57 protein-coding genes and 1 pseudogene are annotated in these 57,671 nt (G+C 39.1%); 9 read left to right on the top strand and 49 right to left on the bottom strand.

All coding sequences use genetic code 11. The features are described from left to right. Positions 1–206: 206 nt before the first annotated feature. From CN378_RS06135 to CN378_RS22540, 15 genes are all read right to left on the bottom strand, one after another. Positions 207–620 (bottom strand): hypothetical protein, encoded by a 414-nt coding sequence (locus CN378_RS06135; RefSeq protein ID WP_098351042.1) that lies wholly within the window; start codon positions 618–620, stop codon positions 207–209. Between the two features lie 100 nt (positions 621–720). After that, positions 721–999 carry a hypothetical protein gene (locus CN378_RS06130; protein ID WP_098351041.1) on the bottom strand — a complete coding sequence of 93 codons (279 nt, stop codon included), beginning with the start codon at positions 997–999 and terminating at the stop codon, positions 721–723. A 12-nt stretch (positions 1,000–1,011) separates the two neighbouring features. Next, a complete protein-coding gene (locus CN378_RS06125; RefSeq protein WP_098351040.1) occupies positions 1,012–2,295 on the bottom strand; it encodes a hypothetical protein in 1,284 nt (427 codons plus the stop codon). A 477-nt stretch (positions 2,296–2,772) separates the two neighbouring features. Continuing rightward, positions 2,773–3,453 carry a pilus assembly protein TadG-related protein gene (locus CN378_RS06115; RefSeq protein WP_179884825.1) on the bottom strand — a complete coding sequence of 227 codons (681 nt, stop codon included), beginning with the start codon at positions 3,451–3,453 and terminating at the stop codon, positions 2,773–2,775. A gap of 37 nt (positions 3,454–3,490) precedes the next feature. Further along, entirely contained in the window at positions 3,491–3,880 is a 390-nt protein-coding gene (locus CN378_RS06110) for a TadE/TadG family type IV pilus assembly protein (protein WP_098351037.1), read from the bottom strand. 21 nt (positions 3,881–3,901) lie between these two features. Beyond that, positions 3,902–4,120 (bottom strand): hypothetical protein, encoded by a 219-nt coding sequence (locus tag CN378_RS06105; RefSeq protein ID WP_098351036.1) that lies wholly within the window; start codon positions 4,118–4,120, stop codon positions 3,902–3,904. 39 nt (positions 4,121–4,159) lie between these two features. After that, a complete protein-coding gene (locus CN378_RS06100) occupies positions 4,160–5,098 on the bottom strand; it encodes a type II secretion system F family protein (protein WP_098351035.1) in 939 nt (312 codons plus the stop codon). A gap of 3 nt (positions 5,099–5,101) precedes the next feature. Further along, entirely contained in the window at positions 5,102–6,034 is a 933-nt protein-coding gene (locus CN378_RS06095) for a type II secretion system F family protein (protein ID WP_098351034.1), read from the bottom strand. Next, the gene (locus CN378_RS06090; RefSeq protein WP_098351033.1) at positions 6,031–7,359 is read right to left on the bottom strand and encodes a TadA family conjugal transfer-associated ATPase; all 1,329 of its coding nucleotides are present in this window, start codon (positions 7,357–7,359) and stop codon (positions 6,031–6,033) included. Before CN378_RS06090 ends, CN378_RS06095 begins: the two co-directional genes overlap by 4 nt. A 4-nt stretch (positions 7,360–7,363) precedes the next feature. After that, entirely contained in the window at positions 7,364–8,491 is a 1,128-nt protein-coding gene (locus CN378_RS06085) for a CpaE/TadZ family protein (protein WP_179884824.1), read from the bottom strand. 77 nt (positions 8,492–8,568) lie between these two features. After that, complete coding sequence (cpaB, locus tag CN378_RS06080; protein WP_098351031.1) at positions 8,569–9,366, bottom strand: Flp pilus assembly protein CpaB; 798 nt, start codon at positions 9,364–9,366, stop codon at positions 8,569–8,571. A gap of 15 nt (positions 9,367–9,381) precedes the next feature. After that, entirely contained in the window at positions 9,382–10,077 is a 696-nt protein-coding gene (locus CN378_RS06075; protein ID WP_098351030.1) for a hypothetical protein, read from the bottom strand. A 21-nt stretch (positions 10,078–10,098) separates the two neighbouring features. Then, positions 10,099–11,418, bottom strand: coding sequence for a vWA domain-containing protein (locus CN378_RS06070; RefSeq protein WP_179884823.1), 1,320 nt, complete (start codon positions 11,416–11,418; stop codon positions 10,099–10,101). Between the two features lie 585 nt (positions 11,419–12,003). Then, positions 12,004–13,194 (bottom strand): alanyl-tRNA editing protein, encoded by a 1,191-nt coding sequence (locus CN378_RS06065; protein ID WP_098351028.1) that lies wholly within the window; start codon positions 13,192–13,194, stop codon positions 12,004–12,006. 69 nt (positions 13,195–13,263) lie between these two features. After that, positions 13,264–13,413: a hypothetical protein gene (locus tag CN378_RS22540; RefSeq protein ID WP_179884822.1), complete on the bottom strand. Its 150-nt coding sequence runs from the start codon at positions 13,411–13,413 to the stop codon at positions 13,264–13,266. A 197-nt stretch (positions 13,414–13,610) separates the two neighbouring features. On the opposite strand from CN378_RS22540, the gene CN378_RS06060 reads away from it, so the two are divergent. After that, positions 13,611–14,729, top strand: a complete 1,119-nt coding sequence (locus tag CN378_RS06060; protein WP_179884821.1) for a glycoside hydrolase domain-containing protein — start codon at positions 13,611–13,613, stop codon at positions 14,727–14,729. A gap of 363 nt (positions 14,730–15,092) precedes the next feature. Here the strand turns inward: CN378_RS06060 and CN378_RS22860 are convergent, their stop codons facing one another. From CN378_RS22860 to CN378_RS06045, 4 genes are read right to left on the bottom strand one after another with little or no spacing between them, the layout of a single operon-like run. Beyond that, a complete protein-coding gene (locus CN378_RS22860; RefSeq protein WP_257141029.1) occupies positions 15,093–15,218 on the bottom strand; it encodes a hypothetical protein in 126 nt (41 codons plus the stop codon). Continuing rightward, a complete protein-coding gene (locus CN378_RS06055) occupies positions 15,211–15,975 on the bottom strand; it encodes a hypothetical protein (protein ID WP_098351026.1) in 765 nt (254 codons plus the stop codon). The genes CN378_RS22860 and CN378_RS06055 overlap by 8 nt, the downstream gene beginning before the upstream one ends. Before the next feature lie 17 nt (positions 15,976–15,992). Further along, positions 15,993–16,940: a caspase family protein gene (locus tag CN378_RS06050; RefSeq protein WP_098351025.1), complete on the bottom strand. Its 948-nt coding sequence runs from the start codon at positions 16,938–16,940 to the stop codon at positions 15,993–15,995. Between the two features lie 5 nt (positions 16,941–16,945). Beyond that, entirely contained in the window at positions 16,946–17,359 is a 414-nt protein-coding gene (locus tag CN378_RS06045) for a TIR domain-containing protein (protein WP_098351024.1), read from the bottom strand. A 224-nt stretch (positions 17,360–17,583) separates the two neighbouring features. Here CN378_RS06045 and CN378_RS06040 point away from each other — a divergent pair, with 224 nt between their 5' ends. Beyond that, positions 17,584–17,862, top strand: coding sequence for a hypothetical protein (locus CN378_RS06040; protein WP_098351023.1), 279 nt, complete (start codon positions 17,584–17,586; stop codon positions 17,860–17,862). A gap of 85 nt (positions 17,863–17,947) precedes the next feature. Here CN378_RS06040 and CN378_RS06035 read toward each other — a convergent pair whose 3' ends face one another. The 6 genes from CN378_RS06035 to CN378_RS06010 form a co-directional block, all read right to left on the bottom strand. Next, on the bottom strand, positions 17,948–19,450 hold the full coding sequence (locus CN378_RS06035) for a protein kinase domain-containing protein (protein ID WP_098351022.1): 1,503 nt from the start codon (positions 19,448–19,450) through the stop codon (positions 17,948–17,950). Between the two features lie 138 nt (positions 19,451–19,588). After that, entirely contained in the window at positions 19,589–22,651 is a 3,063-nt protein-coding gene (locus tag CN378_RS06030; RefSeq protein ID WP_098351021.1) for a type I restriction endonuclease subunit R, read from the bottom strand. Positions 22,652–22,672: 21 nt separating this feature from the next. Beyond that, positions 22,673–23,923 (bottom strand): restriction endonuclease subunit S, encoded by a 1,251-nt coding sequence (locus tag CN378_RS06025; RefSeq protein ID WP_098351020.1) that lies wholly within the window; start codon positions 23,921–23,923, stop codon positions 22,673–22,675. Further along, positions 23,920–25,464 carry a type I restriction-modification system subunit M gene (locus CN378_RS06020; protein WP_098351019.1) on the bottom strand — a complete coding sequence of 515 codons (1,545 nt, stop codon included), beginning with the start codon at positions 25,462–25,464 and terminating at the stop codon, positions 23,920–23,922. The genes CN378_RS06025 and CN378_RS06020 overlap by 4 nt, the downstream gene beginning before the upstream one ends. 433 nt (positions 25,465–25,897) lie before the next feature. Then, on the bottom strand, positions 25,898–26,395 hold the full coding sequence (locus tag CN378_RS06015; RefSeq protein ID WP_098351018.1) for a hypothetical protein: 498 nt from the start codon (positions 26,393–26,395) through the stop codon (positions 25,898–25,900). An 8-nt stretch (positions 26,396–26,403) separates the two neighbouring features. Continuing rightward, complete coding sequence (locus CN378_RS06010) at positions 26,404–26,661, bottom strand: ECs_2282 family putative zinc-binding protein (protein WP_218924813.1); 258 nt, start codon at positions 26,659–26,661, stop codon at positions 26,404–26,406. Positions 26,662–27,605: 944 nt separating this feature from the next. Between CN378_RS06010 and CN378_RS22855 the strand changes: the two genes are divergently transcribed. Then, positions 27,606–28,292 carry an SEC-C metal-binding domain-containing protein gene (locus CN378_RS22855; RefSeq protein WP_098351017.1) on the top strand — a complete coding sequence of 229 codons (687 nt, stop codon included), beginning with the start codon at positions 27,606–27,608 and terminating at the stop codon, positions 28,290–28,292. Between the two features lie 1,857 nt (positions 28,293–30,149). On the opposite strand, the gene CN378_RS05995 is transcribed toward CN378_RS22855, so the two are convergent. The 10 genes and pseudogenes from CN378_RS05995 to CN378_RS05950 form a co-directional block, all read right to left on the bottom strand. Beyond that, entirely contained in the window at positions 30,150–30,485 is a 336-nt protein-coding gene (locus CN378_RS05995; RefSeq protein WP_098351015.1) for a hypothetical protein, read from the bottom strand. A gap of 153 nt (positions 30,486–30,638) precedes the next feature. Continuing rightward, positions 30,639–30,908 carry a hypothetical protein gene (locus tag CN378_RS05990; protein WP_098351014.1) on the bottom strand — a complete coding sequence of 90 codons (270 nt, stop codon included), beginning with the start codon at positions 30,906–30,908 and terminating at the stop codon, positions 30,639–30,641. Positions 30,909–31,038: 130 nt separating this feature from the next. Continuing rightward, positions 31,039–31,389: a transposase gene (locus tag CN378_RS05985; RefSeq protein ID WP_098351013.1), complete on the bottom strand. Its 351-nt coding sequence runs from the start codon at positions 31,387–31,389 to the stop codon at positions 31,039–31,041. 163 nt (positions 31,390–31,552) lie between these two features. Continuing rightward, on the bottom strand, positions 31,553–32,059 hold the full coding sequence (locus tag CN378_RS05980; RefSeq protein WP_098351012.1) for a hypothetical protein: 507 nt from the start codon (positions 32,057–32,059) through the stop codon (positions 31,553–31,555). A gap of 128 nt (positions 32,060–32,187) precedes the next feature. After that, a complete protein-coding gene (locus tag CN378_RS05975) occupies positions 32,188–32,613 on the bottom strand; it encodes a YhfM domain-containing protein (RefSeq protein WP_098351011.1) in 426 nt (141 codons plus the stop codon). A gap of 481 nt (positions 32,614–33,094) precedes the next feature. Next, the gene (locus CN378_RS05970; RefSeq protein ID WP_142323580.1) at positions 33,095–33,562 is read right to left on the bottom strand and encodes a GNAT family N-acetyltransferase; all 468 of its coding nucleotides are present in this window, start codon (positions 33,560–33,562) and stop codon (positions 33,095–33,097) included. A gap of 318 nt (positions 33,563–33,880) precedes the next feature. Beyond that, positions 33,881–35,140 carry a hypothetical protein gene (locus CN378_RS05965; RefSeq protein WP_098351009.1) on the bottom strand — a complete coding sequence of 420 codons (1,260 nt, stop codon included), beginning with the start codon at positions 35,138–35,140 and terminating at the stop codon, positions 33,881–33,883. Between the two features lie 445 nt (positions 35,141–35,585). Continuing rightward, positions 35,586–36,260, bottom strand: a pseudogene (locus tag CN378_RS05960) (HAD hydrolase-like protein); the annotation flags it as partial. Positions 36,261–36,414: 154 nt separating this feature from the next. Then, on the bottom strand, positions 36,415–37,320 hold the full coding sequence (locus tag CN378_RS05955) for a zf-HC2 domain-containing protein (RefSeq protein WP_098351007.1): 906 nt from the start codon (positions 37,318–37,320) through the stop codon (positions 36,415–36,417). Continuing rightward, on the bottom strand, positions 37,317–37,805 hold the full coding sequence (locus CN378_RS05950; RefSeq protein ID WP_218924812.1) for an RNA polymerase sigma factor: 489 nt from the start codon (positions 37,803–37,805) through the stop codon (positions 37,317–37,319). Before CN378_RS05950 ends, CN378_RS05955 begins: the two co-directional genes overlap by 4 nt. A 577-nt stretch (positions 37,806–38,382) precedes the next feature. Here CN378_RS05950 and CN378_RS05945 point away from each other — a divergent pair. Further along, positions 38,383–39,612: an MFS transporter gene (locus CN378_RS05945; protein WP_098351005.1), complete on the top strand. Its 1,230-nt coding sequence runs from the start codon at positions 38,383–38,385 to the stop codon at positions 39,610–39,612. A gap of 477 nt (positions 39,613–40,089) precedes the next feature. Here the strand turns inward: CN378_RS05945 and CN378_RS05940 are convergent, their stop codons facing one another. From CN378_RS05940 to CN378_RS05920, 5 genes are all read right to left on the bottom strand, one after another. Beyond that, the gene (locus CN378_RS05940) at positions 40,090–40,341 is read right to left on the bottom strand and encodes a hypothetical protein (RefSeq protein ID WP_098351004.1); all 252 of its coding nucleotides are present in this window, start codon (positions 40,339–40,341) and stop codon (positions 40,090–40,092) included. A 492-nt stretch (positions 40,342–40,833) separates the two neighbouring features. Further along, complete coding sequence (locus CN378_RS05935; protein ID WP_257141033.1) at positions 40,834–41,073, bottom strand: HNH endonuclease; 240 nt, start codon at positions 41,071–41,073, stop codon at positions 40,834–40,836. Positions 41,074–41,101: 28 nt separating this feature from the next. After that, on the bottom strand, positions 41,102–41,665 hold the full coding sequence (locus CN378_RS05930) for a hypothetical protein (RefSeq protein ID WP_257141032.1): 564 nt from the start codon (positions 41,663–41,665) through the stop codon (positions 41,102–41,104). 741 nt (positions 41,666–42,406) lie between these two features. Next, entirely contained in the window at positions 42,407–44,254 is a 1,848-nt protein-coding gene (locus CN378_RS05925; RefSeq protein WP_179884820.1) for a DNA primase family protein, read from the bottom strand. Positions 44,255–44,984: 730 nt separating this feature from the next. Next, a complete protein-coding gene (locus CN378_RS05920; protein ID WP_098351000.1) occupies positions 44,985–45,293 on the bottom strand; it encodes a helix-turn-helix domain-containing protein in 309 nt (102 codons plus the stop codon). Between the two features lie 158 nt (positions 45,294–45,451). Between CN378_RS05920 and CN378_RS05915 the strand changes: the two genes are divergently transcribed. Together CN378_RS05915 and CN378_RS05910 are read left to right on the top strand one after the other, a co-directional pair. Continuing rightward, positions 45,452–46,042 carry a helix-turn-helix domain-containing protein gene (locus CN378_RS05915; protein WP_098350999.1) on the top strand — a complete coding sequence of 197 codons (591 nt, stop codon included), beginning with the start codon at positions 45,452–45,454 and terminating at the stop codon, positions 46,040–46,042. Positions 46,043–46,058: 16 nt separating this feature from the next. Next, entirely contained in the window at positions 46,059–47,279 is a 1,221-nt protein-coding gene (locus CN378_RS05910; protein WP_098350998.1) for a site-specific integrase, read from the top strand. A gap of 41 nt (positions 47,280–47,320) precedes the next feature. Here CN378_RS05910 and groL read toward each other — a convergent pair whose 3' ends face one another. Continuing rightward, positions 47,321–48,955 carry a chaperonin GroEL gene (gene groL / locus CN378_RS05905; protein WP_034766062.1) on the bottom strand — a complete coding sequence of 545 codons (1,635 nt, stop codon included), beginning with the start codon at positions 48,953–48,955 and terminating at the stop codon, positions 47,321–47,323. Between the two features lie 55 nt (positions 48,956–49,010). Beyond that, the gene (gene groES / locus CN378_RS05900) at positions 49,011–49,298 is read right to left on the bottom strand and encodes a co-chaperone GroES (protein ID WP_034766060.1); all 288 of its coding nucleotides are present in this window, start codon (positions 49,296–49,298) and stop codon (positions 49,011–49,013) included. Between the two features lie 290 nt (positions 49,299–49,588). Between groES and CN378_RS05895 the strand changes: the two genes are divergently transcribed. Both CN378_RS05895 and CN378_RS05890 read left to right on the top strand, forming a co-directional pair. Next, entirely contained in the window at positions 49,589–50,332 is a 744-nt protein-coding gene (locus tag CN378_RS05895) for a CPBP family intramembrane glutamic endopeptidase (protein WP_098350997.1), read from the top strand. Next, positions 50,329–50,538, top strand: a complete 210-nt coding sequence (locus CN378_RS05890; RefSeq protein WP_098350996.1) for a YdiK family protein — start codon at positions 50,329–50,331, stop codon at positions 50,536–50,538. Before CN378_RS05895 ends, CN378_RS05890 begins: the two co-directional genes overlap by 4 nt. A 16-nt stretch (positions 50,539–50,554) precedes the next feature. Here the strand turns inward: CN378_RS05890 and tatC are convergent, their stop codons facing one another. The 3 genes from tatC to CN378_RS05875 are packed head-to-tail and all read right to left on the bottom strand — an operon-like array spanning position 50,555 to position 52,246. Beyond that, positions 50,555–51,328, bottom strand: a complete 774-nt coding sequence (tatC, locus tag CN378_RS05885) for a twin-arginine translocase subunit TatC (protein WP_098350995.1) — start codon at positions 51,326–51,328, stop codon at positions 50,555–50,557. A gap of 15 nt (positions 51,329–51,343) precedes the next feature. After that, positions 51,344–51,514, bottom strand: coding sequence for a twin-arginine translocase TatA/TatE family subunit (locus CN378_RS05880; protein WP_044340658.1), 171 nt, complete (start codon positions 51,512–51,514; stop codon positions 51,344–51,346). 54 nt (positions 51,515–51,568) lie between these two features. Next, complete coding sequence (locus tag CN378_RS05875) at positions 51,569–52,246, bottom strand: redox-sensing transcriptional repressor Rex (RefSeq protein WP_098350994.1); 678 nt, start codon at positions 52,244–52,246, stop codon at positions 51,569–51,571. 191 nt (positions 52,247–52,437) lie between these two features. Here CN378_RS05875 and CN378_RS05870 point away from each other — a divergent pair, with 191 nt between their 5' ends. After that, entirely contained in the window at positions 52,438–54,384 is a 1,947-nt protein-coding gene (locus CN378_RS05870) for an ABC-F family ATP-binding cassette domain-containing protein (RefSeq protein ID WP_098350993.1), read from the top strand. 357 nt (positions 54,385–54,741) lie between these two features. On the opposite strand, the gene tsaD is transcribed toward CN378_RS05870, so the two are convergent. The 4 genes from tsaD to tsaE are packed head-to-tail and all read right to left on the bottom strand — an operon-like array spanning position 54,742 to position 57,364. Further along, positions 54,742–55,758, bottom strand: a complete 1,017-nt coding sequence (gene tsaD / locus CN378_RS05865; protein WP_098351059.1) for a tRNA (adenosine(37)-N6)-threonylcarbamoyltransferase complex transferase subunit TsaD — start codon at positions 55,756–55,758, stop codon at positions 54,742–54,744. Further along, entirely contained in the window at positions 55,755–56,192 is a 438-nt protein-coding gene (gene rimI / locus CN378_RS05860; RefSeq protein WP_257141027.1) for a ribosomal protein S18-alanine N-acetyltransferase, read from the bottom strand. The genes tsaD and rimI overlap by 4 nt, the downstream gene beginning before the upstream one ends. A gap of 21 nt (positions 56,193–56,213) precedes the next feature. After that, on the bottom strand, positions 56,214–56,912 hold the full coding sequence (gene tsaB / locus CN378_RS05855; protein ID WP_098350991.1) for a tRNA (adenosine(37)-N6)-threonylcarbamoyltransferase complex dimerization subunit type 1 TsaB: 699 nt from the start codon (positions 56,910–56,912) through the stop codon (positions 56,214–56,216). Next, positions 56,909–57,364, bottom strand: a complete 456-nt coding sequence (tsaE, locus tag CN378_RS05850) for a tRNA (adenosine(37)-N6)-threonylcarbamoyltransferase complex ATPase subunit type 1 TsaE (protein ID WP_098350990.1) — start codon at positions 57,362–57,364, stop codon at positions 56,909–56,911. The genes tsaB and tsaE overlap by 4 nt, the downstream gene beginning before the upstream one ends. Between the last annotated feature and the right edge of the window lie 307 nt (positions 57,365–57,671).

Below are 57,671 nucleotides of genomic sequence, written 5' to 3'. Positions count from 1 at the left end.
GGACTGACCCCAAATTCCTCTGATAAGCTGACACTTACTTTTTCACCAAAGGCCCCTATGCTAATAAACACAAGGCAGACGAGCATTAGGTTGTTGATCTTCAACTCTTTAGCTCCCTTTCTTATTTTTTCCCTATTACAAAATAGTGTTCATTGAAACATCTTCTGAGAGAATATTAAATGCTTGGATTTTCGTTCATAAAAAAATTAATAAGCAACTCGCTCTGATGCTTTTTGGTCTTCCTCCTGCTTTTTCAATCGATGATATGCGAAAGCACCTTGCACACCGCGACCATAAATGGTTAAAATGATCGTAACCATCGTTAAACGTCCAATCCAAAAACCTATTGTTGCATTCTGCATCGTAAATACCATCACGATCTGAGCAATAATATAAAGAACCAGTAAGCCTACTGCGGCTGTCCGACTTTTTTTCACTAATAACCAAATGACCAATGCACAACCGATAAAGACGTCTACAATACTCCATAAATCTAACCCTGGTAAAAATGACTGCCCTAGCGTCACCATTGCTAAAAGGAATAATAATTGAATCCCCATGATCACTACAGCTACAATTCCCATCGTTTTCACTCTTTTTTTTGCATCAATTATTTTCATTGCGATAATCTCCCTTTACTTAAATCCCTAAAAATGGAATGTACTATCTTTAAAAAAAGCTTGAAATTTGCTTTCAAGCTTTTTTTAGGCTATTAATTCGTTATACTGTTAATCTCCATAAGCCAAAGAGAATGACAATTAGAAGGATGATCCCGAACTTCTTCCAAGAGAACTCTCCCCCTCTTGTTTTTGCTCTGTCTGCTACTGTAAATATTACAGAAACAACTGCAATAATAATCACTGTAATAAAAAACAAGTTATCCTGATCTGTTGGTTTTGATCTTCCATCCATAGCAAAAAATATATAGAATATCGCAGATACTATGGAGAAAAAACCTACTAATACACTAATTTTCCCTTTTGTACTTAGCTCTTTCATTCTTTTTCCCCCTTAGTTATTTAGTGGTTTTATTTCTGGTTGTTTTGGCTTTGAGGGTTTTGGTGGTTCTGGATTTTCAATTGAATCTTCTAAAAATCCTTTATATGGTTCTTCAAAGCTCTTATTCAAAAATTCTTCCCCAACCTGATCCATTAATTCATCTGCTTCGGATGTATTCGGTGTAGTCCAATATTTAACTAGATACTTACTAATTGGACCAAACACACTATACATACCTGCTCCTGCTGCCATGCCAATAAGTATATTAGAAGTGTCCCAAGTACCTTTTAGACCTTCAGCTATAAAATTATCCATACCAGCGTAACTACTTGTTATAACACCAAATTTAACTATTTCATATAGATTTTTAGTTGAAAAGGCATTTGCTATTGGCCCTCCTAGGGGCCCTAATATTCCCCCAGCTAGACCACCAAACACAGTATCTACTATTAAATCTGATCCATCAACATCTCCAGTTATCAACATCTTACCTAGAGAAAAAACGCCTGAAACTGTAGAACCTACTAATGTATTCCTAAATAATCCAGATCCACTAAAATACCTAACCGCCGCCCCCGGAAATGCCCTAGCACTACTTCCCGCTAGCCTTAGTAAGAAAGGCAAGGTCCCTGTACCTTGCGCAATTCCTCCAGCGATTCCCCCGGCAAACGCCCAACTCAGAGCACCAAAGAAGCTATACTCCGCACCTGCGTTTGCGGCTGCCCCTTGATATAAGAATCCACCAGCAAGTGCTCCTGCACCTATTACTGCCATCATAATCCATCCAGGAGGGGTGGCCACAAGAGCAATTGCTCCTATTATTGCTCCTGTTGCTATGACTGCAGCGAGTACAGTTTGGGCCCATTCGTTTTCAGCAAACCAGTCACCGACTGCCCCGAAGAAGTCACCTACATCGTCGGCACGGTCACTAAACCAATCTGAGGTGGCATCCCAGGCGTTTTCGAATCCCCCTTTGATTTTATCCCACCGATCCGGCCAGTCTTCCTTGAATTGATTCCATTCATTCGATGCCCAGTCACCGAAATCTCTGACGCCATCTCCAACGTCCTCAATGACGTTTTCTCCAAATTCCAGTGCTCTCTTCCACCAAGGTAAGTCTGTCTCACCATCGATCGTTTCACCGCTTTCACTATCTCCTGCTTCAGTCTTACTTACACTGTTCTGATCCATATCCACTTCCCCAACATCTGCGAAAGCCGGCTGAACAAATATGAACAATATGAATGATACGAGTAGGAACAAAAGCAAGTTTTTCCCCATCTGTTTGTGTTGCACCTTACTCCCTCCACTTCTTTGAGAATTAACGAATTAAACCTGAATCTATAGTATGCTTTCCACTACTGTTAAAGCTTCAAGACAACCTTTCACCTTTTACACCATTCATCACTTGAACGAGTTACTGTCTATATTATTTACGTTTTTTACAGAGAAAGAGATTCTGATGCTTTAGATAGAATTTCTATTTTGTGAATATTCTCCTATATTCCCCTGTACTAGTGTAAAGGCGATGGATCATCACCATCGCCTTTACACTAGTACCCCTTTTTCTGCTTTCGAGGGGTATTCAAAAGTTTGTACATACTAATTCCACCCAATACCATGACCACACCAAGCAACACCCTTCTGATCCACACTAAGATCATCAAGTAAGGCTGCAGTGAGTCATGACCTGCAAAAAAGCTTAAACCAAATAACACAGCAATAATACAAACATAATGATGCTTAGTACTTTCATCTCTCAAACCTACTTTTCTAATCACATGAAACCGTAAAGCCTTTCGGACTTCCTATTCGAGCAGATGATTCGGATTTTACAGGACTTAGCATATCATCCGATACCGTCACATATTGTCCTTTGCGATCCGTCTCGACATAAATTCGAAAATCTTCCGGGATAAACCGAATATCGACTAAACGGTCGTTTTGATTCTCTTTTGCATATCTTTCTGCCGCTTCTCTTGCACCACTAATATTATCTCTTACCGATTTACAAGCGATCTCACTGACTTCATCTTCTTCAAAAAAGAATTTTAAAGCGGAGTTGGCATCCACTTCTACACTGGAATTCTTAAGCCACTCTTTAATATCGTTTGGCATTGGGCGGCCTAACTCTGCCTCGACCTGACTGATGAAATCATCTAGTAATTCATCAGGAGAAGGTAGATCCTTTGGTTCCTCTTCGTCTTCGGAACCTTCATCCTCTGCCTGTTCAAGAAAATCTTCAAACGCTTCTTTTAAGTCATCCAATTTATCCTGTGTTTCATCCCGGAGGTCTTCTTTTAGGGTTTTCCCTGACTCTTTTACAGCTGCAAGGGCTGCTGCATCTGCCCCGGTTTGGGTTACACGTTTGTTAATGAATACATTGGAAAAGTCAAAGAAAATAAAGGCAATGAAGATAGCGGCAATGAGCATGCCGATAATCAGTACCAGCATGCCGCTGCCTCTTTCATTTGTTATATACTCTTTACATTTAGTCATCTGAATCAGCCTTTTCTTCCATTGGCATTACAGCATCTGCCGTAAAATCGAACTCCATTTCATGAATTAGGGGTAAGGATATCACGGGTGCTTTCACCATTACTTCGACCCTTGCTTCTTCATCACCAGGTCCCCCTGTCACATTCTCCACATGAATTCCAAAAGCTGATTTACGGGCAACCTGCTCCCAATCTTCATCATGGATCGCGGCTGCCCTTGCACCATCCCTTGCAGCACTTTCTGCCACTACAATGGAATAAGCAATAAGGGCAACCTGCCATATGATTAGCATTCCTAAGATCACCAAAGGGAACATGGCTAGAAATTCGATAGCCTGTGAACCTTTTTCATTTTTGACATGCTTCTTAAAAAGCTTCTTCACGATTCTTCACTCCAATGACGATCAGCTACCACCGCCGCCAATTTTGTTAATCATCTCTTCAAGCTTACTCACAATCGTTCTACCGATTGACGTATTATCGCCTACCCCTGATGCAATGGCTCCCATTACTGCAAGTACCACCAATCCGAGTGCAACCCACTCTAGGGCCTGGGCTCCTTTTTCATTGTCTACGTAACGAGAATAAGTTGCGTTTGCTTTCAACCACATTTTTGTTAGCATGTTGTTTCCTCCTAATTGTTTTTTATAATATAGATCCTTCTATTGAAGGAAAGACTCCAAACCAAAAGCCTGTGGATTGTAGATGATGTTCAGTACCAACAATCCGATGATTAATCCAAATACTGCAGGGGCAACAAAGAATGTTGTAACCAGGGTAATCTGAGGGCTTGCTTTTGCCGCTTTTTCTTTCGCAATGAATCCTCGGTTAGCCCTTAAATCGTCTGCCTGCAATTTAAATGTCCTCGAAACCGACACTCCTAAAGATGATCCTTGAATCAAAGCATTGACTAAAGTGTGTAATTCTTTAGAAGAATTTCGCTCTGTAATATGTTCGTACGCTGAAAGGCGCGGAACACCCAGTTCTATTTCTTTGTTGAAACGGTCGATTTCTTCACTCAATGGACCTTCAAACTGCTTGGTAACCTGCTTTAGTGCTCCGTCCAGACTCACTCCGGCTTGAAGTGTCACACTCACCGTATCGAGAAAATCCGGCATCATCACACTGATGGTCTCCTGTCTGTATTTCGCTTTGAAATATAACCAGGCACTTGGGCCTGCAAATCCCCCCAGAACCGAAAGCAGTAAAATCTGGAGAGCGAAAGGCATTCCGATAAAACTGTAAAGACTTCCAAAACCCAACCCTATAAGGGCTAACACGAAACGAACCCCATAAAACGATTGAAGGTCCATGCCCAGGGGATTTCCTGCTTCTTTCAGCATTTTGTCGTGCTTCTCTACGTTTGCAAAGAAAGGATACTTTATTCCGATTGGGCCCGCCTTGATGCCCCACTTAATAATCGGAACCATGATTCGCTGTCTTAAAGAAACTTTTTTCTTTTTCTTCTTTGGGTTATATCCTTGTTCCAATAAGAGGTTTTCCCTCTTGGCGATATAAAGGAATAAATAAACAAATCCTATAAAAAGCATGATCAAAATCAATGAAATCATGACGATTGAAAAAAATCCAACTAGTCTCATTCTCTACACCCTTATATGCGTCAGACGTTTTATTAATACGAAAGCAAACATGACAATTACGGTAAAGATAGCAAAGAGCAATAATCCAAAAGGGGTAAAAAGTACATTCAAAAATCCCTTGATAAAAAGATTCATCATTAAAGCCATCAAAAATGGCATTACCACCAGAATATAAGCAATGGACTTACTTTCAGCTGTAACAGTAGCAATTTCTTTGTGAACCCTGCTTCTTTCTTCCAACGTCTCTGCCATAGTTGAAAGAACTTCTGCAAGATTCCCCCCTACTCTCTGTTGGATCAGAATCGTGCTGACAAATATATTAATGTCATTACTTGCGATCCGTTCCCGAAATTCATTCATGACCAGTTCCAGGCTGTCTCCCAGCTTTAGCTGATGATCCATTTTTCGGAACTCCGCAGCGCTTGGTTCTTTAATATCCCTGCTCACCATTTCAATGGCTTGAGGTATGGTCTGCCCTGCCTTTATACCGTTACTCATCATCCGGCAAATTTCAGGCAGCTGTTTATTAAAGGTCTCTGTTCTTTTATTTTTCCTCGAGTTGAGGAGAAGTTTGGATCCAAATAAGACCATGAGATAAGAAAACAGCAAGGCCATCAATAGGTATAAACCAAATAGAAAATAGTTTAATAGGGTCAAAGCACCGATTGCTAAGAGATAAAGCCCCATATACTCAGAAGGCTTCAGAGGGATACTTCCCTGCACGAGCTTTTTCTCCAGCTCTTCGGATAACTCAGAACCATCGAATTTATCCCCAATGAGGAAGACGAAGCTCCGTCTTTCATTGAGTTCTTCACTCTCGAACCATGAATCCACTCTTTTCCTTGTATCCTTCATGCTTCTATGAGAGAAGAAATAGAAGATAGATATGGCAAAGGTGAACATGCTGGCTGTTAAGGTGATCCATGCCATGTTCATGTAAGAGCACCTTCTGTTAAGAGGGATTTATCAAAATCTACACCGTACGAAACGAATCGTTTATAAATGTTTGGTATATATCCGGTTGCCACAAATTCACCTTCAATTGTGCCATCAGCTCTTGTTGCTGTTCGATTGAATTTAAAAATGTCTTTTGCAATAATTTCCCCATCTTCTTCTACCAGTTCTGAGATGTTCACAATTCTTCTCTTCCCATCCGAGAAACGCGATGTTTGCACAATCAAATCAAGCGCACCGACAAAGTAGCCGCGAATGACATCAACTGTTAAAGGAAGACCAGACATGATGACCATAGCTTCCAATCGTCCCAATGCATCTTTTGGTGTGTTGGCATGCACCGTTGTTAGAGATCCTTCATGCCCAGTATTCATCGCTTGTAACATATCAATTGCTTCTGAGCCACGAACCTCCCCGACGATGATCCTGTCGGGTCTCATTCTCAAAGCATTTTTCACAAGGTGCCGAATTGTGATTTCCCCTTTACCTTCCATATTCGGAGGCCGTGCTTCCAATCTCACTAAGTTATCATAGCTGAAACGAAGTTCGGCCATATCCTCAATGGTGACGACCCTCTCGCCATATGGGATAGAGTCGGATAACACATTCAACAAAGTAGTCTTCCCACTTCCTGTTCCCCCGGAAACAAGGATATTGGTTTTAGCTTTTACTGCTGCCCGAAGAAATTCACCCATATCGTTTGAAAAACTGCCGAAGGATTGAAGATCTTCCAGTGTAAAAGGATCCTTCTTGAATTTCCGGATGGAAATGGATGCCCCGTCGATACTGATTGGGGGGATGACCGCATTTACACGACTTCCGTCTTGGAGTCTCGCATCCACCATCGGCGAACTCTCGTCAATCCTTCTTCCCAGAGGAGCGATGATTCGGTCGATGATATGACGGACGTGCTCATCATCTTTAAATCTGATACTCGTTTCTTCGAGCTTACCTTTTCTTTCGATAAATACCTCAAATGGACCATTCACCATTATTTCTGTTATGGATTCATCTCGTAATAGTTCTTCAAGAGGACCGTACCCTACGGATTCATTAATGATCTGCTGAACAATTTCTTCAGTTTGGTCATTAGGGATAATAACCTTCTCTTCATTGATCATTTGCTTGACGAGCCGCTCGATTGTCTTCTTTCGCTCAACCGGGTTCATCGTTGTGATGTTCTCTAAATTGGCTTCTTTGATTAATCTGTTTTTATAGTGCCTAACCCAGACATCGACTTGACTTTGCCCCACATTCCACTGGGTATTTGTGGGTCGTTGAGATGCAGCCTTTTCAACCCAGGACATTTCATCACCTCATTTCTTGATTTATAGTTTCTTCGACATATTTCTTCATATCTTTTGACGCTTTGGAATCCCCTTTATCTTTCTTCTTCTTGAAGAAACTTACGCCCATATTCATGTAGGGTTGGATTCCGAAATAATCAGAAGAGATTGTACCATTAACATCCTTGGCTATAATTTTCTCAATATCTTTTTTGTGAAGTTCAGATTTTGAATGAGACCTATTCAATACGATGGAGAGAGTACCGTTCATACCAATTTGAAAGCGTTCGAACAATTCATCTGCATATTTGAAACATCTCATCCCCAAGCTGTCCGGCGTCAATATATAGTGCACCTTTGTGGCTTCACTTAATCCTGTGAAGGTAATGGAATTAATAGTAGAAGGCAAATCGAGAATAATATAGTCATAGTGGGACCTTGCCACCCTGATTATCTTAGAAATTAATTCATCCGATATCTCTTCGGCTTTAGCCGGGTTGGATGGCCCGGTAATGATTGTGACACCATTCTCTTCTTCCACACTAGCAATGTTCTGCAGATGCCTCATTTCCATTTCATCCATAACAGGAATTAGGTCGTAGTAAGAACGTGGGGGTTGCAACCCAAACAAACTGTCGATGGCCCCAAATTGTGCATTCAAATCCACTAATAGCACCTTTTGGCTATGATGCACACTCAATGACTGAGCCATCATTGCAGCCAATAGCGTCTTTCCACTTCCCCCTTTTGCACTATAAAAGGCGTGAACCTCTCCCGTACCGTATCCGATTTCTGTCTCTCTGTGAAATTTGATCTGCTCTTTGCTCTCACGGATTAACTCTTCTAATCTATTTAGTTCCTTTGGGAAAACTACCAGATCCTTTGCCCCGGCAATCAACCACTCTCTCGTTTGATCAAAATCCGCTGTTCGTGATAGACCAATCACGAAACTGGAACTTGTAAACTGTAGCTGATTCGGATATTCAATGGAATCTACATCCACAAAATAGTAATGGTAATGCTGTTGGTTTCCTATTGTTTTTTTCCATTCAGGAGTAACGGTCAGTTCTAATTGATGCTTTTCCTCAATCCCTTTAAAACGTTCACTCCAATCTTGATCCTGTGTAATTAATATGGCATTAAATTTACTCACAATGTCGCATCCTTCCAGATCCACATATTTTCATTAAGCTGCTTTTCAGCCATAAAGTCAGTTAGAAGTTAGACAAATCACTGACCGTTATTCTGTTTCTTTTGTTCAGCAGCAGGAGTTGTTTTTTTAGAATCTTCTTTTTTGGCATCTTTTGCTTGGGTTTCTTTTTGCTGCTCCTTCGGTTTTTCTTCTTTCTTAACCTCAGTTTCTTTTTTTGCTTCAGTACTTACACCTTGGGTAGTCTCTTTATCATCAGCGACTTGGTTGACTCGAAGCACCCTGATTTGTTTAGCGAAATTCTGGTAGTGAATGAGCTTTTCCGCTTCTTCTACGGATAAAGAGATCTTTACTCTTTGCGCTGGACCTTCTTCGGGTTTATCATCAGGGGTTTCAATTTGTACGACTGGTACATTGCTTAACAACCGTTTTGTTTCTACTTTCTTATCAATTTCTCTCGACACAATGATGTCTACCTGATCTCCTTCGACAACACCTTGATCAATCAAAACGATCTCTGTAGCATTCAGCCAAACCACCCGCTCATCAGCAGGAATATTAACCTTCTCCCTTATGAGAGTTCCGGTAAGGATATCATCCTCTTTAATATCTACTAATGAAATAACATTCTTTAATTTTTCTTCATCTGTAATAAAAGATTGATAGGCGCTGTTCTTCGGTAGTTCTATCCATTTAATATCTGACGATTTGATCTCATGATAAGATTTAATTTCACCCGCAGCAGCAGCCACCTTGACCGTTTCTCCAAGACGTTCCTGTGCCTGGCTGATTTGAACGAGGATGACCCCCGCTGCCACAACCGCCAATATAAATGATAATGTCAAAAATATGATAGCTTTTCTTTTTGAGTCGATCATCGACTGTTCACTCCATTATTCAATATTTTCTTGTTGAAGCGGATATAAATAAACGTTATGACTACTTATTGGGAGGGCATCTTCCTCAAGCTGAAAATACTCTCCTTTTAATTCTTTTTGATTGAATTCCCCATTGGATGTAATGATCCAGTTTTGTGAAGAATGTTTTCGCATGATATCTTCTACAAGTTCGTCAACTGTAGAAGCAGTAGATTCGATAACCCTATTCTTTATTAGATAATATTTTTTAGGTTTCTTTTTCCCCATCTTTAAATAAGTCCGTCCTTCAAGATACTTAGAACTGGATGTAATCACATATTCCGTGCGGGTTCCTTCTAATAGAGATGGTATTTCCGGTCTATTTGAAAGTAAATGAAGGGCTAACCCCCGATTAACGGATCCATTCACCAGATAGATGTGCTGGTTGGGGTAGAACCAGTTTTGCAATCTCTTCACCCAAGCAGCTGGTGTGGTATGTTCATCATAAATATATAGAACTTCCCGATCCTGCATGGACCAACCGTATACTTCTTCAAGCATCTCATCTGTTGTAGTCATTGTTAGAGGGAGTTTACCAAACCCCCAACTTTTCTTTCCTTTTTCTAATGCATAAGACAACGAAATTCCTTTTTTAAGAGTTGTAGGCCGGATATGAACTTCCGTTAATAGATTTTTGGGCAACCCTAGTGATTCATCAACTACAATAAACATCATTCATTCCTCTTTCCCTCTTTATTCCATCGCCTTGAATAAGCTCTCCCTCTTATTCTTCACTTTCTCTCTCGCCTCATTCTCGAGCTTCTCCGCAAAATCCTCCAAAGTTTGAAGTCTCTCGTCAGCTAAATCTTCTATTTCCATCGCTTTATCACGGTCTATTTTCTCCTGTTTTTGAAGTGATAAAATGGCCTTATTAAAAATCGTTCGTTCTTCTGAAGAAAGCTTATCAAATGTTCTTCCCAGGTCATCCACCTGTTGTTGAAGCTCGACAGACCTATTATTAATATCGATTCCGTTACTTGCTTTAGAGAAGTTCTCTTCTATTTGTTGGACGGCATTATCCAGTAATTCCTGAAGCGAATTCTCGAGTTCTACTTTATTGTCCACAGTAAAGTATTGACCCTTTCCTGCCTCTGCTGTTGCCTTTAACTGATCCTGGCCTTTATCATCGACATCAAATCCAATGATATTGACTTGGATGTTCAAATCCGATTCCACCAATTTGCGCGCTTCTTCAACCGGATTGCCGTCACAGGTTTCGACCCCGTCACTGACTACGTAGACTATGTTCTCTGTGTCATCTCCAGCCTGTTGTTTAAGATCCTCGTAGGAAGACTTTAACGAAGCTCCCAACGGTGTCCATCCGCTCGGCTTAAACTGAGTCAATGCCTTCTCAAAAGATGACTGATCATATGTATTGGGTTCGTAAACAAGTTCATCACTGGAGCATGATAGTTTTTTATCTTCTTCTGATCCCGTTCCTTTATGCCCATAGACTCTAAGAGAAATCGTAGCGTCTTCTGGAAAACCGGCCGCAAATTTACTGACAGCCTCTTTAGCCAGTTCCATTTTCTGACCGCCACTTACCTCTGCGGCCATACTTCCGCTTGAGTCAATGAGTATGACGACATTCTTTCGTTTTTGATTCTTTTCTTCAATATCATATTTACCGAAATCCGGCTCGTAATTTTTCAAGGTCTGATAGGAATCCGAATAATCCAGGGCAAACCAATTGACCACCCCGTTAAACGTTTCCTCTACACTAAGCCCCTCAGCAGGAAAGTCTTCCATGATATCTTCCACTTTGTCAATGTCCGCTTCAGCCCCATTTTCCACCTTTGTCACAACGTCCTGCATCTTCTCTCCGTATGGTTGCTTGACGATTTCTTCAGGTTCAGTTGGGGCCTCCGGGAAATTCACCGCTTCTTTTTCTTTTTCCTTGTTCACCTCTTCTGAGGATGTTTCTTTAAGGTCTTTCTTAGTTGTTTCTTCTCCTGAACACCCCACTAGACCAATAAGTGAACAGCTGAAGAATAATACAAGTAGTCTCCTCATGTGATTGCTTCTCCCCTTTGTTGTCGATGATCTAAACTTCATTATATTTTTGTATCAAGTTAATCCCTTTTCAATAGACCTATATACGAATAAAAATTGAAGAAGATGTCAAATCCACCCACAAATGATACTTATGTATCACTTTTCAATATTTTGGAATTAACTCAACTCTTATTTACCACGAATTTCATGTTTAAAAACTTTTCATTGTAGAATCCTGATACTTTTTTTCTATATAATAATTATCATTGGTAACCGGGAACGTCAATCCGACAAAGTCTTTGTCGAATTTTGTCTGTTATCATTGGACTATTTTACAAATTTCACTTGATGGTATATTGGGTATATTGTATAGCTACTAAAGGTTTACACCGGATTTTTCAATAGAGTATTTAAATCTTATAGTGGTAATTTTTAGGTGTTTTATTACAAGTATTAAAATTAGTGGGTAATTGGAATCATTTGTGAATGAAGTGTGAAAGCCTTCAGGGAGCTTCATGTTGATTGAATTTTCCAAATATAGATAATAACATCCATATAATTGAAAAAAACCATCCGTATACGCCGGATGGTTTTTTCATCTTCTTACAGTTCGTTCACCAGTTTTTCAAGCAGTTCTTCCTTACTCATAACTGCTTCTCCCCCACCTTGAACAAACGACTCTTTCCCGCCGCCTTTCCCGTTGATCAGTGGGAATACTCGTTGTGCGACCTCTCTTAAGTTAATGGTTGGTAAGGAGCCCTTCGCCGCTACGAGCTGAAGCTTTTGATCGTTCTGCACGACCAGCAGCACAATTGCCTCTTCTCTTTTGGAGATGATGTGCTGAGCGATCTTCTGCAGTTCCTGGATCGGTCTGTCGCTGTACGTTTTTTGGATAAGCGTAAATCCAGCTTTCTCCGTCCCAAGTAAACCTTCCGCTTCATACGTCAACAACACTTCTTTCAATCCTTCCAATGCTTTCTCCTGCTCTTTTTGTTTGGTAATCATTTGCTCGGCAGTGAGTACCATATTTTCTTCTGGAGCCTGGAGTACACTTGTGAGCTCTTTCAGGAGTCCATGCTTACGGTTTAGTTGATGGAGGACCCTGTCTCCGCAGATAAACTGCAATCGGATATGACCTTTATGTTTCTCCCAATCGAGGATCTTGATGGCTCCGACTTCACTTGTGGAACGGGGATGGGTCCCACCGCAACCGTTGTAGTCGAAGTCCGGTATGATGACAAGACGGATCTCTCCGGTGACCGCCGGTTGCTTTCGAAGCGGATAGTCGGACAGTTCCGCTTCCGTCACCCACTTCGTCTCGATCGGACGTGCTTCCCTTATGATTAGGTTGGCGAGTTCTTCTGCTATCATTGCGTCAGAGTTACTAATATCACTTACGTTTAAGTCAATGGTGAGGAACTCTTTCCCGAGATGAAAGCTAATTGTTTCATATTGCAGTGCTTCTGCAAATGCGGCCGAGAGGATATGCTGACCGGCATGCTGCTGCATGTGATCGAATCGGCGTTTCCAATCGATCTGCCCTTTGACTACACCTGAAATATCTTCAAATGGTTCTTCTATGTAATGACGGATCTCTCCGTTCACTTCTTCAACATCTGTAACCCGTTTATCATTTAATGTTCCCATATCATGGGGCTGGCCACCGCCTGTGGGATAAAAAGCTGTTTGTTCCAGCACGGCGTACCAGCTTCCGTGTTCATCTTGTCGCTGTTCTTGAACGTAAGTGTGAAACGTCTTCATGTATGCGTCTTGATAATACTTCTTAACTGACATTGGTAGACCCTCTTTCTAACTGTTCTCCTCCTACTTTACCATAGCTTGAGCGGAGAGAACCATTAAGCCCTAACGATCCTTCTTTTCTATAGAAATGGGTACTGTTCCGACTTGTTCCCAGGGAATTTCCCACCTTCGTTCAAATTCCATTTTTGCCTCTTCATCCCCGGCGATGATTCTTTCCACTAATTCTCTTAAAACCATAGTAGTATATTTCATCTCATCACCCTCTTCTTCCTTTTTTCATGAATGGTGGGGAAAGCATTTCATATCACCTTATACACTACTTTTTACCTAATTATTTCACCCGCTAAACATCTAAAGACCTATAAACTCTCTACCGGCCCACACTAATCAGCCCTTTCTTCATAATATGAAGTAATCATTACTCTTAATACGAAAGAATGGGTGAGAATATGAGGGTAACACCGGGATATTCCATTTTATTAGCCGTTTTGATCATTTCGATCTCAGGATTTATTCTCTTTTATAACATTGGTAAAAACAACTCAATGGACAGCAAAGCCAATATAGTCATCACGAATACGGTTGAAAATAACATCTACGGCAGTGTCGGAAAGGTAGATACCGTCATCTCTAATAATGTGTCGGAAGGAACGGCCAGACTGAAAAACAATATCATGAACAATGGCAAGGAAGATGGAAGCGGGGAAATCAGTAGTTCTATTGAAAATGAGGTTAATGAGACCTCCGGGGACTTAGAGAATAATATAACAAACACCGTCGAAGGAGATGGAAATTACACCTTTTCAAATTCCACACGAAATAAACTCGGCGACGCAGCTGATATCAATGTCAGCAATAAGGTTGCGAATAAAACAAATGGCAATGATACAGAGCCGCCACCTGAGTCCCCCGAAATTATCTGGGGCATTGATTCTGCCAGTGAAACAACGGAGAACTTTTATGCCTGTGTAAGAGAGAACTTTGGGGATCCTGCCGTTCTCGGACGCTATCTTGAGACGAGAGAGGACATTTCCAGAGGGCTCACACCCGAGCAGGTTTCCTTGATCCATTCAAAAGGAGATTATATCCTTCCTATCTTTAATAATTTCAATGATGCCACCGGTTATGAAAATGGAAGCAATGAAGCCAAGGAAGCAATTGAATATGCCCAGGGCCTAGGGATTCCCTCCGGTGTCGCCATATTTGCGGATATTGAACCTGCCTATCCGGTAGATGCAGAATTTATCAGAGGATGGTTTGAAACGATTTCTGCATCCCCTTATGAATCCGGTATTTATGGAATCTTCGACCCGGAAAGTGCACTATACCAATCCTATAACACGGCCGTTCAAAGTAATAATGCCATATTGAAAGAAAATTACGTTTGGACCGCTTCACCAAATGTCGGCATCACATCTCAGGCCGAGGCACCAGAATACAATCCCGAAGCACCGGAAGGCTCCCTTGCATTCGGATGGCAGTATGGAATCGACGCTGAAACCTGTAACATTGATACGAATCTTTTCAATGGTGAGCTATTAAAGGTATTATGGAAACCCAATTCATAACCAAAAAAACTACCCCCTATTTCTATTTCAGGAGGTAGTTTTTTATTTACAAATAGTTTCTTGAAATGGGTGAAAATGATCAGATGTTCGGCGTTAGCCTTACATCATGCCGCCCATCTATTAACCATATAAACAAGAACAAATGAACTTTAAAAACTCCATTAAATCAACGTTCCTTCGTTTACACTAAACATAAATAAGACCAATATTAAAGATAAACATGAACAAAACATGTACAGTTATCTTTAGCGTATTTTTTATGTGACTATCTAAAAACCTTGTCTATTTTTGTCCACACATATAACAACCGAATATACGAATAAGATGAAATTAATTTCGGTATCTGGGTTAAAAATACTGCTACTATTTATCCTTTCTTTTACCTGAATTTATCTTAGGTGGTTTAATTACCGGACGAGCTACCGCCTCACCATAGCTCTTTTTTAAACCAGTACCCTTATTAGTTTGCCCCTTGTTTTTATCACTCATTTGTATCCTCCCCTTCGCTTTCAAACAACTCCATTTGATTTATTTCTCTAATTAATATTTTCGTATCCCCATCATAGAAAGTGCCAGTATAAGGGATAGGTTTACCGGTTCGTTCCTCATAACCCACCAAGAAGTTTGTCCATGATTCTTCTTCCTCTATGTGAAAGTGTTTTTTACGACTCCCATCTGCTGAATAATACTTCAAACATCCGTAAATGACCTGATTTGGAGCATCTAAATAACTGATTTCAACCACTAATGGCGACTCTCCATTGATTTGTTGGCGAGTATCATTATTTTCTATAAAGAATAATTGCCAAACAGAAGAACCTGGTGTTATTTTGGCATAACCCTTTCTCACTCTTACATAGTTAATGAAAGCAGTTAAATAGTTAGACAGTATAGGGGTGACAGCAGATAAAATTACACTACTAATCCCTAAAACCATCGTAAAACAACCTATAAATACAAACGCATTAAGATTGTTCATTAATTCATTTATATTGGAAATATAGATGATATCGTATTTTCTAAAATATTCTATCCCCATAGTTATCAAGAATTTTTCTGTTAGGCCTAATAGAATATTAAAAATGAGTATCGATAGCAATACGGTTGGAACCCACAACAGGGAGGTAATAGCAAGAAGTTCCACATTAGACCTATTACTGGTTGAGGAATTCCCTATATACTTAGAAAGTAAGTAAGTCAAAACTCCAGGTATACCTAGAATGAAAAATGAAAAGAATGCATCCAATTCTATTTAACCTCAAACTATAATTTATTTTCGTTTACTAGACGCCAGTATTGATAACCTAGCGCTGTGAGTTTACAGGAGCCTGAGTTCATCGCCGCGTAATACATATGTTCTTCCCCTACCGGTACCACTAAGCCCTTAGAAACGAATTTCTGTAAATCCTTGAATACCTTCACGTTATCTGGATTATGATTCGGCTCCGTATATTCAAAGGTGGGATCAAGAGCTATTTCCTGATTCGGATCTTCGAAGTATGTTGTGATTTTCCTTAATGTATCCAACGGAATAAGCGGTGTAACCTGTCTTAAAGATGTAAAGCGTGATACATTCGTTTTAAATACTGGCCTTTGCTCCCACGAACCAAGTGCCTCATCAATATACGAGTAAACGCTACCAGGTGTGATGTTGCCTCTCAAATCAGCGGCCCCACCTTCAAGTGCATCTAATAATAACGAAGTAAATACACCAGAACCATCTTTCTCCATCGAAAACTCGTTACCCCGGCTCGATGTTAGGACTGTCAAATTGTCTGACAGCTGAGACAGAGATGGGTCTCGGCCTCCATTTTTAACCGCCATTTTTCCAGAGTTGCAGCAATCTAATATGATAATTCTATCTCTCGCATTAGAGTTATTGGCATAGTCCATTATTTCTGCCATAGATACACCTTCGTCATAACTTTCAGCGTCAGTTGTTACAATATATCCACCTGTATTTTTAACTAGACCGTGACCAGAAAAGTAAAACAATGCAACATCGTCTTCTCCTTGGAACAGCTCCTCAATCGCTTGTCGTAATTCCTTTCTTTCAGCTGAACCAAGTATGTGCTTTACTTGGAAGTTAGGTGAGCCATCGCCATTTTTAGTTAAGACGGTTTCCATTTTTACTGCATCGTTGACACATCCCTCTAGCGGAGCAACCTCATAATCATTTAATCCAACAACTAGCGCTTTTCTTAATCTCATTCGAATCACCCTAATTCTCTAATTGCCCTAATTAACGAATTAGAATTCCACTTAACGATCCTATCGGCATTATCTTTGACTATCTTTGAAGTCCTTTCGGAAGCGTAAGGCTCTATAGCTATAATAGGCTTGGGTACCAGGAATTCTTTGTTTGCAATTATTATCTCTTTATTTATCCATTTGCTGTAAGAGGAATAAACACCGGCAAGTATAATAACAACATGACATGAGTTTACTTTCCTCTTAATTGCATCGTACAACTCCTTATCGTTGCTAGCATTATGGATGGGATCATTCTTCGGCACAGAGAAGTTTTTATACTTGAAATAAGACCCATTATCAAGTAGAGAAACTAAACTGTCATAGTTATCGCTATAATTCCAAGAGTGACTAATAAAAAGATTATATGTTTTACTCAAAAATAACACTCCCCCTTAAATTATCTATAGTTATATTATACCAATTTTTACTAGAGGGGGAATAGTGAACAGGCTCATACTTCGAAAAATTCTTACAATTATGCGTGCTTATTCCATTTTTCGATGGTTTATAAATGTATGTGTAAGGTCTTTTTCTAGACAATAGAAAAAGGACAAAGAACTCTCTGAATATCACCACAATAATCGAGAGGAGTCCTTTGTCCATGTCTAATAATAACACAAAAAACCTTAACCTTTCTAGTCTTTTAGACTCCACGATGAAAGAAGTACTTAAAGAAAAAGTAGAATTTATTCTCCAGGAAGAAATTAAAGAGGTTCTTTCAAAGGTGAAGTCAATTTCCATTATATGTAAATTATTACACCGCATTAAATCAACATTTCTCCCTTTTTTGTTTACAGGGATTGGAACCGGTTATTCGCAAAGGGTATTCAAGGGGTATTCAAAAAGGTATATAAAACAAATACGCTGGCAGGCTATATAAAGGAAGTTTTTTTATTTGGTTGCCCTTATTTATAATGTTGACTATATTTCCCTTTTTCATCTTACGTGTTGCATAAATAAATTTCTCATGATGTTAAAATATCTTCAATAGTAGGATCAATGCCCGTTTCAAGAAGTCCCTCAACTAACCTCTGCATATCGAATCGGTTCTTTTGATATGCCACAATGTAAAGAATTCTCGCAGATATTTCTTGAGCCACATATGATAGGTTTTGATGAATAACATTATAAGCAATAGTGCCAAAACCATCGTAATCTCCCCAGTCTTTACATACATCTAGAAAGTGATCTTCAATCATCTGAAGCGTCTCTATTGTACGTTTTTCATCAGACTGTATAAACTTAATGACTGTTGGTACCATATTGGGAACTTCAACTATAACCTTGCATAGGGATTTAGCGTCTAAACCATATATGTAGTTTTCTACATCATCATCATAGGTTCTTTTTTTTATCTTAGATACTACCAACTCCCTTCGTTCTTCATTCTGGTGATATTCAATCGCTTTTTCAATTGCTTGAAGTAACTGACCAGCATCTGAATAACGAAAACTAGGATTTTCATTCTTAGCTTTTTCTACAGAATTTCTCATGAAATGCCTACTATCCCTTGGATCACCTGTCATGATGAAATTTATCAGACTCCCTAGCGAATAAACATCACTTCTTTTATCACCTTCTTTTAGTTGCATAAACTGCTCAGGTGCACAATAATAATATTGTCCCATCGAATGAGTTCTCATTGTTCTATGTGAATGAAACATGTCTAAATCTTTCCCTAATCCAAAATCAGAAATTTTTAGCTGCCCATTAATTATCAGAATGTTATTGGGGCTTATATCTCGGTGAATTATGTTCCTATCATGTACATTTTTCATTATATGAAGAATTTGACGAACCATCACAAGCTTTGAAGTCTCGTTATTCTGAAAACTCCCAATATAATTTTCTAATGTTGATTCCGCCTCTTCCATTGTATAAGAGTAATCCATTGAATTGAATTCAAATACTTCAATAATTCCACCTAAATCAGATAAACTTCTGGTTAATTCGAACTCACGCTTAAATCTGTGCCTTATCCCTTTAAATGTTTTAAAATCATCTTTTAGCTTCTTAACTATAAGTCCCGTTGAAACTGATTTATATACGTTGGCAAACCCACCTTCCCCAACATACTCTAAGTCACTATTCTCAGAAACCAAAACATACTCCTGTCCTCGCTTATGAATTTTGTATCCTTCAATGATTAACTGATCGTTTAAATAATTTAATACTTCAGTGATTTTTTCTAGTGCCTTAATTTCATTGAATCCATTGTCAATCATAACAAACCGCTTTGAAAGTATTAGATTTAAAAACGCATCAAATTTGTCTCTGTTCCATAGTGTTTTTATTTTTTCCACTGTGTATAACCATCTTGAAGGAAACCCCTGTCCATAGACATCACTATTTCCGAAATTAGCATTGAAGAATTCTACAATCTCACTACCAGACTTATAAGAATAGTAACCTTCAATATCACCAATAAGAACTTCAGCTATTGTTCTAATGCCTGGTTCACTTAACACTTCTTTCCCTCCAAAACAATTATTATTTCCCCCATTTATTAATAAAACAATTCGAAAAAATGTTTCCTTTTGTTTTAATCTATTATGCGTAAACCTTCACAATTTTTTTATTGAATAACGCTTTTAAATAATTATATATTACGCGTTCCGAGGCCAATCTTTATACTGTTCTTTTGCCTCATTCATTATAGTCTTCGTGATAAAAATTAATTGCTGTCCTATGATTCCTTCTTTCATCAAGACTTTTTTCACAGCCATATTCACCTTGGCATAAATGTTCTTCCGGTGTTCGCTTGTCCAGTCTTGACTCAAGTTCTTCTTTAATTCCTTCACTACTTTATGAATGAGATCCGCTAAGAATTTGTTGTCAAAAGCCTCCATTTTCAAAGATGTAATTGCTTTATAGAATTCAACTTCCTCGTCTGAAAGCCCCAGTTCTTTACGATAGTCTACTTCGTCATCGACTTGGTTTTTCATATCAGTCATCATTCGTACCACGTCTGCGGCTTGTATGATGCGGTTATGGTAGTCTTTTAGCGTTTTCTCAAGTAGTTCACGCATCTTTTGTTCTTTTGGGCTATTTCGCTTGAAGTGGACTTTAATATGGTCTTCTAGTAATTTCTTCAGCAGTTTCAGTCGCAGATCCTCATGATCTTGTTTTTGTTGCATATCTTTAAGGAAATTTTCATCAAGAATACTGATATCAGGTTTTTCAATACCAGCAACTTTATAGATATCAACCGGTTCTTTTGATTCTAAATGTTGATCAATCAAGGAATTTAGCCGTTCTTCAACAGTACGGTTTGATTTAAAATCAGTGTTCTGCGCTGATAGGTATTTTCTCACTTGAATACGGATCATTTGATATAGAGTAACTTCATCCGAATATGGGATGACGTTATCAAGATGTTTGACCAACTTGTATGCCTTCTCTAGTTTAACGCACCTCTCAACAAACGCTTCTGGTTCTCCGTTTAATTGATCATTCACAAGATCTGCAATCAAATCATCTCGACTTACTTTAGAAAGAGAGCGCCAATCATCTCTATGTTCGATGTTACCAAAGTATTTACGCACGTCTTCTAGCTTACTATTAAACACACCAATTGCTTGAGCGACATCAATGTCCATGTTGTTTGTTGCGTTATCGCCCGTATATTGATTCGTTGCTTCCTTAAGGGATGTAGCAATACCAATAAAGTCAACGATAAGCCCACCCTCCTTACCAGGGAAAACTCGGTTTACACGAGCAATAGCCTGTATAAGATTATGGCCCTGCATTGGTTTATCGACATACAAGAATGAAAGATTTGGTGCATCAAATCCAGTAAGCCACATCGAAACCACAATGACTAACTTTAGCGAATCATCAGTCTTCTTTAATCGACCTTTTACTTCCTCTTGCTCTTCTTTCGTTTTAATATGAGAGTACTTACTACCTGGATTAACCTGTCGCCACGAGTCAGGATCTTTTGATACATCACCTGTCATGATAATCTCTACTTCTGGACAATCATCATGCTTCTTTAATTCATCATACAAGCGAACGGCGACCTGGCGACTCATACACACAATCATGCCCTTTTGATATGGGTCTGCGGCCTTATTAAAATGATCTAATATACTTTTAGACATCTTTTGGAGACGTTTGGGTGTGCCAACTACTTTCTCTAAAGCTGCCCATTTCAATTTATAAGATCGTGACTCCTCATCATCTAGCCCCACCTCGTTGACTAGATCAATGAACTCTTCATCTATATCCGCTCCATCGTAATCTAATGGAATCATTTGGCTTTCATAATAAAGCGGTAATACAGCTTTATCTTGTACGGCTTGTGCCATATCATAACGGTGAATAACATGGCCGAATATCTCTTCTGTGTTATTACCGAGTAATTTAACTGGTGTCCCGGTAAACCCAACAAAGGAAGCATTCGGTACAGCAAAGCGTAGTTGGGCTGCATACCCTCCATCGAAGCCACTCTGTGTTCGGTGGGCCTCATCTGAAATCACAATAATGTTCCTTCGTTCCGATAAAACCGGATGTTTAGCTTCGCCTTCTTTTAAGCGGAATTTTTCAATCGTGGAGAATACAATCTGCCCTCCCTCCCCTCTAAGGATATCCCTCAACTGATCTGCTTTTTTCGCATGATGAATATGTCCGATTAGACTTCGACCTTCTGAAAATGTGTCATGGAGTTGTTCATCCAGATCGTTGCGGTCAACCTGTACAATAATTGTAGGATTATCCAAATCCTTGTGCTTAGATAATATGGTTGAATACAACAACATACTGATGCTCTTACCAGAACCTGTTGTATGGTACATCACACCGATTTTATGATCCCCTTCTGGGCGGGTCGCCCGAATCGTTTCTTCGACTGCAAAATTCACTCCAAAAAACTGATGATACTTTGCACCGATCTTGATTTTTGAATCACCTTTATCAAGATAAACGATAAAATTACGTATGTAGTTTAATAGTCGATCCTTCTCCAACAATCCTTGGATTAACGTGCGCATAGTGTTGACCACATTATTGTCTACGTTAATTCCATCTATTGTTTTCCAAGAAGCAAAGAAATCATAAGGGGCAGATGGCATCCCATGTTTTGTTTCGATGCCATCTGATATAATTGTAAATGCATTGTATTCAAAAAGTTGGGAGATGTCATGGGTGTAGTTGCGGATTTGAGTATATGCATCATGGACTGCTGCATTTTCTTTATTTGGATTTTTAAGTTCAAACAAAATTAGCGGCAATCCGTTTACGTAAACAATGATGTCTGGGCGACGAGACATCCGACCTTCTATTGATACCTGGTTTACAACTAAAAAGTCATTATTCTCAGCCTCAGTCCAATCGATCGGGTAGACATGTTGAACTTTTTCTTCATCTTTATCCTCGTAAACAAACTCAATTCCCTTTACGCACTTTTGATGAAAAACGAAATTACGTTCTTCCCAGCCTACCCCTTCATTTAAGATAAATAAGTTTGCCAAACGACTGATTTCGTTATCAGGAATCATTGAGTAGGTTTTCCGAAGGAAAGATTTGAGCCTTCCCTTAAGAACAACCTCCTGAACTCGCTCACGCTCCCCCTTCTGAAAAAGTTCTTGACCATGTAAATACGTATAGTCAAGACCCTTCAGCCGTTCTATCGTCGTTTCTTCAAAATCCGATTCCATTAGGCGTCCCATGATTTCTCATCCCTCCTCTTTTTATTGCATCACGTTCCCTACCGCTTCTTCTACTTCAGGTATATTGACTTCACCCGATAATAGTTTTGGAAGCAAGTAATTTCTCAAATCCTCTAAATTATTATTTTCTATTATATTACTTCTAATTTGCATGTAGTAAGGTTTAACCTTCTCTTCAAATTCTTTTACATGATCATGTTCATAAGAAAATTTCAATGAATTTAAAGTAGATTTTGTTATCGTATTAAAGACAGAACCATGAGACTGTTTTATCAGATTATTTATTGACTTCTTTATGGATAAATAAGTAAACACATCTAAATCATATGGACTACTAAATGCATAACACGACTGGTTCATTGTCATTTCTACCCCTGTAATACTTATATTACCTATTGTGCCACGGGCAGAAATAACCGTAGAAAAAGTAGGGAGAAGTTTAGTTGAACTATTCTTTATACCTTTTTTTGTAACCGTTTTTTCAGTTTGCATTATTACTTGAGAATTTAAATCCTTCACTGATATCCACGGAAACTCTCCTCCCCAGTATTCCTCAATCGAAGTCTTAGGTGTTCCCCCACCTATGATATTTGAGAACTTGGAAACACCAACAACTTCCCATCCTATTGGAATCATTCCCAGATCTGATTCTACAAACTCACCATCTTGAAAAGGACCAAAATCCACAAACCAATGTTTGTAAAGGGTCATCGCCGTTTCTTCAAGAGTATGGTTCATTTTTTTGTTAAGTTCTATCTTCTCATCAATGGAGTCTAGTATATCTTCTAGCTTATGTTGAACATTAATTGGTGGGACCTTTACTTCTATATCACTCAAAATTTGCGTGTTGATTGATGGCATAGTTGCCCCAACAGCAATTCTCCTAATATATGCTTTAAAAGATTCGAGCCCAAAATAATAAGAAAGGTAAAGAGAAGAAACCTCTTGAGTTTTAACCCTTACTCTTAAACAACGACCAGAAAATAACCATCCGTTCTCTTCTTCTCTAACATATGCTCTTCTATCAACAGAGCCTACCCGACTAAATACAATATCACCCTTAAATAACTTATATTTAGAAAGGCGTTCCTTATCCTCATCTGATACGTATGGTGTGTTCACGTGACTAATTCTATTATCCAATAAATGTTCCACAGTAATTATGGGGGTTCCAATGTCAACATAATCTTTTTGATGCAGTTGGCTACCGAATGGTCCCGTTTGTACATCAGCAATATCACCTAAGCGATAATTTGAAAATTCTATACTCAAGTCAATTCCTCCAAATTCTTCTTAATTTTCTCCTGAAGGCGATTTGACTCTGAAAATTGATCGATCAATTTTGTTCTTAATTTTTCCATTTTCTCTTCAAAAGGCTCACCATCGTCCTCTAATTCTTCAGCACCAACATAAATACCTGGGGATAACTTATAATCATTATTCTTAACTTCATCCTGCGTTACAACCTTGCAAAATCCGGGGATGTCTTCAACCTTAACTTCCTCGAACTTAAAGTCATGATATATTTTTGAAATTTCTTCAATTTCTTCTTCGGCCAGTGCTCTTTGCTTTCTACTTACTAGTGATCCTTTATGGCGAGCATCTATGAACAAAATTTCTTTTTGACGTTCACGATAGTTACCCTTCCCATCACGATTTTTACTCAAGAAGAAAAGACAACAAGGGATTCCTGTAGACAAAAATAATTTTTCAGGTAATGCAACAATACAATCAATATAACCATTATTAACAAACCACTCACGAACAGGTTTTTCTCCTCTTTGATTTGTTGTCATTGCTCCGTTGGCCATAACATATCCTGCGGAGCCTGTGTCATTCAAATGGTGAAAGAAATGTTGCATCCACATATAGTTGGCATTTGAATCGGTTATTGGTCCAACTAAGCGTGGGTCTTCACTAGAGATTCGATCTGCTCCCCACCCATCTTGGTTAAATGGAGGATTGGCAATCACATAATCAGCCTTTAAATCTGGGAACTTATCATCTAATAATGAGTTTCCTAGACGCATGTCTGCATTTAGGCCGTGGAGTAATACGTTCATCTTTCCTAATCGAGCTGTCGTTGTTACATTCTCCTGTCCATAAAAAGAAAGTTCATGGCGACGAGGAGAGTACTCCTCTGATTGAATGAACATACCGCCTGAACCACAAGCTGGATCAAACACAGTTCCTTTAATAGGTTCTAGCATTCTAACAAGTAGACTTACTACTGAGTAAGGCGTATAGAACTCTCCACCGCGTTGGCCTTCGGTGGATGCGAATTCTGAGATAAAGTATTCATATACCCGTCCCAATACATCGACACTTCGCTCGTCACGAGTACTAAAAATATCTCGTGAAAAGATTTCTATTAATCCTGAAACATTTTCTGTGGGCAAATTACTACCTTGGAAAATTCGAGGCATCATTCCTTCTAAGTCAGGGTTCTCTTCCTCAAGCCTTTTCATCGCACTATCAAGGATCTCTTTAATATTGGGTTGTTTGGCATTTCTTAATATGTAATTCCAACGAGACTCTTCAGGTACAACATATACGTTTTCAGACATATACATGTCTGGATCTTCTTTGATTACCTGTTGCGTTTCTTCATCAGAAGCGTACCAATCACTTTTAGGATCTTTAACTAAACTGTCTATCTCTTCTTTACGCATTTCATAACGATTAGATAAATACCTTAGAAAGATTAGTGGTAATACGTAATGTTTATAGTCAGCAGGAGCCACACTTCCACGCATGTTTGTGGCTGCCTCGAATAAGTCTTTTTGAAAATTTATATCAGCTTTTGCTACCATTGTAGACCTCCGTCAATTCCAGTGAATTCGTTTTATTACACCACTATTTTAACATATAATTACAGAGAATCATTAAAGTAATGAGACGTAATACAACAGGCTAGTTTAAAACATGAAATAACATTAAACCCTCTTCACGTGTTATTCACAACATTTGTCTTCACTGTCGCAAACGTTAGATAATTCACTTAATCAATTGGTATCGTTAGCAATGGCATTTTCCTCAGGAGCTCGCAGGTATAAAAGAGACAGAAAAAAAGACCAATCCAAGTTAGATATGGCCTTGAGAATGTAAGATTATAAAGAATATTATAGTTAGTATATATGGGAGCTGTTGGGATGGGAAGAGGTACGTTCTATCCTTATCTATCTCAACGGAAATAATATTGGTAATAAGTGTTGATGTAACACTTTCACCATTCACCTTTATAATTTAAACTGATAAAATTTGATCTTTGGAGTGTGGTTTGCCTTGGCTATCTACCCAGTGGGTAGTAAGGTTGAATTTTCTGGGTGTCCCCATGTACACTAAAACATGCTCCTCAAAATTCTTTCCTGGCTCGAGAAACTCAAACGGCACTTTTTCTTTAAATACCATGTTCTCATACTCTGGTTGAGTTTCGAAATCTACGTTATAGGCCGTTGCCTTACCTGAATTCCACACTTTCATCTTATATTTTCCTTTTGAAATTTTTACAACACGAGCTTCTACACATGCTTTAGTTGCCTCTTCTCGTTCCCTTTCTTTTTCTTCTAGTTCAAAATTTTTCAATTTTTCTTCAACTTCGTTAAGTCTTCCCCTAATCTTATTAGCTTTTCTAGAATCTCTATATGAGAGGCAAGATATCACAAGGGCTGCTATAGGAAGTGCATATTTAACGATATATATAAACACATCTTTTATTAGAATCCACAGCTCAGTAAAAACCATAAATTGACCTACTTAAAAATCTTCTTAAATTCTTTGTGTACTTGTTTCATAATGTCATCTTTAAAATCTTCAATGTTAGCGTTGATTATCTCACTGTTTTCTTCAATTAATTGTTCTTTAGTTACCACTCGACCGCAATCCGAACATTTTATTTCCGTTACATCTGGAGCACTCATCAGATCCTCAACATTCTCATCGACGCTTGAAAACTGATCGTTGCCGCAAATATTACATTTCATTTCAATATTCCTATCCATATCTTTCATGAGTGATAACCCCCAGCATTAATTTTATCGATAATCAAAAGTTCAGGATAATCTTCCATTTATCAATAATATACCATAAAAACCCAAATAAATCAATATATTGTTTTTGCGTGTGATTTACGATCTATATATAGTATGAAATCCAAATTAGAGGCAACACCTAAGTCACAGAAAAGGCAATTCCTTTTTCAAAAAAACCTTGAATTCGAGATATGATCCTTAGTTCCTGGTTTTTCTGAGGAATCTTTTATATGTGTAATATGTCTATCTATATGTTTTCTTTATAAGTCTTTCATTATAAAAAAGAGGAACTAAGGAACATGACTCTGTGAGCCCCTGGGATAAAACGATTTAGGTGATCCTTTTCGCCTCGGAAATCCAGGGACATTGCAGGGACTTTTCGAAGAAAGCAGGAACAATGGAGCGAAAATTACTTGCATAGATGCAATAACCACTCTCTTTCCAAAAGAACAGAATATCACTTTCTTCATCAACAAATACTTGCATACATGCAATAACGATCCAAACAAGGTACATTTACAGAGTAAATAGGAACCTTTAGGACTTAAAAAGGAATAAAGCAGGAAGCATAATTCCTCTTTTTCAAGAGGAAAAAGTGGATACCTTATAAAGCCTACAATGTGATAATACTTCGCAAAATGACAACGATCCGAGAAAAGTCACTCGATCGATAGCTCGTCGATATGTGACTGAACAAGTTGAAAAGCAAAAGAATATATCAAGGGGCTGTATCGGTTATCGTTCCATGCCTGCAGATCTCAAAAAGCTAAATGAGCGATAGGTATGCGAAACTATAACACAAAAGACCGACTCTTTAACCTTAACTGAGCCAGTCTTTTTTGCATCACTACCACATTTTGGGTAAATTTCTATGTTATCTTTAAAAGACAACGATCACATGAAAAAGGAAGGATGGACCAACAATGAGTGGACGAAACGACCCTTGCCCTTGCGGTAGCGGAAAAAAATATAAAAAATGCTGTTTGAATAAAACGTTGGACAAAAACGGATGGTGGAAAGAAAGAGCGGCTGTGATAGGTTCAAACGAAACCCTATCTGACACCTTTTTCTCCATCCATAACCACTCAACCAGACAGGGATGGCGTGGCGCTTGTCACGCAACTTCAAGCCTTCTGCACATCCTGCTAAGGGAGCAAGGAATTGAATCCCAACTCAAGCTCGGGTTCGCCGAAGCAGAAACAATCCCTTTCGCCTTTTGCCACTCTTGGGTTGAAACCAATGGAAAACCCTATGATATAGGTATTTACCGACCAAACCGCACAGGGGAGTCACAAGCGGGAGAAGCCTCGCCTCCAATCTTTCACGGTATTAATTTGGAGACGAATGAACCCACTACCGTCCAGTATGGAGTAGAGACAAATCGGTCTGACCGTATTTACAACCAACTGGCTGCTTCCACTCTTGGAGATTACATGCAGGGGTGGCCGGACCATAAAGAAGGATTGTGGAAAGACCTACTCATTATCGGTGAGAGATTGAATCTAAGGTTAAACGTGGATGAGCTGAAAGAAAAGTATGCAGATGAACCTTACCAAAATTCCGTATCTCATTCTTTGGATATTTATGAAACACAAAAGGTCGACTCTTAATTGAGTCTGCTCGGTCGCACCTCTGGTCTTCCCTTTCATCGAAAATATCACCGCATGTCACACGGCATCGTCATCTGGTGGGTGATTCGATACACTTAAAACGAGTGCGCATGGCGTGCCACACACCATGCGACACCCCGCGACGAAACCCCTGCACAGGAAATAAGCACGGGATGTCACACCGTGTAAAGCTGTTTATGATATGTCGCATGACATGCGTATGCGATGTGAAACGGCATGATTATGTTCGTTGCTTGTGGGTGTGACATACGATAATGCCCATGATGTGCGTATATCATGTGACATGTTATAAACATATACGCTATACGCACGCGGTGCGGTATGACGTGCGTATGGCATGTGCATGAATGACGTCACGGGGTATGCGCAAACGAAAGCGTCGCATCGTATGTGCATTTCATGCGTTACGCCATACGCATAAAGAATCAAACAACATATCACACGGCATGAAAACCTTTCTTTTCTTGAATCCTTTAAGTACCAGACAACTATCGTCTGACGCATCGGGAACCCCGGACCTGCTACCCCATAAAGGGATAACGGTCTTTTTCGGTCAGCAGACCTTAACCTGTATGAATAACCAGAGCGTCAAGCCCTTGTCCTGACAGCCTTGGAAGGACATCCCGTGAATGCTGGGCGGGTCCCGCGCCCGTCGGTGGTTCTTCCTGATTCGCTCGCTGTCGCTCGTATAACCGCTCCGGGCTTCCCGCCCAGCATTCACGTCAAAATCACGTCTAATCAAGGGCAGCCAGAGCTTTCCGAGCGGGTCCCGCGTCGGTCGGTGGTTCTTCTTGATTCGCTCGCTTTCGCTCGTATAACCGCTCCCTCCTTCCCCCTCGAAATCCCTGATAGATCATCCGTCCAACGAGCGCGGAGCCTTCCTCCGCTCGGTGGTTTTTCCTGCCTTTTTCAGCTCGCACTTTGTGCGTACAAAAGATGATTTTTTGACATACAACCGCCTCGCGTCGTCCACGCTGTCGGACTCCAGATCCATTTCCCGAGATGCTTTTCCTGACGATCCGCTCCCCGTTCGGTCCGCTGATCTATCTTCTTTTTTGACAACCTCCCCGACCGATTTCCGGACCGCTCGGCTTGGATTCCGTGATGCAAATCCCGCGCCGCAACTCTCCCCGAAATTCCGCCTCTCGGCTCTCGCTGTCGGGGTGGATTCCAGATCAGAGACCGCCGAGGAACTCGTCATACGCCATTTCTCCAATTGGTTGACCGATGGACATCGGCGAATCGCTTAGCAGCACGGTTTATCGGGGGCCGAATACGCGACGTATTTCGATAGAATGTCACCTCGGAGTGTCGCAACGCCAGTCGCCGCAATGGATTGAGTGCTCTACTGAATAAGCGACGGTCTCCCGGTACGGATCGGGGAAAGAGCATAAGGGGGACGTATGACAAACTTCGCTTCGCTCCTTTGTCAGTCAGCATAGCTGACCGTCCCCCTTACTGCGAACATGAACGCTTACGCGTCCCTGTTCTTGGTCCTTCGGACTGCTCATTCGAAAGCTCCTGTTCGTCACTTTCTATTTAATGAAAAGCCCAAGACCTCTCCTTCTCTCCCCCGGCGATCAATCGTGATCCCCGGGTCCGTTCCGGTAAAAATCTATTTCATTAGCCACATGCCCCTTGAAGCTTCCGCTTTGTTCGGTACACATACCAAGGGAATATGTGTACGTACGCAGGTGTGACCGTCAAGTAGAAGATAAAGAAAAGGCAGCCGAAGTTTATTGGCTGCCTTTTCCATTATTCTGCCCGTTAGCGGAATATGCTAACGCTTGCTGGCATAAGTGAAGAGAGGCGGCTGACTGCTCACCCAATGTTCTTTTAGTTCAATAAAGTAAAAGATATATAAGCAGCAATTAGGACTAAAATAAATAAAAGAATACTTCTGGTTCTGTTTTCTTTCCATTTTAAAAGACCTTGGTAAAACCAGCCTATAAGTATCAGAACTATACTTAAACTCATAAGAAATCGATACTGAAAAATAAGTGATATAACTAATAATGAAAGACCAACAAATAACATCCCAGTTCCATCAAATAGTAGCTCTCTTTTAAAAGTTTCTTTATCCTTTGCATCTAGCTTCTTATATGCTCTCCAAACAATCAATGTAATGAATATTAGGAAAATTAGAGTTGTAACGATTTGGATAAAAATCATCGCTTTCCCCCTCTAGCTCTTGAAGTGTTCTGCCCTTTAATTCAATACCAATTATTTCAAAATCAAGCAATTTACTCAAGAAAAACTTTAGATAAAAAAGAAGCTCATCCTGTTCTGGATAAGCCCCCGATTGAGGAGTAAGAAGAATGATGGTTAAGGGTTTGATATTCCTTCCTTAATGAAATACCTTATATTATCTAATATTGAATCTATGGTTTCGTCTTCATCTAAGTTGTAATTCTCTAAAGTACCTGTTTTCTTTATTTCGTTCTTACAAATATCAATAAATAATTTCATTACAATGTTTTGCTGCTTATAATCAATAATATTTACTTCAGCAATCTTGTTATTGATATCAATCCTAACATAATCATACTCGACTATTGGAGTTATGATCGCCTTGCTCGTCCAATTATCCTCCATTAAATATCACTCCAGTCTAAATAAGAAAGCTACCCTTCCCACTATTTTTATAAATTATCATATCCAATAATTTGCTCTCTTTGTTCAATTTAACTGCCCTTTAACTGAATAAGCTTACTAGTGAAAAATACTATTTATTTAATTCATTCTCTTCAATGAACTCAAGAAAACAGTCTTGAAGTTTTCCTTCAGTATCCTTTGAATCGAGAAGTAATCTCGGCTCTAATGCACTGCCTAAAAGTGTAGAACTTCCGTCAATTACTCCAAGTATATTTGAAACTGTATCAATGATTGTTTGTTCGATGACTTTAAAGAAAACCTCTTTGTGCTCTTTATTAAGGGATTGATATAACCCTAAAGCTTCTTCAAAGTATTCATCAGTTAAGCCAGTAGGATTGGTTGTTTCAAATAATCCTTTGTATAGTTCAATATTTTCATCAATTACGGTTTTGTATAAAGATTTTACAAACTCTTCATTCATTAAAAATCTCCCATTTTCCCAAATTTTTTAAATTTATTTCATTTCTTATTCGGTTGTCCTTCTTGAACTAAACTGCCCTTTACTGGAGGAAGAAAAAAATTAAAAAATAGCTGAAGATCAGCTGCCGGATCTTCAGCTATCGCCACCTTTAAAGGAATAACATTTATTTTACTGAAGTCAATGAATCAGCCATCATTTTAAGGTCTGCATTAGTAATTTCGGTATCCTTGAACATTACTGCCAATTCTTGGACATCTCCATCATTGTCTGCCCATTCTAAGACTTTTAATTCCTCTTCATTTTTTTTCAGAATTGCTACTTCCCCATTATTTAACTTGATGGATTCATAACTCTTTGATGAATCAACTTTGTCACTATAATATGTGGTAAAACTAAGATTAACCTTATTACTTAGTTCATGATCAACAGGTTCATATATTACTGAGGTATAAACAATATTCTTTTCTTCAGGCGTAGTCGAAAATCTAAAAAACTCGACATCAAAAGGAAACTCCGTTGGTACTTTTATCTTAACTTGAATATCTTTTGGCAACTTGCTGATTTCTTGGTGGAATGATTGAGGATATTCTTTTATTGGTAAGTCATATGCACTTTGATTGGAACAAGCCACAGTTATTAAAACAAATAATACGATATAAATTTTTTTCATATTACCCTCCTCTCAATTTGATTAGATGGTAAAATTCTTATTCAATTAACTTGCCCTTTAATTAATTAAGGTCAATAGCCCCTGATCAATTAGCTGACCTCTAGGTTTTGATATTTTCAACTTGAGCATTAAACATCTAATAATAATGTTCTTAATTTTTTTGTCTCATCAGGAGAAACTATATAACCTTTTTTTTCGTGACCGATATACATAATTAAGCTTTCTTTCCCTGGATTTCCAAGCAGGAGATGTAGTCCTCTTGTCCCCCCGTTTTCATAACTTATTAACAAATCGTAGTCAGGTGCTTCATTAGTCAAATCCATATCTTGAGATATTTTTTTTGCCTTTTGCAGAACACTTTCAAATACTGTAATGGATTCCTCTTGGTTTATTGAAAGAATATAATTTTCATTTAAACTACCATAACCATTGGATTTTGAAATAGATATATCAGTTACATTATCTGCTAACTTCATTTCGTCAACTCGGTTTTGACAAGCAATTAAAGCAAAACTACAAACAATAAATAAAAAAGATAATACTATTTTCTTCAAACCTTTTCTCCCCTTTCAATGTAATTCTTTATTAACTAAGCGACTCGTTGCTTAAAACACAATGCCTTTATAGATTTGAACTACATTATTAAATGTTCAATTATTCACTTAAACTGCCCGATAATTGAAGAGGGGCAATAGCCTGATCAATTTACTGATCTTCAGTTATTGCCCCCTTTACTTTAACAATGAATTTATAATTTCAGTTCCCCAATAAAGAAAACTCATAGTTAAAAACACAGATGTCAAAACAGTAAGTACTTTAGGTGATTTTCCATAAAAATAAATTATTGCTAATCCTACCAATATGTGAACAATAACAAAAAGAAAAATATTCACTCATTTCACCTCTACCAAATTGTAACATTTTGTATTAAGTGAGTGTATACTTCTTCCACTAACCTGCCCGTTAATCCAATAACTTTAACAAAAGAAGCGTTAATCCTTCTTAAATCAAAGCCCCCGATTGTTAAACAAGACTTTATAAATTCTTTTCTAAACAATAGTGTGGTTTTCCTTCGTAAATTACTTCTTTGAACCTATTAAAACCTAGCCTGCTCCAAAACAAAATTCCTTTCTCATTCTCCTTATGGACTGCCAATCGTAATTTTTTCTTTCCTTCTTTTCTAATAAGGTCTTCTAATTGTTGAAATACTTCAAGTGAATTTCCTCCCCCTTGAAATTGCTTATTAATTACAAATAAACTAATCCAAGGAGTATTATCTGAGGTGTTATTTATACAATAATCCACTAATCCTATGTAATTATTCCCCCGGTTGATTAGCAGGCGAGTAGTATTTAACTTCTTGGCTTCTTCATATTCGGAAAGGATATCATCGTAGTTAATAGTGCTTTTATTTTTAGACATCTGATTATAGGAAGGATTTGAATTCATTATTTCTAACTCAATTTTCCATTTATTTATTTCATTAGATTCAAAAGTAATCACGTTAAACACCCTTCCCTTCTTTAAATGTTAATCAATGCTACGCGATACTCACACAACAGGGCGGCTGCTTATTCAGCAATCGCCCCCGTTAATTGAAGGTAGTAGATGCTTTAAATAGGGTTAATTTAAAGGAATTAACTCCTCAAAAATCTCATCTGCAAAGGCTTAAAAACATCCTCTGAACTAAGAAGCTTTCCTCCCCCTTTAGGGATTTTGATAGTTTTGCTTTTTGAGGTACAAGAACCATTTGGATAGTAAATAGCATCTTTTTATAAGAATCGCGACTTTATTTCATTGCTATATTGGAATTGTGGAAAATCACTGTTTATTCCCTCCACCGGCTGCAATTTCTCTGATCAATGTAATAACCGAGTCAAGTGGAACTGCTGTGTTCGGTCCTATTTGGGAATTTTGGATATGAGTAGGATTTTGATTTAAGGTAGGCTCTTTTGTGAAAATAGTATTGGCCAACTCTCGCTTTATTTCCTGGATAGCTTCAGGCTCTTCTTGGTAATTAGATAGATAAGGGTTAATTGACTGGATTTTCATTTGTACTCCCCGATTATATCGAGCTTCTTTTTTATGATCCGCAGCTTGTTTGGCTGCATAAGTAACAAATCCACCAAGAGCTAAACTAAGGGCAAGTCTTTTTAAAATATCCGCCCAACTTATTGCTACTTCAACCTCAAAAACCTTCGCTAATACTAAGTCATGAAAAAAGAATGCGTAGACAGAATAAACTATTAAAACACCAAACCCTATTAAGGTTGTTACAGTCCATCCCTTCCTTAATTTTTCTTCTTCATTTGCTGTCTTATGAAACTCTCCGGATATTCCCTGGTCCGTAACAAGGTTAAAAAGTTTAATAAATTCGTCTTGCTTTTGTGTCAGGTCTTCCTTGTGGTTAGTTAAATAATCCTCAAAACCTTTAGCCAGTTCATCAAATTCAGAAGTATAATTGTTCTTTTCCTCTTCCAAAATGGATTCTTTGCTACTTTCAAATTCCTTTTGTTGTGCATCAAGATACTCTTCAATGTCTTTCTCAAGACCCTCTTTTGTTTCCTTTATATCAGTCTCGTATTTTTGAATTAGAGTTATTAAGCTTTGAGATTCATCTTTATATTGTTGTATCTTTTCCCCATCTTCCCTAATATTAGATCGATGCTGGCCAAGGGAGCGCTTCACAGAGACTATACTCTCCATGAGACTTTCTAGTTCCTCTGTTGAGTGAGGAACGGCAAACTGGCTAAGTGCTGCAAGTAATGCATCACTTTGATTAACAACGTTTGTTAGATGTCCTCTATTATTATTTGAAATATAGGCATTGATATTTGAGTGAATTTGATTTAGGTTATCGCTTACAGATTTATACGCATTGAAAGGGGTTAGGTATACATCAGAGGAAGCCATTAAATTTTCTACATGCTTGACCAGCAACTTTATCCGTTCGATATAATTAAGTGCTTCTGTATCTGTTTCAATTCCTTCTTTGTTTTCTAATTTCTCAACGGCTTCTACACAGTTATTAATCCTAGTTTGAATATCTAGCTTTTCAAGCCGGTCTATAAAGTAATCCATCTTAACATTCCCCTCTATTGAATGATCCTTTCTAATTATACCAAAAAAAGGAACGAAAACTAAAAAATCCTCCGCTTAATATAAGGGGGGATTTCAAAGAAATATCAAGTTGAAATTAATTTCTCTATTTTCTCTGTTAGTAATGGCTAACTACCCTTTATAGTTGGTAAAACCTTTTTAAGGCTTCTATATGTTCCTCCACTTTACCTCCCGATATTAGAGCACTTTCTGCTTTATCTACTGTCCTTTTAACAAATCCGGTAAATGAGTGATCTATTTGTAGCTTTGAAATAAACCCTTATATTACGATTAATAAAAAGAAGCCATTTTGAAAAAAGACTAATCCAAAGGGCTTCTTCTATTAAATTTTAGTTTGGTTTTTATAAAAAAAGGTTAATCAATTCTACCTATGTTGTTCAACAACCGCCCCCGTTTGTTGAACAAGCTATTTGTGTAAATTAGTTAATATTGTTTTAAGCTCTTTCAAATTGTCAATTACCATATCAGCTTGAGAAAGTTCATCTTCTCGTGCAAAGTCAAAGTTACATCCAATTGAAACTAAACCATTATCTTTTGCTGCGTTTATATCTGATAGTCGGTCTCCAACTACGGCACCATTAGTGATGCAGTATTTTTTTATAATACTCTGGACCAAATCCGATTTATTCAACGTTTTAATTTGTTGGATACTAAACGTTTCAGTAACCCATTTATCCAAACCATAGTAACTAACAACGGCTTTTAAATATTCCGATAAACCATTACTTGCTATGTATATTGAACAATCCTCCTCTTTTAAGTAACTAAAGACTTCCTTTACGTTAGGGTATAAAGCACCTTTACCACTTTTTATATTTCCAATTAGTTTTTCTAGAAAGTAAGCATCCGTTTGTTCTCTTTCCTCAACTGAGTGGTTAGGTAACAAAGTCTCCCATACCGTTGGTAAAGGCACGCCCATAATTTCACGGTATTTATCAATGGGTGTAACTGCTTCCCACTTATCTAACGAACGTAAGTGGTTAAAAGTATCCTCAAGTGATAATTCTAAAATTTTATCTGTTTGAAATAGTGTACCATCCATATCAAAAATTAGTGACTGAGACATTTTTCTCTCTCCCTTTTAAATAACTGATTGCTATACGAGTTTAGCAGAAAAGTGGATTCAAACTAAAAATACTCTTCAATTCTACTGCCCTATACATGAGCAAAGGGCGGCTGCTTATTCAGCAAGCGCCCCCGTTAATTGAAAATACACAATTAACGGCTGAATGTAATTATAAAGTGCTTTTAGGCTTCTTAATTGACAATTTTTTTAATATCTTCCTTCCAGCTAACAACGCAAAATATAAAGAAATGGCGACTAGTAATATCGCATAGAAGTCCCGTTCAGAAAGGTAAGTTGCAGAGTGAATACCTTTTATGAGTAAGTGAGCAAACACGTAGGAGATAGGCAATAGAATGATTTTTTCTAGTCCATTTCTTATTTTTTCATTCTTACGGAATAGTACTAATCCAATTCCACAAATAATTGAAAACCCTATAGCAAAAAACACATAATAGCTTAAAACGAGCCGAGGTAACGTCATGACAGAACCATCCATTATTGGATCTCCATAAATTAAAACATCTTCACTTCTATCGGTATTGTAATAATAAATTGAAGCGACCGTTTCCCCATTCGGGTTTAAGACCGTATTTTTCAGGTTGTTTTTGCTTATTTTCTGGTGCCATATCGTTTCCCATGTAGTTATACCATATACATATCCTGAATTGTCTGCTGCTGGATATTCAGTTACATTGAATCCAGAGACTTCTTCACTAAAATTCAAAAGTACTGTTCCGTCATCCTTTTCAATAATTGAAACCGCATCTTCATTACCAGAGAAGTATGCTGGCGTTGTCAGATAAGCTATTGTAGCCACTGCAAATACCAATGTTACCATGACTGAAAAAATAATCGTTTGCAGCTTGTTCCTTCGCAATGTATTTTGTATGCTTCTTAAGGGAGCTATGTCGGTATCTATCGGCATTTCTTCAAAAGTCCGCATTTCTTCAATTCTTTTTTTACAGTTTTCACAAGAAGCTATATGTTCTTCAACTATATCTCTAGTATCTTGGCTTGCCATATTCTCGACATATAACGGCAGTATATCCCTAATCACATTACAGCTGATTTTCATCGATAATCCCCCAATCGAGCTTTAACCTTTTCTCTAGCGCGGTGATAAGTAACACAAGCCCAGTTATCACTCTTTCCAAACAATTTGCCAATTTGCTTATATGACAGTTCTCCAAATATACGGAGCGTAAAGACCTTTTTGTATGGTTCTTTCAAATACTGGATCATTTCATGTACCTTTATAGACGCTTCTGAAGTGACTATTTCTTGTTCTACATTGTCTCCACTAGCTGGCTCTGGAACCGACTCAAGATCTACCAAGCTTTTTTTCTTACGCAGATAAGAATAATAACTGTTTTTGGCAATTTGGCATAACCACACACGGATATCACTATTCCCTTTGAAACTGTCCAGCGATGTTAATGCCTTCATAAAAGTTTCAGAAGTGATATCTTCAGCGATATGCTTATCGCCAGATAAACTATACACATATAAAAATACATCTTTAAAGTATGTATTATAAATATCCTCAAGCTGTGTCACCATTTCACCTCCTTACATATAAGACGCGATAAACTTTAATTTCTTACAAAAATAAATTTAAAATAAAACCGAACAAAGTACGCCCGGTCCTTTTTTCTTCCCCCCTAATTATTGGGTACTGTAGTCGATACTCCTTCTAATCTATCCCTTATAATATTCAGGCGTCATTTATCCTCAAGATTGTTCACAATGAAGTAGATTTAGTGTAAGTGAATTATGTACAATCTTTACACTAAACTAATATCTTGTTACCAAGCGATTTTCAACAATCCAGTTTGAGAGAGAAGCTGCTCTCAGAGAAGTTAAAGAAACAGGATTCTAATTTTGTTTCCTTTATTTTATATTTATGGTAATAATAGTACTGAACTCTAAGAATATTTGCTATTCTCTTTAATATTTTTTTTTCGAATATTGATTGAGATACTTACTCTTGCTTACATACAGTTTTTGTTACTCAAAATTCTTTGTTTCTGCCTGATTAAAAAAGATATTATTTCAATTCATTAAAACTTAAAATCAAGGCAACTTTTCCAATTGCCTAGCACCCTAGAAACTTCAATAATGAAAGGAGTTCAACTCAATGAGTTTTAGAAACCTTCATCAAAATGTCCAAATTAGGTTAATAACAACCTTTACTTCAAGATTGATTAGTTCGGCAATCTACCCATTTATTGCTATTTATTTCTCAAGAGAGTTTTCTCCTGTATTAGCAGGAGTTTTTCTCGCAGTTACTATCTTTTTCGTAATAGCCGGGAACATGATTGGTGGGTATCTCAGTGATAAGTTTGGAAGATTAGTTATAATGGAAAAAGGACTTATTTTTCAAACTGGATTTTTTCTAATAATGGCTTTTAGTAACTCCAGTATTTTCCAGTCTCCGTTAATAACCTTACTTGCATATAATATGGTCAGTTTTTTCTCCGGCTTTATTTCCCCAGGAATGGCAGCGATGGTATTAGATCACAGTACTGAAAAAGAAAGAGCCTTTTTATATAAGATTAACTACTGGTCTATAAATATAGCAATTGCTCTTGGAGCAGTTATAGGCGGGTTTTTGTTTGAGGAATATCTATTTCAATTGTTCTTAGTTCAAGCTGGGGGAGCTATTTTAACATTAATTCTCTTTCGTTATTTAGGTGATACTTCAAATGAAATCAAGCATGAGAGCAATGTAGGTAACCCTTTTAAGGGGCTTTTGCAAAACTATAAAAAAACTATAAATAATAAAATGTTTTATTTGTTTTTTTTAGCAAACGTACTTTTGATGTTTCTTGAATACCAAAATACCAACTATATTGCCTGGTATTTATCCGTGAATTTTCAAGAAAAAGTTATAAATATATTCACTTTACAACACTCTATTAATCCGATAGAGCTAATAGGATACCTAAAACTGGAAGAAACCATTTTAATTATTCTTGTTACACTTCTTTTTAAAGATCATATAAAAAATAAAACAAGGTATGCTTCAGGAATAATTTTTGTGTTATCCTATTGTTTTATGGTCATTTTACCACCTCTTTTTTACATTCTAGTCATTATAAAATTCATACAGACAACAGCAGAGGTCCTATTTATACCAAACAGACAAGAATCACTCGCACAAATTATTCCCTCTCAACAAAGAGGTTCTTATTTTGCAATTTATAACTTAAGTTTTCAGGTTTCCAGAAGTTTAGCTGGCGCAAGCCTACTGTTAGGTGAGGTTGTCGGTAATCTCGGAATGGGATTGATTTATTTAATTGTTGGTTTTACCAGCATTAAACTTTTTTATGCTGTTGAACAAAGCTATAAATTAACAGATGCTTAAATAAAGAAAATTATTTGTTTTTTCTATGCAAAAGAATTGCTAAGCGAAAAAGCATTATATCCTTTGTTATCTTCCGTTAAATGGCCCGTTTGTTGAATAATAGCTTCACCTCGGATACGCATTAAAATAGAAGCATATACATTTTAAACTGACATCATCTCTCCACTGAACACTTCCACCTTATCCACTATCCGAAGGGACCGTTCCAACTGGAAAATCTGTGTGTCATTTTATGTTTCGTCCTATCCAGCGGTCACAGCAGGTCTGGAATACCTGAATTCCGCGAGACTTCTTCCTCTATAACGTTCTAATTCTTCTTATTTCACATCCCTAAAAGCCTTATGAAGAACCATAGCGTATTCGTTAAATCTTATGATTGATATATATTCAATGTGGCACAAAAAGAACGGTCTAGTGCTAATACCACTGACCGTTCTTTTTAATGGTGAAAATTGCTTCTGAATGTAGGGGTACTTATCAAAAAACGAGATGAAACGTTGCGGATAGCTTTGAAAGAAATTTTGAAAGAAATTCGGGTACTGGTGTAGCAGGATCAGCGACGATCAACTCATTTATAGTGAGGATAAACAGCGCAACCAAGAAAAAAATGACAATAAACAAGGTCCATATTTTGCTAACTTTATTTCTTTTTAATTTTTGCTTCTTCCTTCTGTATAAGCTTTGCACCATTCGCAGCTGTTGGTTTTTATCCTGTCTGTCAGCATTCATGCTTTATACACCTTCCCCTCAACGATTTACTATTTCTTTAATACATAACTTTAATACCTACCTGCTTGGTGTTCTTTACGAAGGGAAATAGGAGAAGGCCAAGCTCAAAAAGGTAATAATTAATTACGTAGCAATATACCCTAAACATAAAGGAACTTTCCCTTGAGCCATTTAAGAATGATCGTAATTAGATATTTCTCTTAGGTTGTAAATCAGTTCAAAGAAAAAATAAAAAGGCGACTGCCTGAAAACAGTTGCCTTTTAACCCGACCACACCTCACCTTACCCGGGCATGCCACGCCTTTCCAATACCTTACCATGCCTCTCCTCACCAATTTCCATGTTTTCACCTACCCGCCCTACCTCCACCTAGTTTATGTATCCTTACCATGCCAAGCCTAACCGATCCTAACCATACCTTTCCATGCCGAACCACGCCCCACCCCACCTCATTCCATGTAATTCAACTACCCACCCTACCTCCATGTTGAATTACTCCCAGGCCTGAGCACGCCAGCCAGGTTCAATAATACCTTGCTTCAAAGCATTCCCCTTCATCCCTCCGTGCCTTAAATCAGCACGTAGCGTATGGCATGGCCTACACAAAGTACGCAAATCTTTAATCTTGTTTGTACCAAGCTTTCCACTGATTTTATGATCAATGTGACAGGTTTTTAATGTGACGGGTTCACCACATCGAGTACAGCGCTGCCCATCACGATAAAAGACCATAGGACGAATGTTTTCGTTCCAGACTTCTTTAGGCGGACGATTTCTTGGCATTTTTCATATCCAATACTTCAAATGAAACTACTTCAAAACGTCCAAATCCAATGGACCTTCCATCAGCTAACCCTACCAAAGAACCTGCATCTAGAAGAACCTGTTCCACTTGACCGCTGGAAACGATGGTATTGTCCCATTGAATTTCAAATTCCGTTTCCCATCCTGCTGACATCGCCACTCTGTAACGGACATTACGCCCTTTTGTGGCCGGGTTTTTAACCGAACGAACATCCAGGTAGACAGAATCATCAGGAGAACAATCAAGAAATTCATTTTCTTCTGGTATATACCGGTTAAAAAGAATTTTATCTGACAAGACTTGTAAAGTTGCAGAGAACTTAGCCTGGATGGATCCCCTTCCGCTCTTGGTGTGAATGGAGGCAGCACGCAGGCATCCGAAAATATACGATGGATCCACATATAGTTGTCCATCCTTGGTTGCCGTGTAGCTTTTTTTCCATTCTTCCGGGTCATTCCCTGCCACTCCCGTTCTTGCCTTCCTTTCTAAAGAAAGTGTGTCGTTGGAGAAGCAATGCATTAACAAAGGTCTAATCCCCTTAATTTTACACTTAGCAGTCTGCTGCATAGCTACTTACCTCCTATTTACAAATCAATTTTTATATAACCTTATGTTTTACACCATTTGTAAAAAATATGTATTCTATAACCAAAAGGGGAAGCCCTGTAAATAGTAACTATTATTTCATCTCCTGCGACATCTCTTTCAGGTCCCCCTTATTCACTCGGTAGTCCTTGATGATTTGTAATACTCTTGCTACGGAACGGAATAATAATCGTTATCTCTCATCATATAGATTATCTTTCCCTGTAGTCACGCTTGACTGGTTCGACGTGTTAGTTATGGCGATTGGTCACACGAAACCAAGCGGTGTTGCTGTTACAAAAGGTACATAGTCACACTAAAAGGTGAGATTGACTCCTTGACTCCTTCTCGAAATAAGAACTATTTATATATTTAACTATAATCCTTGTTTATTTACTTTTATTTTTTTCTTTAAAAAAGAAGGAGTGAAGGAGTGACGATCGTCAAGGCCTTGATACTCCTCATTTTATTCACTCCTTTTTGCTCAAAAAAGAAGGAGTTTCGAAGGAGTGACGCTCCTTAAAAGGAGTGAGATTCGAAATGAACGATTATTGTTCGTATTACATACTCCTTTGTTTCTGTGATTCACTCCTAAAAAAGGAGTCACACTCCTAAAAAAAAAGAGTCACACTCCTAGTTTCTCCTTCAAGAAAGGAGTCAATTTTAACCTGTGACTCATGCACGAAGAAGTCCTCTGTATTCTTTCATTCTAGGGAACTCACGTTTCTTCGATCTATTATCCCCATTGTAGTCTGGGCACATCCACGGTGTTGCCTTTCCACTCCTATCATGTCTATCTAGTCCAAACTCTGTGATAAGTGGCTCGTCGTCGTCCATCTTTCCTTTTGATTGAATCTTTTTATTTTGCCCTGTTTTATCAACCCACGGGTCGCCCTGAGCTTGAACAACAGCAAGTAAGTCATCCATGAATGTACGTTTCGACATGACTTTGCCACTTGGGTTGTTTCTCTCATGCCATTTCACAAACAAATCATACAAGAACTGAGTTGGTAGCAAATCCCAAACGAATTGCTCCTTGTATTCATTCCAGAATTCAAGCACTGGATTGTTCTTCTCACGGTAACTATCAAGTACCTCAGCAGAGCGTTGTGGAACAATATACTCGTCAAAATCCATATCCAATGCTTTGTGCAACACATATTCCAATACTTCTTTTTTATTAATATAATCGCTCTTGATGTATTCACGTTCACCATTATTTGTGAATGATTTCATAAACGGAACAAGAATAATGCGTCGGTAGAATGACTCTGTCTTATCTTTTGTCTTCGGTAGACCGTTCATCATCTGAATGTTCGTACCGTTAAACTGGATACGTAATGGCTTTTGGTATTTTCTGTTGATGTTGATGTCATCACCTGTCACAGACGCCTTGTAATCTTTGACGGAGTCGATGAATACCGAAACGTCATTCTCATCCGCGATGTTCGCTGCGACACCAAGCAACGTTTCTTTCAAGAACTCATGGTTGAAGTCAGTCACAGACAAAGACGAGTAGTTTCCTTTACCGAGTAAGTTCTTGATCAGTTGACCAACAGTCCCTTTCCCGTTATTTCCTTTTTCAGAGTAGAACCATATACTCTTGTGACGTGAATAATTCGGTTGCAGACAGTCCGCAATGACTTGCCATATCAATGTAGTGGTATCCGCGTCGTTGTCTGTGATGTCTCGAATCCAAGACTCTACATCCCATTTGTAGCCATCTGGAGCTGTCAACACAGGATTCATTGGGTTCAATTTATAGTCCACCGGTATCTTTGTGAGATACACATACTTCGAATCAAACGGCATTAACTGTCTTGTTTGTCGGTTATAGATTCCATTTTTCAAAGCGAACAAATGACGCTCTTTTGTTTGTTCAACTGTTGAGATGGAACGTTCGATTTTGTGAAGTACTTCGTCCATTTCGTGTCGCTTGAAATTTGGAGCAAGCCGCTCCATCATTTCGTAAAAGTATCCGCTGTTCGGATTATAGGTCCCTCTCTTTGCAGAGTTTTTGTTGTGGTCATATACCGCAAGAAGGGTATCCTCTACTCGCTCCGTCATTTGAATGTTTTTAAACGTGAAGATAGACATCATGATGTCCGCTACTTCATCGAATTCTAGTTTAGTTGGTAAACGTTGTTTTAACGCATTACCCTTAACAGACATGTTGTATTGTTCCACGTCAGCTATCTTCTTTTTAAGTGCATCCTCACCGACTTTTATCAAAAACTTATTTTCGATTTGATTCGGTAGAACCAAATTATTTAGATAGTCTGCTAGATACTTAGGGACGAAAATGTCGTCAGGTACATGTGCACGTTTCTCAGACTGGTTATCGTCATCGTCGGCACCTGTTGTCGTTCTATCATCGTTATTTCCACCGTTGCCGCCTGAACCGACGCAATCTATTGTGATTAGTTCATTATCCTCAAAGTCTTCCTGTGATAAGAACTTTCTGTTGATTTCCTCGAAATTTATGGTAAAATAATCTATAGTAGCTATGTTTTTATCGCTCATGTAAGACACACCTCTCGTATTATTGTTTGGTGCTGACTTTCGTGTAACATAGAAGCAAAGCAGTTCCGACATTTGCGGTGTCGGTGTCGTTAAAATTTACAAGTATCATATAGTTCCGGAGCGAATATCGCATCGTGGGCTATTTTTTTTCCCTTTTTTTCGATGGATTCATCGTACTGTGTGCATGACGTCTGCAAAGTCCGCCAAGGCTCTTGGTAAACGATTACGTAGGACTCAGTTCGCACGTCTCTATCTGGTACGAGGGTTGGTTTTCCATTAGGTTTTACAACCAGCCCTTGCAACATTGTACGGAATTCATCTGGGAGTCGATGATGTGCTATATCAAAACGCGCATCCACAAACATCGCTTATCGTTTACTTACACTTTGGATATTTCAATTGTTTAAGCAGCCAAGTATTTAGGCTGCTTTATTACAAGTCACAAAAATCCTCTTTAGACAAATCCGGGATTTCTTTTCTGACAGCCATTAATATTTTCTTCATATCCTTGTTACTTGGATCATAATATGGGGCGAAACAAGCCTTCACTTACGGAAAGATAGTTCGCCCTATTATCTATTACTACCTAGAGTGACAGATCTACTTTGCGCCACCACCCCTTGTTTGTGCTTAGCCTTTCTGCATTATTGCAGCTTCTTCCGCAAGCTCATCTTTAACACTACCCCATAGCTAAACAAAACCATTCCTTAAATCCAGTAGGGCCCATTTTTTATATCCTCGCTTGTAACTTTGTAAAGAATTTTAGATCATTGTTTGTAGCTGACATGCTTGCTGTCATATCATCCAGGAATTGATCAACTTCCTCCTTTTTAAACAGATACTTACTCCCCACCTTGTAATAACGTAAACCGTTTTTGATAAGTCTGTCCTCAATTACTGGCTTACTGATGTTTAGATACTCGGCTAATTCTTGATAGGTCATGAAATATTTTATTGAAGCTAATTCCTTCACTTTTTCATTAATTGCTTTTTCAAGCATGGTATTTACTGTTTTGTCGTCAATTTGCACGTTGAGCATTTTTTTCTCCTCCTCATAAGTATATTTATTTGGAATTTATAGAACCTGTACTATTATTAAAACATGTTCTATTATATTTGTCAATGTTCTAAAAACTAGTACATGTTCTATGATTGTGTTACTATATAATTAAATATTAAGAAGGAGATGGAAATTCTATGAAATATCCCGTGATAAGTATGTTGATGAAAGAGCAAAGAGAAATCAAAGGCATGACCTTATACGAACTGGAGAAGGTTGTAGGTGTTACTGCTAGTTATCTTAGCCAGGTGGAAAATGGGAACAAATTACCTTCAGAAAAAGTTTTATTTGCAATCGCATATTTTCTAGATGTTGGTACCATCAAAAATAACTATCGAGAAAAATTAATAACTGAATATGCAGGTATAAAAGAATTGGATGAAAATGAATTGTGGAATGAATTCCAGAGATTCCAAAGTTTCCAAGCTATTTTAATAAAAGAAATGGAAAATTCAATGAATGAATCAATTGATACTATTAACAAAAACAAATTCAAGCTAAAAAAAGGTACATTAAAAGCTGAACCTATTGAGGAACCCAATTTTGATTTAAAATGGTTACTAACTCAAAAGGAATATGAGGTTTTTTATGGTCGTGAATATAATATAAATCCAGAGAAAGAGTCGAAGCTAGATAAATATTTGTATCATAGATTACGTGATGAAGATTTAAAAATTATCCATGGAATCATTGAGGCTTATATCTCGAATAAGTATGAAAAAAAATAATAAAGAAGGTGATTAAATGGCATACATCTATAAACGTGGCAAGAAATGGGCATATCGTGCTTACGCTGGGAAAGATCCCATAACTGAAAAAGATAAACAAGTAAGTAAGTCTGGCTTTTTAACAAAGAAAGATGCCCAACTTGCTGCTGCCTTGTTTGAAAGGCAATTTCATAATGATGAATACATCCAGCCATCAAAAATAACATTTAATGCTTTGTCTGATGACTGGGAAAAGCATTATTTACAAACAATGAAAGCAAAAGAAAGTAGCTTAAGGGCTAGAAAAATAGCTTTGAAACATATCAAAAATGAGTTTGGGGAAATAGCTATTCAAAAAATAAGCAAAAAGGCATACCAAGATACAATAGATAAGCTTTCTAATGAATTTAGTACAAACTATGTTTCAAGTATCCATACTTCCGCCAATATGGTGTTTGAATATGCAAAAGAAAATAAACTAATTAAAGAAGTACCTACAATGGATATTACTTTGCCAAAGAAAAAGAAAACTGTTGCTGATCTTGAAAAAGGTGACTCCATAAAACAAAAGTTTCTCGAAAAAGATGAATTAGGGGAATTTCTAAACATTGCTAAAAATGATGGCTTAGAAGGTGATTTACTTACTTTCACATTACTTGCTTATACTGGATTAAGAGCAGGTGAAATGATTGCTTTAAAATGGTCTGATATTGATTTTGATAACCAAACTTTAACGGTATATAGAACGTATTACAATCCCACTAATAACAAGTCTAAATATACGTTGCTTACACCTAAAACACAAACTTCTCACCGCACCATAACAATAGATAAATTACTAATTGACTTGCTGCAATTACATAAAGAAGAACAAGACGAAATCAAGAAGGAAAATGAACCGTTTTATCAAGATAATAATTTTATACTTGCTACTAATGAAGGCTATCCAAAAACAATAAAAGCGATTTCTATTAGATTGAATCGATTACTAAAGAAAAGCAAGATTAATAAAGATATTACACCACATTCATTTAGGCATACACATACGTCTTTACTAATTGAAGCAAACGTTCATATAAAAGAAATTCAAGAACGCTTAGGACATAGCGACATTAATACGACTATGGATATATACGCCCATATGACAAAAAACATAAAAAAAGAGGCTTCCAATAAGTTTGGTAACTTAATGAAAGACCTCTCGAAAAATCTAATTGATTCCAAACATGAACAAAAGCATGAACATGAACAAGACTAAAGGCTTATAAACCCTTATACACAAGGGATTATAGGTCTTTATTACATCATGCCGCCCATTCCACCCATGCCGCCCATACCGGACATATCCGGCATGCCGCCGCCTTCTTCAGGAATGTCCGCTACTACTGCTTCAGTAGTCAGGAACATTGCTGCAACAGACGCTGCGTTTTGAAGCGCAGAACGAGTTACTTTGGTTGGATCTACGATACCTTTTTCGATCATGTTGACCCACTCACCAGTAGCTGCGTTGAATCCAACGCCTACTTCTTCCTTCTTCAGACGTTCTACGATGATAGAACCTTCGAGTCCGGCGTTGTGAGCGATTTGACGGATCGGCTCTTCAAGAGCACGCAGCACGATGTTGATACCAGTTGCTACATCTGCATCCGCTTCGATTGATGCTACTTTATTGTATACGTTCACAAGGGCAGTACCACCACCGGATACGATACCTTCTTCCACTGCTGCACGAGTAGAGTTCAGGGCGTCCTCGATGCGTAGTTTACGCTCTTTAAGCTCAGTTTCAGTTGCAGCTCCCACTTTCACGACTGCTACTCCACCTGCAAGCTTCGCAAGGCGTTCTTGTAATTTTTCCTTGTCGAATTCAGAAGTGGATTCTTCTAATTGAGCACGGATTTGGTTTACGCGAGCTGCGATTTTTTCTGGATCTCCAGAGCCTTCAACGACAGTCGTGTTTTCTTTCGTTACGACTACTTTCGCCGCGCGGCCAAGTTGAGTGATGTTGGCAGATTTAAGGTCTAAGCCTAGATCTTCTGTGATCACTTCTCCACCAGTAAGAACCGCTAAGTCTTCAAGCATGGCTTTACGACGGTCACCGAAGCCAGGAGCTTTAACCGCTACAGCGTTGAATGTTCCGCGAAGTTTGTTCACAACAAGTGTTGCAAGAGCTTCACCTTCAACATCTTCTGCTACCATTAATAGTGGTTTACCTTGTTGTACAACTTGCTCAAGGACAGGAAGTACTTCCTGGATGTTACCGATTTTCTTGTCAGTGATCAGGATATATGGATTCTCAAGAACCGCTTCCATTTTATCTGAATCTGTGACCATGTATGGAGATGCATATCCGCGGTCGAACTGCATTCCTTCTACTACGTCAAGTTCAGTAGTGAACCCTTTAGATTCTTCGATTGTGATAACGCCGTCGTTTCCAACGCGCTCCATTGCTTCTGCGATCAGTTGGCCGACTTCTTCGTCAGCCGCTGAGATCGCCGCAACTTGAGCGATGGAATCTTTGCCTTCGATCGGCTTGGAGATCACTTTTAATTCTTCGATAGCAGCTTGAACCGCTTTTTCGATTCCTTTACGTACACCGACTGGGTTAGCACCAGCTGTTACGTTTTTAAGACCTTCACGGATCATTGCTTGAGCAAGGACCGTTGCAGTCGTTGTACCGTCACCGGCGATTTCGTTTGTTTTGCTTGCTACTTCAGCAACCAGTTTCGCACCCATGTTTTCGAATGCATCTTCCAGTTCGATTTCTTTCGCAATGGTTACACCGTCATTTGTGATAAGTGGTGAACCGAATTTTTTCTCAAGTACCACGTTACGTCCTTTTGGTCCAAGAGTTACTTTTACTGCATTTGCTAATTGATCGACACCGCGAAGCATGGAACGGCGTGCTTCTTCGCTGAATTTAATATCTTTAGCCATTATAAAGTCCTCCTCTTATTTAAATAATGTATGGTTTACTTTTACGGAATTTTAATTATTCGCCAACTACAGCCAGAATATCGCTATCACGAAGGATCAGGTATTCTGTGCCTTGGTATTTCACTTCTGTACCAGCGTATTTAGAGAATATGATTCGATCACCGACAGCTACCTCAAGAGCAACGCGCTCACCGTTGTCAAGAATGCGACCAGTACCTACAGCCATCACTTTACCTTCTTGTGGCTTTTCCTTTGCGGAATCCGGTAGCACAATACCGCTTGCTGTTTTTTCTTCTGACTCAACTAGCTCGATAACGACGCGATCACCTAGTGGTTTTAACAAGTGAAACAACCTCCTTGAAATATGTAAATGATATTTATTAGCACTCGCAGTCTGTGAGTGCTAACACAACTATTATATTAATTAATTCGTTTTCATTTTGCAAGAGTCCTGCCTAAAATTTTTTTCGTCATTTTTCTCTTTTTTTCACACCCTCCTATCCTATGCCATCCATTCCCCTTCTATTCCGGGATGAAAGAAACCCTTAGATTTGAACAGTTCCGATTTTCTTAGTAGAATTGAACAGGAGTAAAGCTGGTCGTTATCTTACAGGTGCTAAAGGAGATCAAACGTTGAAAAAACATTTCGGATTTATTTTAATTGCCTACATCGTCATGCAGCTTTCAAGCATTGTCGGGGTACCCCTTTTATATAAGATCGGTGTCGACGTCCTCGGTAAGCCCGATGAGACGGTACAAAGCCTTGTCCCCGGATATTGGCTCGTCATCAGCTTTACGCTGACCCTTCTCATTGTGGGAGGCATCTTAAGGAAAAGCGAAACAAGCACCCGGCTCGAACGGAGTGCTCCCATGGGCACCGGCCGTTCGATTATTTGGGCGGTACTCGGGATCTTCATGGCATTCATCGCTCAATCGGTTGCGATACAAGTGGAATATGCCCTGGGAATTCAAATGGGTTCTGAAAACACCCAAATGATCATCGGGATCATTGAAAAAGTTCCGTTATCCATGCTGGTCGCGGCCATCATCGGGCCTATATTGGAAGAGATCGTGTTCAGGAAGATCATTTTCGGGGTGCTTTACGAGAAGATGCACTTCTTCTTTGCCGCTCTCATCAGCTCGGTCATCTTCGCCCTTGCCCATTTCGAGCCGGAGCATGTGATCCTGTATTCTGCAATGGGCTTCACCTTTGCATTCCTTTACGTGAAGACAAAGCGGATCCTGGTGCCAATATTTGCTCACGTTGCCATGAATACAACGGTCGTTCTAATGCAATCTATCTATAAGGATGAAATCGACAAAATGATGAATGAAGCGGAAAAAATACAAGGATTTATTGGAGGATTATTTCTATGAGGAGATCACCATTATTCTCAGGAGTGATCTATCTCCTTCTCGGTGTGCTCTTCACATACTTTGCTGTACAAAACGTACAGAATGATGAAGGTTGGGGATTTTTCACGTATATGCTCATCTTCCTTGCGACCCTGGACTTCGGTTCCGGGTTACGGATGGTCATGCTGCATTTCAAGATCAAAAAACAAATAAAGAACAAAAAATAAGGATTGATCATTTTGATCAATCCTTATTTATCGTCTCGAACTGTTCCATTTCAAGCTTCTGTTCTGCCTCTAACACCTTTTTGTAACCGATCTTGGAGATCCAGATGCTGATTTCGTATAGAAGCAGCAATGGGACTGTAACCATCATGTGGGATACGATATCCGGCGGTGTAATGAAGGCCGCAATCACCAGCAGGACGAAGTAAGCCACTTTCCTCATTTGTGCCAACAGCATCGGCGTAACGATTCCCAAGCGCGTCAGGAATAGCATGATGACCGGGAGCTGAAATAAAAATCCAAATGGGATGGTGATTTGAAACAGGAAGTGAAAGTACTCATTAATACCGATCACTTGCTGGATGTTTAAATTGTTCGATAAACCCATCATAAATTTCACAACATACGGAAACAAAATAAAATATGAAAATGACAATCCACCTAAGAAAAGCAAAAGAGAAATCGGTATGTAACTGAGCGTTACCTTTCTCTCTCTCTCATATAGACCTGGACTTATGAATGACCACACCTGAAAAAGGATAAGGGGTGATGTCATGATGATGGCAATGAACATGATCATTTCCATATAGATTTTGAGAGGGTCCGTGATCCGAAAGGCGTTCATCGTTAGCTGTTTCGCCTCATCGGCGTGCTGCAAATATCGAATTAACGGTTCCGCAAGAAAGAAACTCACGATGACCGCTAACAAGAAGAAAACGACTACAAACATGAGTCGTTTTTGCAATTCTCCTATATGTTCATAGACTGTCATGTCTTTTTGACTTTGACTCATGGCGTTCATCCTACCCTACTTAGCTTTTTTGCTATTATCGTCCTCATCATCTGCTAAGCCCTTTGTTGCATTCTTGAATTCGCGTAATGTATTACCAGCCGCTTTTCCTAACTCGGGCAATTTCTTCGGTCCAAAGATCAGTAAAGCCACAACGGTTATTAATACGATACTACCTGCACCTAACATAATGAGACACCTCCTCTTTTACCATTCTATCATAACGTAAATATGAAGATTTTTCTATTCTGTTATGATTCCATCTTGTGACATTTCCGTGTCATCCTCCGAGTAATGCTTCAAGAAGTATACGAGTGACTGAAGCTCCACCGCCAAGTCGATATGATGAACTCGGATATGGTCCGGTACCGTCAATCTCGCAGGGGTGAAATTCAGGATCCCCTTTATATTGGAAGAAACCAATCGGTCTGTGATATTTTGAGCAGAAGATGCCGGCACCGTCAGGATCGCTACTTCAATATCATGCCCCGTAAGCTTCTCTTCTAAATCATCCAGATGAAAAACGGGCACATCACTGATTTGCGTCCCCACCTTCTTTTCATCCACTTCAAAAGCCATTTCGATCTTTGTATTATTATTTTTGATGAAGTTATAATGAAGAAATGCTGTGCCGAGATTTCCCACTCCGATCAGTACTACCTTCGTCAGGGCATCCTGATCCAGTGTCTTACGGAAGAAAGATAGAAGATAATTGACATTATAGCCGTATCCCTTCTTACCCAACGCCCCAAAATAGGAAAAATCTCTGCGGATGGTAGCAGAATCGACCTTCACCGCTTCACTTAATTCCTTCGATGATACCCTCTGCTTGCCCGATGAGTACAGATTCTTGATAAATCGATAATATAACGGAAGGCGCTTGGCCGTTGCCTGTGGAATTTTCGTTGTATCCTGGTTCATATTGTATTCCCCCACATCTATTCAAAAACCTCTGATACCGCTTCCAAAATAGAAAGCATACAGAATTTATAAACTCTCCTACCCATCATACACTATATTTTATCCCAAGTGTACGAAGATTAATAGGTGTTTTATTGCCGTTCCCCTCACTTATACGGTACACTAGCACTATGAAATAGAGGTGAAACGTCATGATTCTTCTACAAGTGAATCAACTAACGAAAAACTTTGGTGCAGATAATATCCTATCAAATATTAAACTTGAAATACAGACAAGAGATCGCGTCGCCCTCGTTGGACGCAACGGGGCAGGAAAGTCGACTCTTTTAAAAATAATCGCAGGTCACCTCTCCTATGATTCCGGAGAGATCACGAAACCAAAAGGAGTCTCCATCGGATATCTGGCGCAGAACACGGGTCTGGAGTCGGATCTATCCATCTGGTCCGAGATGCTGACCGTCTTCGAAGAATTGCAGCGGCAGGAAACAAAGCTGCGATCATTGGAGCAGCAGATGGCCGACCCTGCTGTATACGAACAAGAAGACGTCTATCAACGGATTTTGAAAGAATACGATGAGCTGCAGGTCCGTTTCAAGGATTCCGGTGGATACCAGTATGAAGCCGATATCCGTTCCGTCCTTCACGGATTGAACTTTGCCGATTTCGATTACGAAACCAAGATATCCACATTGAGTGGTGGTCAGAAAACCCGTCTTGCTCTAGGTAAGCTGCTACTCACTAAGCCCGATATCCTCATCCTCGATGAGCCGACCAACCATCTTGATATTGAAACCTTATCATGGCTTGAAACATATCTTCAAAGCTATGAAGGTGCCGTCCTGATCGTTTCCCATGACCGTTACTTCCTGGACAGCGTCGTCAATCAAGTGTACGAGATTTCCCGGAACCGGAGCAAGAAATACCTTGGGAACTACAGCAGGTACCTTGAACAGAAGGCCGAAGACTACGAAAAAGACCTAAAGATGTTTGAACGCCAGCAGCAGGAAGTCGCCAAGCTCGAAGACTTCATCCAACGGAATATCGCCCGGGCCTCCACCACCAAGATGGCACAGAGCCGACGAAAGAAATTAGAACGTATGGATCGGATGGACCGGCCTTTAGGAGATGAGAAGTCTGCCATCTTCGCGTTTCAAATCGACCGTCCAAGCGGGAATGACGTACTGCACGTCCAGGATCTTACCATCGGATATGGTAGGGACGAGATGATTTCATCCCACATCGACTTCTCTGTCAAAAAAGGGGACAGCATCGCACTGGTCGGTCCAAACGGAATCGGGAAGTCCACCCTTTTAAAAACATTGGTGAATAAACTGCAGCCCTTGAATGGAACCTTCAAGTTCGGATCGAATGTGTCCATCAGTTACTATGACCAGGAGCAAGCGGAACTATCTTCAAATAAAACGGTCTTGAACGAACTTTGGGACGAGTACCCGATGAAGATGGAGAAAGAAATCCGCACGGTTCTCGGAAACTTCCTATTTTCCGGCGAGGATGTTCTTAAGCCTGTTTCCACATTAAGCGGTGGTGAAAAGGCTCGTTTAGCCCTTTCCAAGCTGATGATGGAGAAAGGGAACGTCCTGATCCTCGATGAGCCGACGAACCATCTGGATTTAGACAGCAAAGAAGTGTTGGAAAATGCCCTGATTGACTATCCCGGCACGATCCTCTTTGTTTCCCATGACCGATACTTCATCAATCGGATTGCGACGAAGGTAGTGGAATTGTCCAAGAAAGGCTCCACCGAATACCTTGGAGATTACGATTATTATGTGGAGAAGTTACAGCAGCAGGAAGAACTTGCAGCACTGGAACGCCTCGAACAGGGCGATACGGCTTTACCTCAAGGTACGACTCAAAAGCAATCTCATAAAATCGACAAAGAAGCGAAAAAACTGGAGCGACAACGAAAACGCAGAGTCGAGGAAATCGAAGGGCTTATGGAAGCACTTGAAGAAAACATCCAGGAAAATGAAGATCTTCTCTGCGATCCGGAAATCTTTCAAGATCATGAAAAAGTTCATGACATCAATGAATCACTGACAAAAGCAAAACAAGAGCTTGATGCTCTATTGGAAGAATGGACGGAACTGGAAGAACTTCTTCAAGAAGAACAATAATCCACAGGATTGGGGATAACGATCTTCCCCAATTCTTTTTTATTCCACATTATTATCCACAGACGAAACACCAATGAACCGTTATTCACAGAGGTTTTCCACATTATCCACAACAACGACTTTGTTTATCCACAGCATTTTCCATAAAATAGGTTATACAATTCTACACTTTTTCACATAGTATACACATTAATTCTATAGTTACTAACATATTATCCACAACCTGTTGATAAAACGTATGTTCGTTTCAATCCTCTTACTACTCATCATCCCTATATGTTACCCACAGGATATCAACAAGCTCGTATTTTATTAAAAGAAAAAAGCTTGAACGAAGTCTCCGCTCAAGCTTTCTCTTTAAAAATTCTCAATATCAAGTCCAGGATGGGCATTCATATCCATGCTTCCTCTTTTTCCTTGTTGGAATAATACCGTACCGGCAGCTGCAATCATTGCAGCATTGTCTGTACATAGAGATAACGGAGGGATGATCAATTCCGCATCCATTCCTTCAAATGCTTCTTGAAGGGCGGCGCGCAGTCCTTTATTCGCTGCCACTCCACCTGCGAGTAACACTTGCTCTACTTCATATTCCTTTACAGCTTTAACTGTTTTGGTTACTAACACATCAATGACGCTCGCTTGAAAGCTCGCTGCCAAATCCTGTGGATGAATGGTTACTCCCTTTTGCTTTGCATTGTGTAAAGTGTTGATAACCGCCGACTTCAATCCACTGAAACTGAAATCATAGGAACCCTCTTCCAGCCATGCGCGGGGCAAGTCGATATTTGGCTCCCCTTCATGGGCCAACCGGTCGATATGAGGTCCGCCGGGATAAGGAAGACTCAATGTCCGGGCTACCTTATCATACGCTTCCCCCGCCGCATCGTCCCGGGTCTCCCCGATGACTTGAAACGAGCCATGATCTTTCATGAATACAAGCTCTGTATGTCCTCCTGAAACAACCAATGAAAGAAGAGGGAATGTCATCTCCTTCACTAAGCGATTCGCATAGATATGCCCCGCAATGTGATGGACACCCACCAACGGTTTATTATGGGCGAAAGCAAGTGCCTTTGCCGCATTGACGCCAATCAGAAGGGCTCCTACCAAGCCAGGACCTTCCGTTACCGCCACACAATCGATGTCATCCATCGTCATCCCGGCTTTTTCCAGTGCTTCTTCAAGCACAAACGTAACCTGCTCAACATGATGACGTGATGCAATTTCGGGCACTACTCCCCCAAATCGCTTATGACTTTCAATCTGGGACGAAACAATATTCGTCACAATTTCTGTTCCATTTTTAATAATCGCAACCGCTGTTTCATCACAGCTTGTTTCGATTCCCAATACAAATGTATCCTTCTTCATAAATTCACCCACATTACTAAAGCATCCTCTTGATTGTCCGAATAGTATCGCTTGCGGATCCCGCCATCCTGAAAGCCGAGCTTCCGATATAAATGCTGGGCAGGTGCGTTTGAAACCCTGACTTCTAACGTCATCACCCTTGCGCCAAATTCAATCGCTATATCCATGATCTTGCGCATAAGACCTTCTCCAACGCCCCGTCCACGATAATCCGGGAGCACAGCCACATTTGTGATATGAGCCTCATCCACGACCAGCCACACCCCACAGTAGCCCGCAAGCTTGTCTCCATCTTCGGCCACAAGATAGGTGGACAGGTGGTTATGCTCGATTTCATTCAAGAAAGCGTCCCGGCTCCAAGGAATGCTAAAAGATTTATTTTCAATTTCCATTACAGCTTCTAAATCATCAACCGTCATAAATCGTATATCCATATGTTAACGATCCTTTATATTCTATTCAGATTTTTTTTGAGATTCAAGCCATTTCACTTCTGCTTCAGCCATCCGTATATAATTAGGGAGCACTTCATGTGCAGTCATCTCTTCAAGACCCTGACCGATATACGCCAGTTCAGAAGGACGGGGATTATGACTGACAAACGGAGCGATCTTAGCTTGATCTCCCAGCACTTCCTTAATCGTGTCCTCGTGGATGGCTGTATCATTCCCGACAAATAATAGATCTTTGTTCAATTCTTTTAACTTCTTGACCCATTCTTCCAGCATGATATTGCGATCCTCTTCTATACAAACTAATCGATCGCCTTGAAATTCATAAAGTCCAGTGTATACCTGCCCCCTTCTTGCATCAAACAATGGAACAATATACCCTGAAAAATACCGCCCGGACGAGGCCAAAGTGGCGAGACTTGAAACCGGGATTAGAGGGATATTCAATGACCATGCCAGGGTCTTGGCTAAAGTAACCCCGATGCGTACGCCTGTATAGGACCCCGGACCGTTTGCAACGACAATCTTCGTTAATTCTTTTGCCTCTATCCCACAGTCCTTTAACAGCTGTTCGATCGCAGGCATGGCCCTTACAGAATGATTCTTTTTCATATACGTAATGTACTCCCCAATTACCTTGTCCTCCTGAATGAGGGCAACCCCAAACGGATAATTGGACGTATCTATTGCTAATATCGTCATGACACAATCTCCTTACACAATTCACTATACCGATCACCAAAGGGCTTCAACACAATTCTTCTTGTGGAATCACCCTCCCGGTAAATGGAAAGACTTAATAACTCTTTCGGAAGTTGGTCCTGAATTAAGTGAGCCCACTCTACGACGGTCACACCGTCTCCTTCAAAGTATTCATCGAACCCCAAATCCTCAAAGGAATCATCCAACCTGTAGACATCCATATGATAAAGAGGCAAACGCCCCCTATATTCTTTTATGATGGTAAAAGTGGGACTGTTCACCGTCTTCGTCACACCAAGGCCCTTGGCGAGGCCTTTCGTAAACGTCGTCTTTCCCGCCCCAAGATCACCCTCTAATGTTAACACAGCTCCAGGTCGCAAGTGCGCTGCCAAATTCTCAGCAAATCGCCCTGTTTCCTCTGGACTGGCCGTTATGATCTCAAACTGATTCATGTTAATCTCCTCAATTGTCATTTAGAGTATAAAAAACCCTTAGGATTGTTTGTTACCCTAAGGGAGAATGTATATATGTAGTTTACCCTTTTTCGGGTATGAGAGTAAAGGTTCTGATAAAAGGCAATAAAAAAAACGAAACAAGGTTTCGTTTGAATAAACAAAAATGGCGGTCCGGACGGGNNCTTTTTGCGTTAGCAAAATAGGTTTCATTACCTTGCGTTAGCAAAATAACTATCCATGCGTGACTCATATAGATTTATCAATTGCTTAAGTCATAAATGAATCAAAAATGGTATTGCGGGGA

It is taken from the genome of Bacillus sp. AFS015802, from assembly GCF_002561455.1.
GTDB lineage: Bacteria > Bacillota > Bacilli > Bacillales > Bacillaceae_B > Rossellomorea.
This window is presented reverse-complemented; position numbering and strand designations above follow the sequence as displayed.

Bases quoted from the DNA above. Each gene is read 5' to 3' on its own strand.
- CN378_RS06135 (WP_098351042.1), bottom strand. From the start codon at position 620: ATGAAAATAATTGATGCAAAAAAAAGAGTGAAAACGATGGGAATTGTA.
- CN378_RS06130 (WP_098351041.1), bottom strand. From the start codon at position 999: ATGAAAGAGCTAAGTACAAAAGGGAAAATTAGTGTATTAGTAGGTTTT.
- CN378_RS06115 (WP_179884825.1), bottom strand. From the start codon at position 3,453: ATGCTGGTACTGATTATCGGCATGCTCATTGCCGCTATCTTCATTGCC.
- CN378_RS06105 (WP_098351036.1), bottom strand. From the start codon at position 4,120: ATGCTAACAAAAATGTGGTTGAAAGCAAACGCAACTTATTCTCGTTAC.
- CN378_RS06100 (WP_098351035.1), bottom strand. From the start codon at position 5,098: ATGAGACTAGTTGGATTTTTTTCAATCGTCATGATTTCATTGATTTTG.
- CN378_RS06095 (WP_098351034.1), bottom strand. From the start codon at position 6,034: ATGAACATGGCATGGATCACCTTAACAGCCAGCATGTTCACCTTTGCC.
- CN378_RS06090 (WP_098351033.1), bottom strand. From the start codon at position 7,359: ATGTCCTGGGTTGAAAAGGCTGCATCTCAACGACCCACAAATACCCAG.
- cpaB (WP_098351031.1), bottom strand. From the start codon at position 9,366: ATGATCGACTCAAAAAGAAAAGCTATCATATTTTTGACATTATCATTT.
- CN378_RS06075 (WP_098351030.1), bottom strand. From the start codon at position 10,077: ATGTTTATTGTAGTTGATGAATCACTAGGGTTGCCCAAAAATCTATTA.
- CN378_RS06070 (WP_179884823.1), bottom strand. From the start codon at position 11,418: ATGAGGAGACTACTTGTATTATTCTTCAGCTGTTCACTTATTGGTCTA.
- CN378_RS06065 (WP_098351028.1), bottom strand. From the start codon at position 13,194: ATGTCAGTTAAGAAGTATTATCAAGACGCATACATGAAGACGTTTCAC.
- CN378_RS22540 (WP_179884822.1), bottom strand. From the start codon at position 13,413: ATGAAATATACTACTATGGTTTTAAGAGAATTAGTGGAAAGAATCATC.
- CN378_RS06060 (WP_179884821.1), top strand. From the start codon at position 13,611: ATGAGGGTAACACCGGGATATTCCATTTTATTAGCCGTTTTGATCATT.
- CN378_RS22860 (WP_257141029.1), bottom strand. From the start codon at position 15,218: ATGAGTGATAAAAACAAGGGGCAAACTAATAAGGGTACTGGTTTAAAA.
- CN378_RS06050 (WP_098351025.1), bottom strand. From the start codon at position 16,940: ATGAGATTAAGAAAAGCGCTAGTTGTTGGATTAAATGATTATGAGGTT.
- CN378_RS06040 (WP_098351023.1), top strand. From the start codon at position 17,584: ATGTCTAATAATAACACAAAAAACCTTAACCTTTCTAGTCTTTTAGAC.
- CN378_RS06030 (WP_098351021.1), bottom strand. From the start codon at position 22,651: ATGGGACGCCTAATGGAATCGGATTTTGAAGAAACGACGATAGAACGG.
- CN378_RS06020 (WP_098351019.1), bottom strand. From the start codon at position 25,464: ATGGTAGCAAAAGCTGATATAAATTTTCAAAAAGACTTATTCGAGGCA.
- CN378_RS06015 (WP_098351018.1), bottom strand. From the start codon at position 26,395: ATGGTTTTTACTGAGCTGTGGATTCTAATAAAAGATGTGTTTATATAT.
- CN378_RS06010 (WP_218924813.1), bottom strand. From the start codon at position 26,661: ATGAAAGATATGGATAGGAATATTGAAATGAAATGTAATATTTGCGGC.
- CN378_RS22855 (WP_098351017.1), top strand. From the start codon at position 27,606: ATGAGTGGACGAAACGACCCTTGCCCTTGCGGTAGCGGAAAAAAATAT.
- CN378_RS05995 (WP_098351015.1), bottom strand. From the start codon at position 30,485: ATGATTTTTATCCAAATCGTTACAACTCTAATTTTCCTAATATTCATT.
- CN378_RS05990 (WP_098351014.1), bottom strand. From the start codon at position 30,908: ATGGAGGATAATTGGACGAGCAAGGCGATCATAACTCCAATAGTCGAG.
- CN378_RS05985 (WP_098351013.1), bottom strand. From the start codon at position 31,389: ATGAATGAAGAGTTTGTAAAATCTTTATACAAAACCGTAATTGATGAA.
- CN378_RS05980 (WP_098351012.1), bottom strand. From the start codon at position 32,059: ATGAAAAAAATTTATATCGTATTATTTGTTTTAATAACTGTGGCTTGT.
- CN378_RS05965 (WP_098351009.1), bottom strand. From the start codon at position 35,140: ATGGATTACTTTATAGACCGGCTTGAAAAGCTAGATATTCAAACTAGG.
- CN378_RS05955 (WP_098351007.1), bottom strand. From the start codon at position 37,320: ATGAAAATCAGCTGTAATGTGATTAGGGATATACTGCCGTTATATGTC.
- CN378_RS05950 (WP_218924812.1), bottom strand. From the start codon at position 37,805: ATGGTGACACAGCTTGAGGATATTTATAATACATACTTTAAAGATGTA.
- CN378_RS05945 (WP_098351005.1), top strand. From the start codon at position 38,383: ATGAGTTTTAGAAACCTTCATCAAAATGTCCAAATTAGGTTAATAACA.
- CN378_RS05940 (WP_098351004.1), bottom strand. From the start codon at position 40,341: ATGAATGCTGACAGACAGGATAAAAACCAACAGCTGCGAATGGTGCAA.
- CN378_RS05935 (WP_257141033.1), bottom strand. From the start codon at position 41,073: ATGGTCTTTTATCGTGATGGGCAGCGCTGTACTCGATGTGGTGAACCC.
- CN378_RS05930 (WP_257141032.1), bottom strand. From the start codon at position 41,665: ATGCATTGCTTCTCCAACGACACACTTTCTTTAGAAAGGAAGGCAAGA.
- CN378_RS05925 (WP_179884820.1), bottom strand. From the start codon at position 44,254: ATGAGCGATAAAAACATAGCTACTATAGATTATTTTACCATAAATTTC.
- CN378_RS05920 (WP_098351000.1), bottom strand. From the start codon at position 45,293: ATGCTCAACGTGCAAATTGACGACAAAACAGTAAATACCATGCTTGAA.
- CN378_RS05915 (WP_098350999.1), top strand. From the start codon at position 45,452: ATGAAATATCCCGTGATAAGTATGTTGATGAAAGAGCAAAGAGAAATC.
- CN378_RS05910 (WP_098350998.1), top strand. From the start codon at position 46,059: ATGGCATACATCTATAAACGTGGCAAGAAATGGGCATATCGTGCTTAC.
- groL (WP_034766062.1), bottom strand. From the start codon at position 48,955: ATGGCTAAAGATATTAAATTCAGCGAAGAAGCACGCCGTTCCATGCTT.
- CN378_RS05890 (WP_098350996.1), top strand. From the start codon at position 50,329: ATGAGGAGATCACCATTATTCTCAGGAGTGATCTATCTCCTTCTCGGT.
- tatC (WP_098350995.1), bottom strand. From the start codon at position 51,328: ATGAGTCAAAGTCAAAAAGACATGACAGTCTATGAACATATAGGAGAA.
- CN378_RS05880 (WP_044340658.1), bottom strand. From the start codon at position 51,514: ATGTTAGGTGCAGGTAGTATCGTATTAATAACCGTTGTGGCTTTACTG.
- CN378_RS05875 (WP_098350994.1), bottom strand. From the start codon at position 52,246: ATGAACCAGGATACAACGAAAATTCCACAGGCAACGGCCAAGCGCCTT.
- CN378_RS05870 (WP_098350993.1), top strand. From the start codon at position 52,438: ATGATTCTTCTACAAGTGAATCAACTAACGAAAAACTTTGGTGCAGAT.
- tsaD (WP_098351059.1), bottom strand. From the start codon at position 55,758: ATGAAGAAGGATACATTTGTATTGGGAATCGAAACAAGCTGTGATGAA.
- rimI (WP_257141027.1), bottom strand. From the start codon at position 56,192: ATGGATATACGATTTATGACGGTTGATGATTTAGAAGCTGTAATGGAA.
- tsaB (WP_098350991.1), bottom strand. From the start codon at position 56,912: ATGACGATATTAGCAATAGATACGTCCAATTATCCGTTTGGGGTTGCC.
- tsaE (WP_098350990.1), bottom strand. From the start codon at position 57,364: ATGAATCAGTTTGAGATCATAACGGCCAGTCCAGAGGAAACAGGGCGA.